Source organism: Adlercreutzia sp. CNCM I-6216, assembly GCF_977113345.1.
Genome location: NZ_CDSBIE010000005.1, coordinates 172,261 through 220,891 on the forward strand (window position 1 = coordinate 172,261; position 48,631 = coordinate 220,891).

The 48,631-nt window shown below is 65.1% G+C and carries 46 protein-coding genes (1 of these 46 cut by a window edge); 35 read left to right on the plus strand and 11 right to left on the minus strand.

The window, feature by feature from the left end:
• The 8 genes from tilS to ACYVRU_RS06620 all read left to right on the plus strand — a co-directional run.
• On the plus strand, positions 1-833 hold the 3' portion of the coding sequence (gene tilS, locus ACYVRU_RS06585) for a tRNA lysidine(34) synthetase TilS (RefSeq protein ID WP_114548810.1). The gene continues 292 nt to the left of window position 1, outside the view; only the last 833 of its 1,125 coding nucleotides appear in the window; its start codon lies beyond the left edge, outside the window; the stop codon is at positions 831-833.
• Positions 826-1,572 (plus strand): Maf family protein, encoded by a 747-nt coding sequence (locus tag ACYVRU_RS06590; RefSeq protein WP_173112145.1) that lies wholly within the window; start codon positions 826-828, stop codon positions 1,570-1,572. The genes tilS and ACYVRU_RS06590 overlap by 8 nt, the downstream gene beginning before the upstream one ends.
• Positions 1,573-1,799: 227 nt before the next feature.
• Positions 1,800-2,348, plus strand: coding sequence for a hypoxanthine phosphoribosyltransferase (gene hpt, locus ACYVRU_RS06595; RefSeq protein ID WP_461185886.1), 549 nt, complete (start codon positions 1,800-1,802; stop codon positions 2,346-2,348).
• Between the two features lie 15 nt (positions 2,349-2,363).
• The gene (gene ftsH, locus ACYVRU_RS06600; RefSeq protein WP_114539599.1) at positions 2,364-4,712 is read left to right on the plus strand and encodes an ATP-dependent zinc metalloprotease FtsH; all 2,349 of its coding nucleotides are present in this window, start codon (positions 2,364-2,366) and stop codon (positions 4,710-4,712) included.
• A gap of 391 nt (positions 4,713-5,103) precedes the next feature.
• Positions 5,104-6,417, plus strand: a complete 1,314-nt coding sequence (folP, locus tag ACYVRU_RS06605) for a dihydropteroate synthase (RefSeq protein ID WP_114548808.1) — start codon at positions 5,104-5,106, stop codon at positions 6,415-6,417.
• A 2-nt stretch (positions 6,418-6,419) separates the two neighbouring features.
• Positions 6,420-7,265, plus strand: a complete 846-nt coding sequence (locus ACYVRU_RS06610) for a biotin--[acetyl-CoA-carboxylase] ligase (RefSeq protein WP_114548807.1) — start codon at positions 6,420-6,422, stop codon at positions 7,263-7,265.
• Positions 7,266-7,304: 39 nt separating this feature from the next.
• A complete protein-coding gene (locus tag ACYVRU_RS06615) occupies positions 7,305-8,843 on the plus strand; it encodes an MATE family efflux transporter (protein WP_227070342.1) in 1,539 nt (512 codons plus the stop codon).
• Between the two features lie 122 nt (positions 8,844-8,965).
• Positions 8,966-9,610 (plus strand): biotin transporter BioY, encoded by a 645-nt coding sequence (locus ACYVRU_RS06620; RefSeq protein ID WP_114548806.1) that lies wholly within the window; start codon positions 8,966-8,968, stop codon positions 9,608-9,610.
• 250 nt (positions 9,611-9,860) lie between these two features.
• Here ACYVRU_RS06620 and ACYVRU_RS06625 read toward each other — a convergent pair whose 3' ends face one another.
• Positions 9,861-10,556: a response regulator transcription factor gene (locus ACYVRU_RS06625; protein WP_022740466.1), complete on the minus strand. Its 696-nt coding sequence runs from the start codon at positions 10,554-10,556 to the stop codon at positions 9,861-9,863.
• Positions 10,557-10,692: 136 nt separating this feature from the next.
• On the opposite strand from ACYVRU_RS06625, the gene ACYVRU_RS06630 reads away from it, so the two are divergent.
• The 5 genes from ACYVRU_RS06630 (at position 10,693) to ACYVRU_RS06650 (ending at position 16,561) form a co-directional block, all read left to right on the plus strand.
• Positions 10,693-11,463 (plus strand): type III pantothenate kinase, encoded by a 771-nt coding sequence (locus ACYVRU_RS06630; RefSeq protein ID WP_114548805.1) that lies wholly within the window; start codon positions 10,693-10,695, stop codon positions 11,461-11,463.
• A gap of 213 nt (positions 11,464-11,676) precedes the next feature.
• The gene (locus ACYVRU_RS06635; RefSeq protein ID WP_114548804.1) at positions 11,677-13,365 is read left to right on the plus strand and encodes a formate--tetrahydrofolate ligase; all 1,689 of its coding nucleotides are present in this window, start codon (positions 11,677-11,679) and stop codon (positions 13,363-13,365) included.
• Positions 13,366-13,535: 170 nt separating this feature from the next.
• On the plus strand, positions 13,536-14,150 hold the full coding sequence (locus ACYVRU_RS06640; RefSeq protein ID WP_227070346.1) for a cyclodeaminase/cyclohydrolase family protein: 615 nt from the start codon (positions 13,536-13,538) through the stop codon (positions 14,148-14,150).
• Positions 14,150-15,010, plus strand: coding sequence for a bifunctional 5,10-methylenetetrahydrofolate dehydrogenase/5,10-methenyltetrahydrofolate cyclohydrolase (locus tag ACYVRU_RS06645; RefSeq protein WP_114548802.1), 861 nt, complete (start codon positions 14,150-14,152; stop codon positions 15,008-15,010). Before ACYVRU_RS06640 ends, ACYVRU_RS06645 begins: the two co-directional genes overlap by 1 nt.
• A gap of 111 nt (positions 15,011-15,121) precedes the next feature.
• A complete protein-coding gene (locus ACYVRU_RS06650) occupies positions 15,122-16,561 on the plus strand; it encodes a helix-turn-helix transcriptional regulator (protein ID WP_461185887.1) in 1,440 nt (479 codons plus the stop codon).
• 39 nt (positions 16,562-16,600) lie between these two features.
• Here ACYVRU_RS06650 and ACYVRU_RS06655 read toward each other — a convergent pair whose 3' ends face one another.
• Positions 16,601-18,298, minus strand: a complete 1,698-nt coding sequence (locus ACYVRU_RS06655) for an FAD-dependent oxidoreductase (protein ID WP_114539608.1) — start codon at positions 18,296-18,298, stop codon at positions 16,601-16,603.
• 350 nt (positions 18,299-18,648) lie between these two features.
• Between ACYVRU_RS06655 and ACYVRU_RS06660 the strand changes: the two genes are divergently transcribed.
• The 3 genes from ACYVRU_RS06660 (at position 18,649) to tsaD (ending at position 22,651) form a co-directional block, all read left to right on the plus strand.
• Positions 18,649-19,467: a formate/nitrite transporter family protein gene (locus ACYVRU_RS06660; protein ID WP_461185888.1), complete on the plus strand. Its 819-nt coding sequence runs from the start codon at positions 18,649-18,651 to the stop codon at positions 19,465-19,467.
• A gap of 103 nt (positions 19,468-19,570) precedes the next feature.
• The gene (tsaE, locus tag ACYVRU_RS06665) at positions 19,571-20,083 is read left to right on the plus strand and encodes a tRNA (adenosine(37)-N6)-threonylcarbamoyltransferase complex ATPase subunit type 1 TsaE (protein WP_173112168.1); all 513 of its coding nucleotides are present in this window, start codon (positions 19,571-19,573) and stop codon (positions 20,081-20,083) included.
• A gap of 105 nt (positions 20,084-20,188) precedes the next feature.
• Positions 20,189-22,651 carry a tRNA (adenosine(37)-N6)-threonylcarbamoyltransferase complex transferase subunit TsaD gene (gene tsaD / locus ACYVRU_RS06670; protein WP_461185889.1) on the plus strand — a complete coding sequence of 821 codons (2,463 nt, stop codon included), beginning with the start codon at positions 20,189-20,191 and terminating at the stop codon, positions 22,649-22,651.
• A 151-nt stretch (positions 22,652-22,802) separates the two neighbouring features.
• On the opposite strand, the gene ACYVRU_RS06675 is transcribed toward tsaD, so the two are convergent.
• A complete protein-coding gene (locus ACYVRU_RS06675; RefSeq protein ID WP_022740458.1) occupies positions 22,803-23,168 on the minus strand; it encodes a NifB/NifX family molybdenum-iron cluster-binding protein in 366 nt (121 codons plus the stop codon).
• A 190-nt stretch (positions 23,169-23,358) separates the two neighbouring features.
• On the opposite strand from ACYVRU_RS06675, the gene nrfD (ACYVRU_RS06680) reads away from it, so the two are divergent.
• The 9 genes from nrfD (ACYVRU_RS06680) to ACYVRU_RS06720 all read left to right on the plus strand — a co-directional run bounded on the left by nrfD (ACYVRU_RS06680) (position 23,359) and on the right by ACYVRU_RS06720 (position 33,369).
• Positions 23,359-24,444 carry an NrfD/PsrC family molybdoenzyme membrane anchor subunit gene (gene nrfD, locus ACYVRU_RS06680; protein WP_461185890.1) on the plus strand — a complete coding sequence of 362 codons (1,086 nt, stop codon included), beginning with the start codon at positions 23,359-23,361 and terminating at the stop codon, positions 24,442-24,444.
• Complete coding sequence (locus tag ACYVRU_RS06685) at positions 24,432-24,974, plus strand: GntR family transcriptional regulator (protein WP_241521349.1); 543 nt, start codon at positions 24,432-24,434, stop codon at positions 24,972-24,974. Before nrfD (ACYVRU_RS06680) ends, ACYVRU_RS06685 begins: the two co-directional genes overlap by 13 nt.
• Positions 24,877-25,848, plus strand: a complete 972-nt coding sequence (locus ACYVRU_RS06690) for a slipin family protein (RefSeq protein ID WP_461185891.1) — start codon at positions 24,877-24,879, stop codon at positions 25,846-25,848. Before ACYVRU_RS06685 ends, ACYVRU_RS06690 begins: the two co-directional genes overlap by 98 nt.
• Positions 25,849-26,721: 873 nt before the next feature.
• A complete protein-coding gene (locus ACYVRU_RS06695) occupies positions 26,722-29,247 on the plus strand; it encodes a molybdopterin-containing oxidoreductase family protein (RefSeq protein WP_461185892.1) in 2,526 nt (841 codons plus the stop codon).
• A 2-nt stretch (positions 29,248-29,249) separates the two neighbouring features.
• On the plus strand, positions 29,250-29,870 hold the full coding sequence (locus ACYVRU_RS06700; protein ID WP_461185893.1) for a 4Fe-4S dicluster domain-containing protein: 621 nt from the start codon (positions 29,250-29,252) through the stop codon (positions 29,868-29,870).
• A gap of 109 nt (positions 29,871-29,979) precedes the next feature.
• Positions 29,980-31,269: an NrfD/PsrC family molybdoenzyme membrane anchor subunit gene (gene nrfD, locus ACYVRU_RS06705; RefSeq protein WP_461185894.1), complete on the plus strand. Its 1,290-nt coding sequence runs from the start codon at positions 29,980-29,982 to the stop codon at positions 31,267-31,269.
• 287 nt (positions 31,270-31,556) lie between these two features.
• Positions 31,557-32,075: a hypothetical protein gene (locus tag ACYVRU_RS06710; RefSeq protein WP_461185895.1), complete on the plus strand. Its 519-nt coding sequence runs from the start codon at positions 31,557-31,559 to the stop codon at positions 32,073-32,075.
• Between the two features lies 1 nt (position 32,076).
• Positions 32,077-32,517 carry a DUF4405 domain-containing protein gene (locus ACYVRU_RS06715; protein WP_461185896.1) on the plus strand — a complete coding sequence of 147 codons (441 nt, stop codon included), beginning with the start codon at positions 32,077-32,079 and terminating at the stop codon, positions 32,515-32,517.
• A gap of 96 nt (positions 32,518-32,613) precedes the next feature.
• A complete protein-coding gene (locus ACYVRU_RS06720; RefSeq protein ID WP_304853788.1) occupies positions 32,614-33,369 on the plus strand; it encodes a TorD/DmsD family molecular chaperone in 756 nt (251 codons plus the stop codon).
• A 165-nt stretch (positions 33,370-33,534) separates the two neighbouring features.
• On the opposite strand, the gene ACYVRU_RS06725 is transcribed toward ACYVRU_RS06720, so the two are convergent.
• The 8 genes from ACYVRU_RS06725 to ACYVRU_RS06760 all read right to left on the minus strand — a co-directional run bounded on the left by ACYVRU_RS06725 (position 33,535) and on the right by ACYVRU_RS06760 (position 39,384).
• Positions 33,535-34,074: a TlpA family protein disulfide reductase gene (locus tag ACYVRU_RS06725; RefSeq protein WP_286142351.1), complete on the minus strand. Its 540-nt coding sequence runs from the start codon at positions 34,072-34,074 to the stop codon at positions 33,535-33,537.
• Positions 33,998-34,954 carry a 4Fe-4S binding protein gene (locus tag ACYVRU_RS06730; protein WP_206604143.1) on the minus strand — a complete coding sequence of 319 codons (957 nt, stop codon included), beginning with the start codon at positions 34,952-34,954 and terminating at the stop codon, positions 33,998-34,000. Before ACYVRU_RS06730 ends, ACYVRU_RS06725 begins: the two co-directional genes overlap by 77 nt.
• On the minus strand, positions 34,941-35,072 hold the full coding sequence (locus ACYVRU_RS06735; protein WP_206604142.1) for a CD1871A family CXXC motif-containing protein: 132 nt from the start codon (positions 35,070-35,072) through the stop codon (positions 34,941-34,943). The genes ACYVRU_RS06730 and ACYVRU_RS06735 overlap by 14 nt, the downstream gene beginning before the upstream one ends.
• Before the next feature lie 5 nt (positions 35,073-35,077).
• Positions 35,078-35,788, minus strand: a complete 711-nt coding sequence (locus tag ACYVRU_RS06740; RefSeq protein WP_114548787.1) for a hypothetical protein — start codon at positions 35,786-35,788, stop codon at positions 35,078-35,080.
• A 67-nt stretch (positions 35,789-35,855) separates the two neighbouring features.
• Positions 35,856-36,980, minus strand: coding sequence for a sensor histidine kinase (locus ACYVRU_RS06745; protein ID WP_114548786.1), 1,125 nt, complete (start codon positions 36,978-36,980; stop codon positions 35,856-35,858).
• Positions 36,977-37,642, minus strand: a complete 666-nt coding sequence (locus tag ACYVRU_RS06750) for a response regulator transcription factor (RefSeq protein WP_114548785.1) — start codon at positions 37,640-37,642, stop codon at positions 36,977-36,979. The genes ACYVRU_RS06745 and ACYVRU_RS06750 overlap by 4 nt, the downstream gene beginning before the upstream one ends.
• Before the next feature lie 108 nt (positions 37,643-37,750).
• On the minus strand, positions 37,751-38,566 hold the full coding sequence (locus ACYVRU_RS06755; RefSeq protein WP_461185897.1) for a DUF5685 family protein: 816 nt from the start codon (positions 38,564-38,566) through the stop codon (positions 37,751-37,753).
• 74 nt (positions 38,567-38,640) lie between these two features.
• The gene (locus ACYVRU_RS06760; protein ID WP_461185898.1) at positions 38,641-39,384 is read right to left on the minus strand and encodes a class I SAM-dependent methyltransferase; all 744 of its coding nucleotides are present in this window, start codon (positions 39,382-39,384) and stop codon (positions 38,641-38,643) included.
• A 178-nt stretch (positions 39,385-39,562) separates the two neighbouring features.
• On the opposite strand from ACYVRU_RS06760, the gene ACYVRU_RS06765 reads away from it, so the two are divergent.
• The 10 genes from ACYVRU_RS06765 to groL all read left to right on the plus strand — a co-directional run bounded on the left by ACYVRU_RS06765 (position 39,563) and on the right by groL (position 48,357).
• A complete protein-coding gene (locus ACYVRU_RS06765) occupies positions 39,563-40,924 on the plus strand; it encodes an amidohydrolase family protein (RefSeq protein ID WP_461185899.1) in 1,362 nt (453 codons plus the stop codon).
• A gap of 151 nt (positions 40,925-41,075) precedes the next feature.
• Positions 41,076-41,288 carry a CASC3 protein CASC3 gene (locus ACYVRU_RS06770; RefSeq protein WP_114539628.1) on the plus strand — a complete coding sequence of 71 codons (213 nt, stop codon included), beginning with the start codon at positions 41,076-41,078 and terminating at the stop codon, positions 41,286-41,288.
• Positions 41,289-41,310: 22 nt separating this feature from the next.
• A complete protein-coding gene (locus ACYVRU_RS06775) occupies positions 41,311-41,994 on the plus strand; it encodes a Sec-independent protein translocase subunit TatA/TatB (protein ID WP_461185900.1) in 684 nt (227 codons plus the stop codon).
• 2 nt (positions 41,995-41,996) lie between these two features.
• Positions 41,997-42,779 (plus strand): twin-arginine translocase subunit TatC, encoded by a 783-nt coding sequence (gene tatC, locus ACYVRU_RS06780; RefSeq protein WP_227070358.1) that lies wholly within the window; start codon positions 41,997-41,999, stop codon positions 42,777-42,779.
• On the plus strand, positions 42,780-43,136 hold the full coding sequence (locus ACYVRU_RS06785) for a hydrogenase maturation nickel metallochaperone HypA/HybF (protein WP_114548778.1): 357 nt from the start codon (positions 42,780-42,782) through the stop codon (positions 43,134-43,136). It begins immediately after the preceding gene.
• 98 nt (positions 43,137-43,234) lie between these two features.
• Positions 43,235-44,071, plus strand: coding sequence for an NAD(+) synthase (gene nadE, locus ACYVRU_RS06790; protein ID WP_417000118.1), 837 nt, complete (start codon positions 43,235-43,237; stop codon positions 44,069-44,071).
• Between the two features lie 137 nt (positions 44,072-44,208).
• Complete coding sequence (locus ACYVRU_RS06795; protein WP_114548776.1) at positions 44,209-45,444, plus strand: sensor histidine kinase; 1,236 nt, start codon at positions 44,209-44,211, stop codon at positions 45,442-45,444.
• The gene (locus ACYVRU_RS06800; RefSeq protein WP_114548775.1) at positions 45,437-46,138 is read left to right on the plus strand and encodes a response regulator; all 702 of its coding nucleotides are present in this window, start codon (positions 45,437-45,439) and stop codon (positions 46,136-46,138) included. Before ACYVRU_RS06795 ends, ACYVRU_RS06800 begins: the two co-directional genes overlap by 8 nt.
• Positions 46,139-46,385: 247 nt before the next feature.
• Positions 46,386-46,673, plus strand: coding sequence for a co-chaperone GroES (locus ACYVRU_RS06805; RefSeq protein WP_022740431.1), 288 nt, complete (start codon positions 46,386-46,388; stop codon positions 46,671-46,673).
• Between the two features lie 49 nt (positions 46,674-46,722).
• A complete protein-coding gene (groL, locus tag ACYVRU_RS06810; RefSeq protein WP_022740430.1) occupies positions 46,723-48,357 on the plus strand; it encodes a chaperonin GroEL in 1,635 nt (544 codons plus the stop codon).
• Positions 48,358-48,631: the final 274 nt, after the last annotated feature.

Below are 48,631 nucleotides of genomic sequence, written 5' to 3' on the forward strand. Positions count from 1 at the left end.
CCGAAGCCGAGCGCAGCCGCGAGAACGTGGAAGCCGTGGCCCGGCGCGAGCGCTACCTGGCCGCCAACGAGGCGCTGCGCTCGATGTGCCAGCACGAGGGTCGTCCGCTCTCCGAGGCGCGCATCTTCACGGCTCATACCGCCGACGACCGCATCGAGAACTTCTACATGCGCTCCATCGTGGGCACTGGCCCCGGCGGTTTCCGCAGCATGCTCTACCGCAACGGACCCGTGGTGCGTCCCCTGCTCGACATCACCCGCGACGAGCTGCACGACTACCTCTCCGCTCGCGAGGCGGCGGGGGAGACCGTGGTCCGCGATGAGTCCGGCGCGCTCTGGCGCGAGGACGCCACCAACGCCCACACCGACCGCTTCCGCGCCTATGTGCGCCACAAGATCGTGCCGGTGGCCAAGGAATGGAACAGTGCGCTGCCCGAGGTGCTGACCCGCTCGATGAACCTCATCGCCGACGAGGACGACATGCTGCAGAACATGGCCGAAAAGCTGGCCGAGGAGTCCGCGGAATGGGTGGCCGAGGACGACACCTTCGGCATCGACCGCTCCGAGGGCTTCCGCCTTCTGCCCGCTTTTGGAAAAGCGGAGCGCCCGCTGCAGCGTCGCGCGGTGCTGCGTCTTTTGGAAGCGATGCTCGGCCCGGATGCGCGGGTGGAAGCCGCTAGCGTGGAAGCCGTGCTCGCTGGCTTCGCGAATGGCGCGCCCAACAGCGGGTATGTGGCCAATATCCAGTATGATCTGGCCGTGAGCGCGAACAAGCGGGGTGTCCTCGTGGAGCCCATGGCCTATTTCCGAGCAAGAAGGAAGAAGCATGACTGAGAGAACCGACGAATTTGCCAACGAAGTCGCCGCGAAGGTAGCTGCCGATGAGCTGCAGCAGGCCGTGGAAGAGGAAGCGGAAGCGGAAGCTGCGACTGCGCCCACCTTCGAGGTGATCCTCGCCTCCAGCAGCCCGCGCCGCCGCGAGCTTCTGGATGCGGCCGGCGTGAAGTTCACGGTGCGCACGCCGGCGACCCCGGTGGACGAGTCGCTGGAGCCCGATTTGGCCGCCGACCCCGAAGAGGCCGCCAAGAAGCTCGCCGAGCGCAAGGCCGGCGCGGTCATTCAGGAGGTGCTGGCCGAGAACTACACCGGCATGCTCATCGTCATCGGCGCCGACACCATGGTGGTTCTCGACGGCAAGATCTTCGGCAAGCCCCGCAGCGCTTCGGACGGCAAGCACATGCTGCGGCAGCTGTCCGGCCGCACCCACGAGGTCATCACGGCCGTGTCCGTCTGGATGGTGGCCGCCCCCAACGCCGAGGACGTGTCGCTGGGCTTCCGCACCTTCGCCGACAAGAGCTACGTCACTTTCCGCGACCTGACCGACGAGGAGATCACCGAGTACCTGCGGAAGGGCGAGTCCTTCGACAAGGCCGGCGCCTACGCCATCCAAGGTGAGGGGGCGGCGCTCGTTGACCACTACGACGGCTCCCTCGACACCATCATCGGCCTGCCTACGACACGCCTCATCAAGGAATTCCCCGACCTCGTGAACGCCGAGGCCGCAGAATGCTAAGCGATCAATGTTGGCTGAGTCTTGCGGTTGCGTGACGCCGGGCTCTGGCATGCCGCCAGTATCGATGCGGCCCTTAGCGGCTCGATGACAATTAGCGCACATAATTTGTGGCGTTGCTGTCTTACGGCTGTTCGAGAAAAGGTCTTTGGTAAACTGGACTGCGATTAAAGAGCGCTGCGGCGTTTGCGCGAGGAGCGCGCGCTGCGGGCAAAGAGAAAGTGGTTCACGTGCATAACGACATCTCAGAGATACTTTTCTCCGAGCAGGATCTGGCGATACGCGTGCGCGAGCTGGGCGAGGCCATCACTCGCGACTATGCCGATGTTGCCGGGGATGCGGGCATTGTGGTCGTGTCCATCCTGCGCGGCGGGGCGGTGTTCACCTGCGACCTCATCCGCGCCATCGATCTACCGCTGGAAGTGGACTTCATGGCCGTGTCCTCCTACGGCAACGGCGCGAAGAGCTCCGGTGTGGTGCGCATCCTGAAGGATCTCAGCACCGACATCCGGGGGCGCCACGTCGTCATCGCCGAGGACCTCATCGATTCAGGGCTCACGCTGAAGTACCTCCTGAAGAACCTGCAGTCCCGCGAGCCGGCGTCGCTTACGGTGGCGGCGCTCATGCGCAAGGACACGCCGGCCCAGGCCGACATCCCGTGCCGCTATATCGGCTTCGAGTGCCCCGACGAGTTCATCGTCGGCTACGGCCTCGACTTTGCCGAGCATTACCGCAACCTCCCCTACATCGGCGTTCTGAAGCCCGAGATCTACCAGTAAAGGCAGCAATCAACTATGGCAGACAACAATCCCAAGAAACCAATCCCGCCGGCGTCGACCCAGCGCACCACGATGGTCATGGTCATCATCCTCTTGGCCGTGGCGTTTTTCGTGGGCAGCCAGTTCATGCGTACCGGCGCCATGGGCACCACCGTGACCGATCAACTCATCACCTCCGAGTTCACCCAGGCGGTGGAGCAGGGCCGCGTGAAGTCGGTCACCTACTCCGCCGGCGACTACACGGTGTCGGGCACCTACTTCCCGGCGGCCACCGCCGGCGCAGAGGCGGCCGGCGCCTTCAACGGGGCCTTCGACTCACTGAACGCCCTCATGGCGACCGAGCACGGCGATGACGGCAAGGCGCTTGGCGGCGTGGCCACCACGACGCTCGATCCGGCCACGCTGGGCAAAGAGCACAACTACACCTCCACCTACGTGGGCTCCGATTCGCTCGGCGAGCTTCTGGCGGCACATCCCGACATCTCCTATCAGGTGACGTTGCCGAGCCCCTTCCTGGAGGTTCTGGCCACGCTTCTGCCTATCCTCATCATCGGTGGCCTTCTGATGTTCTTCTTCTACAAGATGCAGCAGGCCAACAATTCCCAGATGAGCTTCGGGAAGAACAAGGCGAAGAAGACTCTGGAGGAGCGCCCCGATGTGACGTTTGCCGATGTGGCTGGCGTCGATGAGGCCGTGGAGGAGATGCAGGAGATTAAGGACTTTCTGGCCAATCCCGCCAAGTACCAGTCCATGGGCGCGAAGATTCCGCGAGGCTGCCTGCTCGTGGGCCCTCCGGGCACCGGCAAAACCCTGCTCGCGCGCGCTGTGGCCGGCGAGGCGGGCGTGCCGTTCTTCAGCATCTCGGGCTCGGACTTCGTCGAGATGTTCGTGGGCGTGGGCGCGAGCCGCGTGCGCGATCTGTTCAAGGACGCGAAAGAGGCTTCCCCCGCCATCATCTTCATCGACGAGATTGACGCGGTGGGGCGCCAGCGCGGCACGGGCCTCGGCGGCGGCCACGACGAGCGCGAGCAGACCTTGAACCAGCTGCTCGTGGAAATGGACGGCTTCGAGTCCAACGACTCGGTGGTGCTCATCGCGGCCACGAACCGCGCCGATGTGCTCGATCCGGCGCTTTTGCGCCCCGGCCGCTTCGATCGCCAAATCGTCGTGGACACCCCCGACGTGAAGGGCCGCCAGCGCATTCTGGAAGTGCATTCCAAGGACAAGCCCATCGGGTCGGATGTGGATCTGGCGAAGATCGCGAAGATCACCCCGGGCTTCACCGGCGCCGATCTGGCGAACCTCATGAATGAGTCGGCCCTGCTCACGGCGCGGCGCGGCAAGAAGATCATCACCATGCGCGAGGTGAGCGAGTCGATGGAGCGCGTTATCGCCGGCCCGGAGCGCAAGGGCCGCGTGATGAACGAGAAGACCAAGCACACCATCGCCTACCACGAGAGCGGGCACGCGCTCGTGGGGCATTTGCTCGACCATGCCGATCCGGTGCACAAGATCTCGATCATCTCGCGCGGCCGGGCGCTGGGCTACACCCTCTCCATTCCCGACGAGGACAAGGTTTTAAACTCGCTTTCCGAGATGAAAGACGAGCTGGCGGTGTTCATGGGCGGTCGCGTGGCCGAGGAGATCTTCTGCGACGACATCACCACCGGCGCCTCCAACGACCTTGAGCGCGCGAGCAAGATGGCCCGCGCCATCGTCACCCAGTACGGCATGAGTCCTTTGGGCACCCAGGTGTTCGGCCAGCCCAACCACGAGGTGTTCTTGGGCCGCGACTACGGCAACACCCAAGATTACTCCGAGGAGACGGCCCGTCGCATCGATGAAGAGGTGGCCAAGATCATGAAGGAGGCCCACGATAGGGCCCACGCGATTCTGTCCTCCCACGCCGATCAGATGGATCTCATGGCCAGCGTGCTGCTCGAGCGCGAGACCGTGGAAGGCGAGGCCTGCGAGGCGCTGCTCGACAACAAGTGGGACGAGTACCTGGCGCGCGAGGACGACATCATCGCCGCCAAGGAGGCGGAAGAGGCCGCGGCCCGCGCCAAGGACGCCGAGCTTCTGGCGGCTCAGGGAGAGGGCGACGGCGCGAACGGCACGCCGGGCGCAGCGGGTGGCTCGGGCGCAGCGGTCGATCCCGACGCCGGCGAGACGCTGGCCGACCCGAATTGGAGAGACGAGCCGGTAGAGCCGGGCGACCAGGATCCGAACGCCCCCTTCCGCACTCCCGCCGAGCATGCCGATCGCTCCGATATGCCCACCCAGGCCGAGGTGAACGCGGAAATCGACCGCGAGGACGACATGGATTCCTCCGCCGATGCTCCCGACCCGGACAAGAGGGATTAGCGGCCGGCTTCTCCGGGGGGCTGAGAGCGAGACGCGATTTCCCGATTTCCACCTGAATGGCCCTTAGATTGGCGCGATTTCCCGATTTCCACCTTCCAGCGCCCGCTGCGAGGTGAAAATCAGGAAATCGCGCCTCTTATTTTGGCGTCGCCTTGCTATGGCTGTCTTGCCTTGGCTGCTTTGTCATGGTCGCCTTGCCGCGGCGTTCTTGAAAGCGGCGCGCCGCCTCCGGGCGTTCTTTTTTGTGCGCGAGCCCAATCTTGAAGCCCACTCTAAGAGATAATACGGTACACTCATCAGAAACCAGTGTACACGGGCCTTTTGCGCCGTTACACTTATCGGCTAAGAATCAAAGGGAGGAAACGCCGAGAAAGACGAGGCTTCAGCATTCATGATCTGGCATTGCGGACAATACGACTTCGACACCAGCACGCCCCTCATCATGGGTATTTTGAACGTGACCCCCGATTCCTTCTCCGACGGCGGGGCGTACCTCGATCCCGAAGCGGCCGTGGAGCACGGGCTTGACATGGTGCGCGCCGGGGCCGCCATCGTGGATGTAGGCGGCGAGTCCACGCGCCCGGGCGCCACGCCCGTCACGCCTGAAGAGGAGTGGAATCGCATTGGGGATGTCGTCGCGGCCCTCGTGGAGGCCGGCATCTGCGTGTCGGTGGACACGCGTCATGCCGAGGTGGCGACTCGCGCTCTGCATGCCGGCGCTTCCATCGTCAACGACGTGTCTGGCTTCCGCGATCCCGCCATGGTGGAAGCGGTGCGTCGCTGCGGTTGCGGGTGTGTGGTCATGCACATGAAGGGCGAGCCGGCCACCATGCAGAACGACCCCGTCTACGAGGACGTGGTTGCTGAAGTGCGCGACTACCTGCGCGATGCGGCCGCTGCCTTGGAAGCGGCCGGCGTCGATCGCTCCCGCATCTGCGTCGATCCGGGCCCCGGCTTCGGCAAGACTCCCAAGCAGACCATCGAGCTTATGCGCAACCTCCACGAGATCGTGCATCTGGGCTATCCGGTCATGGTGGCGGTCTCGCGCAAGCGCTTCGTGGGCGAGGCCTACCAGGTGGAGGAGCTTCACGACCGCGACGTGGCCTCGGCGGCCGAAGCGCTGCTCGCCTGCGAGTTGGGGGCGAGCGTCGTGCGCACCCACAATGTGGAGATGACGGTCGCCGCGCTGAAGGACTTGCGGCCGGCGGTGCTCTTGGGCCTGGGGTCGAACGTGGCGCTGGTGGCCGAGCCCGGCGAGGAGACCGAGGCGAAAATCGCCCAGCTCAATCTTGCCGTGGGCCATCTGTGCAGCCTGCCCGACACCCAGATCGTGGACATGTCCTCGTTCTACGAGAGCGAGCCGGCCTACTACGAGGATCAGGATGCCTTCGTGAACGCCGTCGTGCTCCTGCGCAGCGGCCTTCCGCCCAAAGAGCTTTTGGGGTATTTGCACAGCATCGAGAACTCCCTCGGCCGCGTGCGCGCCATTGAGAACGGCCCGCGCACGCTCGATATCGATATTCTCGACTACCAGATGTACGTTGCGTCCGACGACGAGCTCACGCTTCCGCACCCGCGCGTGACGGAGCGCGATTTCGTCGTGAAGCCTGTGCTGGAGATTCTGCCCGGCTGGGAGCTGGCGGATGGAACTCCCGTGGGGCGCGTGCCCGAGGCCGAGCGCGTCGGGAAGGCGAGGAGGATCTAGCCATGAAGCTGACGGTGCTTGACGAGGTGACCTCTACCAACGAGGTCGTGAAGAACGCGTTGCGCGAGGGAAAGGCCGAGGGCCTCATCGTGCGCGCTCGGCGCCAGCTGAGCGGTTACGGCCGCCAGGGCCGCGAATGGGACAGTCCCGAGGGCGGCCTGTACATGTCCATCCTGCTGCGCCCCGACGTGGCCGGCAGCGGCTTGGCCACTTTGAGCCTGGTCGTGGGCCTTTCGGTCCAGCGCGCCTTAGGCCAGGTGGCGGCGCCGCAGTTCGAGGACGGCATCCAGGTGAAATGGCCCAACGACGTGATTTATATGCCCGCCGACTGCCAGCGCGCCGACGAGTACCGCAAGCTCTGCGGCATCTCGCTGGAGGCGTGCGGGGGCGGCGTGTGCGTGGGTATCGGCATCAACGTGTTCCGCCCCGAGGTCGACCGTCCCGTGCAGGGTCGCAACGTTCCCGAGTACATGGCGGATATCATGCCGGCCCCTGAATCCGTCCCGGGGCATTTCGTGTCACTGGCCCAGGCCATCGCGGCATTGCCGGAGCGCGAGCAGGCTGCTCGTCGCGAGGAGGTCATCACCGACATCCAGCGCGAGGTCATCGCCCGCATCCTCGTGAACTACGGTCGTTGGCGCGAGCTCGGCTTCATGCCGACGTTGGGCAGCTACGAGGGCTCGTCCTTCCTCACCGGTCGCGCGGTGCGCATCGAGGACGCCGCCGGCACCGCTACTTTGGAAGGCACGGCCACTGGCGTCGACGAGCGCGGCCGCCTTCTCGTCCGCACCGCCGACGACACCGTCCCCGTCGCCTCCGGCGAGGCCCACGTCATGGTGATGCCGTAAGGGCTACAATAGCGCCGAAGAGAAGAAAGGCGCGAAGGCATGAGTGACGAGAAGAAGCTTGACGGGGAATTGAAAGAGGGCGCAGCTGCGCAGGGCGAGCGCGAGCTTGGTGTGGACGCCCAAGCAGCCGGAGATCCGCGCGGGGAGCGGTTGCGCGCCTCGTCGGCGGGTGACGACAAGGTGCTGCGGATGGGGACGGCCTCCATTCCGCGGCTCATTACGGAGTTCGCCATTCCGTCGGTGGTGGGCATGCTCATCAACGGCTCCTATGCCATCATCGACTCGGTGTTTCTGGGGCACGCGGTAGGGGAGATCGGCCTTTCGGCCATGACCGTGGCCAACCCCATCATGATCGTGTTCATGGCCATCGCCATGCTCATCGGCAACGGCGGCAACGCGCTGGCGGCCCTGCGCCTCGGCGAGGGCAAGCGCGACGATGCCGAGCGCGCCCTGGGCAATGTGGTGTCCTTGAGCCTCGTTGCTGCCGTCATTGTGCTCGTCATCGGGTGGAATCCGGCGCTGGTCTCCTGGGTGCTCGATTTGGCGAGCGCCACACCGGAGGTGCGCCCCTACGCCCAGACGTTCATCCAGATTCTCTGTGCCGGCTTCATCTTGCAGTGCATCGGCCTTGGCGTGAACAACTTCATCCGCACCTGCGGCGCCCCTAACCGGGCGCTCGGCACCATGGTCATCGGTCTGGTGGGCTCGGTGGCCTTCAACGCCCTGTTCGTTCTGGCGCTCGGCTGGGGGGTTATGGGCAGCGCTCTGGCCACGGTGCTCGGCTGGGCCTGTTCGTGTTTGGCGGTGCTGCAGTACTTCTGCCTGCGCAGCGACGTTCCCATGCGGCTGCGCTTGCCCGCCATGCGCCTGAGCTTTTCCATGGATCGCACCATTCTCGCCTTCGGGCTGCCGAGCTTCTGTGTGCAGGCGGGCATGGCCATCGTGAACTTCGTCATCAACTTCCAGCTGGTGAAATACGGGGCCCTGACGCCCATCGGCGCCGACGACGCGTTGGCGGCCATTGGCGTGGTGCAGCGCATCGGGCAGTTCTCGGTCATGCCGCTCATCGGCATCGCCATCGCCCTGCAGCCGCTGCTCGGCTTCAACTACGGCGCTCACAACGTCAATCGCGTTCGCAAGACGCTGTGGTACGGCATTGGGGCGGCGTCTTCCATCTCGGTGCTCATGTTCATCATCGTCGAGGTGTTCGCGGTGCCCATCGCCCATGCCTTCGGTATCTCCCACGACGGTCTCGTTGATTTCACGGCTTTCGCCATCCGCGTGCAGTTCCTCATGCTGCCCTTCGTGGGCTTCCAGATCGTCAGCTCGAACTACTTCCAGGCCACGGGCCAGCCGGCCAAGTCGGTGTTCCTCACCTTGACGCGCCAGATTCTGTTCCTCGTGCCCTTGCTGTACCTGATGCCTGTGGTGCTGCCGCAGCTGTTTCCGCAGTTCACCGGATTGGACGCATTGTACTTCGCGGCACCGGTGGCTGACTTCCTCTCCATCTTCACCACGGCCATCTTCGTGGCCTGGGAAATGGTGCGCCTCCGCAAGCTCGCCGCGATGTACGATTAGGTTTTGGGCACTTGCACAAATTTATTGGCATGGTGGCCCGTTAGCCGCTGAAAGAGCAGTGCGCGGGCTCTGGGACGCGCTCGACCCCTACGATGGACTCCTTCGAGTGGAAGGAGAGATGCATGGAATCAACGAAGACGCGCAGCGAGGCGACCCAGCGAACGCGGTCGGTGGTCTTTGTCGGCTTGACCATCGCCATCATGGCGGTATCGGCCTGGGTGGTCGTGCCCTTGGGTCCCATTCCCTTCACGCTGCAGATGTTCGCCATCACGTTTGCCATAGTGGTGCTGAGTCCCAAGGAGGCCATTGCGGCCATCACGGGCTACTTGCTGCTGGGTGCGGTGGGGGTGCCCGTGTTCTCGGGCATGCGCGGTGGAATCGGTGTTCTGGCCGGGCCGACGGGCGGCTTTCTGTGGGGATACCTCTTCGGCGTGGCGGCTGCCGCGCTGTTTTTGCACGCGGTGCGCACGAGGCTCGGTATGGCCGGCGGCAAGAATGCGCCGCGGCTCACTCGCGCGGAGAAGACGGCCATGACGCCGCTCCAGCGCGCGGGTGCGTTTCTGCGCAGCTTCGGGGTAGAGATTATCGCCGGCATCATCTTTACGGCTATCGCTTACGTGTGCGGGTGCGTCCAGTACATGGTGGTGGGGCACGTGGATCTGGCCACGGCGTTCCTCACGGCGGTGGCGCCGTTTATGGTCGTTGACCTCTGCAAGATCGTGGCCGCCGTCATCTGCGCCGACGCCGTCCGCGCCGCCGTGCGGTAGGCGTCTCGTCGCTGCTAAATCCTCGAGCAAATGCCAGTTGGGCCCCGAAATGGTCGTCCGCGTGTTGCCATAACGGGGCCGAACTGGCATTTGCTTGCCATTTCACCCCTTAACGGGCATCGCAGCACGCCATAACGGGGCCGAACTGGCATTTACCCTTAGAAAACGGTCGGTAGAAACCCGTCGCTAAAAGGGAAGGCTCCCGCTCGGGAGCCTTCCCTTCATGGGAGCAGATTTCTCGCGAGTTGGCTTACGCCTTGAAGCGGTAGCCGTAGCCGCGTACCGTTTCCACGAGGGCCGGATCGTAGCCGGCGGCGTGAATCTTGTCACGCAGACGCTTGATGTGGGTGTCCACCGTCTTGGTCTCGGTGAGGTACTCCCAGCCCCAGGCGTCGCGGAGCAGATCCTCGCGGGAGACCACCTTGCCGGCGTTCTTCATGAGCGAGGCCAGAAGCTCGAACTCGCGGGGCGTCAGGTCGATCTCGCCGTGGTCGCCGGCGGCGGTGTGGGCGTCCTCGTCCAGCGTGATGCCCGAAGCGGTGATGGAATTGCTCGCGCCGGGGAACTCGCCGCCCTGGCCGCGGCGCAGAAGCGCGCGGACGCGGGCGATCAACTCGCGCACGCCGAAGGGCTTGGCGAGATAGTCGTCGCCGCCGATTTCCAAGCCGACGACTTTGTCCAGCTCGGTGTCGCGGGCGGAAAGGAACAGCACGGGGGCCGTGGTCTTCGAACGCAGCCGACGGCACAGCTCGTAGCCGTCCATGCCCGGCAGCATAATATCCAAGATAAACAGATCATAGTTGTTGGCGCTTGCCAACGCGAAGGCGTCCTCGCCGTTGTCGACGACGTCGGTCTCGTAGCCCTCCTTTTTCAACGCGTAGCTGACGAATTCGGTGATGGAAGGCTCGTCGTCAACGACAAGGATGCGGCTCGGTGTCTCTATCATGGTCTTGCCTTTCTCTCGTCATATCGACGAATGCCCGTCGGGGGCATATCGTTGAGACATTGCTATAATCTCTCATGCGCTAACTATACGCAAATAAGCCCGCAGGGCCGGAAAACTGAGGAAGATTGTCATAATTATGTTACTTGCTATTGACATCGGTAACACCCATACCGTAATCGGGGTCTACGCGGGGGATTCTCTGCGCGCGATGTGGCGAATCGCCACCAATCGGAAGGCGGCGGCCGACGAGCTGCGCATCGTCTTCTCCACGCTGTTTTCCCTCGAGAGCCTCGATCTTTCCCAGGTGCGCGCCTCGGCGGTCGCCTCGGTGGTGCCCCAGCTGACCAAGGCCTGGATGCAGGCCATCAAGGACGCCACCGGCGCGCGGTCGCTGGTGTGCAATGCCGAGACGGCCGAGGGCCTTTTCGACGCCGATTACCCCAACCCCCGCGAGATCGGCGCCGATCGGGTGGCCGATGCGGTGGCGGCCCGGGCGATCTACGGGGCGCCGGTGGTGGTGGTCGACTTCGGAACGGCCACGAACATCGAGGTCATCGATCGCGACGGCCGCTTCCGCGGCGGCGTTATCGCGCCGGGCGTGCAGACTTCGGCCAACGCGCTGTTCACTCACGGCGCTCAGCTGCCGGACATCGCGCTGGTGGCGCCGCCGGCGGTCATCGGCACCAACACGGTGGAGGCCATCCAGTCGGGCATCATGCTAGGGGAGGCCGATCGCGTGGACGGCCTGGTGCGCCGCATCTTCGACCAGCTGGGCTATTCGGCGAAGGTCATCGCCACGGGCGGTCTGGCGCCGGTCGTCGAGCGCTACTCGAGTACCATCGACGAGGTGAACACCGAGCTGACGCTGGAAGGCCTGCGCCTTATCGCCGATCGCGCCTACCGCTAGGGGCTGTTGGGCGCGGATGCCTTCGGGAATCCCCGCAATGAGGGGAAGTTGCGCCCTTTGGGGATAGAGGGGCGACGGGGCGCGGCCGCATCGCTAGAATGGGAGCGTCAGCGTTTGGTCGGCAGGACGATTCCTTCCGCCGGCGCTGCGCCATCTATCGATGAGGCTGCCAGGTACGCCTGCGCGCCGCGACATGAGAAAGAAGGGCCCGACGTGTTGACCGACATTGAAATTGCCCAGGCGACCGAACCGAAACCTATTGGCGAGATCGCTGCCATTGCCGGCGTCGACGAAAAGTACCTTGAGCTGTACGGAAACTACAAGGCGAAGGTCGATTACAACCTGCTGCGCGAGGAGGAGCACGCCCCGGGCAAGCTCATCCTGGTGACCGCAATCAATCCCACGCCGGCCGGAGAGGGCAAGACCACCACGACGGTGGGCCTGGCCGATGCGCTTTCGCTGCGCGGCAAGAACGTGGTCGTGGCGCTGCGCGAGCCGTCGCTCGGCCCGGTGTTCGGTATCAAGGGCGGTGCGGCCGGTGGCGGCTACGCCCAGGTTATTCCCATGGAAGACATCAACCTGCATTTCACCGGCGACTTCCACGCCATCGGTGCGGCCAACAACCTGCTCGCGGCGCTGCTCGACGCGCACATCCAGAACGGCAACGAGCTCGGCATCGACGTACGCAAGATCACCTGGAAGCGCGTGGTGGACATGAACGACCGCCAGCTGCGCCACATCGTGGACGGCCTCGGCGGCAAGGCCCATGGTGTGCCCCGCGAGGACGGCTTCGACATCACCGTGGCCAGCGAGGTCATGGCCATTTTTTGCTTGGCCACCTCCATCACCGACCTGAAGGAGCGTCTGGGCCGTATTGTGGTCGGCTACACCTACGACGACAAACCCGTCACAGCCCACGATCTGAAGGCCGAAGGCGCCATGGCCGCGCTGCTGAAGGATGCCCTGAAGCCGAACCTCGTGCAGACGCTGGAGGGTACCCCGGCCTTCGTCCACGGCGGTCCCTTCGCCAACATCGCCCACGGCTGCAACTCCATCATGGCCACGCGCATGGCCATGGCGCTCGGCGACTACTGCGTCACCGAGGCTGGTTTCGGCGCCGATCTGGGCGCGGAGAAGTTCCTCGACATCAAGTGCCGCCTCGCCGGTCTTAAGCCCGATGCGGTGGTGGTCGTCGCCACGGTGCGCGCGCTGAAGAACCACGGCGGCGTGGCCAAGGCCGATCTCAACGAGGAGAACCTGGAGGCGCTGGAGGCGGGCCTGCCGAATTTGCTGCAGCACGTGGAGAACATCACCAACGTGTACAACCTGCCCTGCGTGGTGGCCATCAACGCCTTCCCGACCGACACCAAGGCCGAGCTGGACCTGGTGGAAGCCAAGTGCCGCGAGCTGGGCGTGAACGTGGCTTTGTCCGAGGTGTGGGCGCGCGGTGGCGAGGGCGGCCTGGCCCTGGCCGATGAGGTGGTGGCCTTGTGCGAGAACGGGGATGAGGCCGGGCGCTCCGCCGACACCTTCACGTTCTCCTACGAGGACGACCTGTCCATCGCCGAGAAGATCGAGGCCATTGCCAAGCGCGTCTACCATGCCGACGGCGTGGTGTTCGAGCCCGCGGCGCAGAAGGAGATCGCGCAGCTGGAGGCCCTGGGCTTCGGAGAGATGCCCGTGTGCATGGCCAAGACCCAGTACTCGTTCTCGGACGACGCCACCAAGCTGGGCGCTCCCCGCGATTTCCAGATCACGGTGCGCCAGGTGAAGGTGTCCGCCGGCGCCGGCTTCATCGTGGCGCTCACCGGCTCCATCATGACCATGCCGGGCTTGGGGAAGGCCCCCGCCGCCCATAAGATCGATGTGATGGAAGACGGCACGATCACGGGGTTGTTCTAGCATTTACGTAGTTGTCCGGGCTCGGACTCGGAGCGGAAGTGCCGTGCTCAAACAACATTGAAGTGCACCGTCGGAGTTCTGCTCCGGACGTGCTTCGTGCACTTCAATGAACTGCGCGCGGCACCACCGCACCGAGTCCGAGCCCTGCTTTTTCGGAAAGAAGGGTTTGCGTGGTCGATACCGAGTTTGTGGAGGCGCTGGCTTCAAAGGCCCCGACTCCCGGTGGAGGCGGGGCCTCGGCCTATGCGGGGGCGCTTGCGTCGGCGCTGGCTTCCATGGTGGGCAACCTCACCGTGGGCAAGAAGAAGTACGCCGATGTCGAGGAGCGGATGCGGGCCGAGCTCGTCGAGCTGGACGACACGCGGGCGCACCTGCTGTCGCTCATCGACGAGGACGCTCGCGCCTTCGAACCCCTCGCTGCCGCTTACGGGATGCCCAAGGACACCGATGCTGAGCGTGCGGCCCAGAACGCGGCGCTGCAGAAGGCGCTCGTGGGCGCCTGCGAGGTGCCGCTTGAGATCATGGCCTGCTGCCTGCAGGTCATCGAGTCCTGCGTGTTCGTGGCCCGGCACGGCTCGGTGCTGGCTCTCTCGGATGCCGGGGCGGGCGCCGTGCTCGCCAAAGCAGCGCTTATGGCGGCGAGCCTGAACGTGGTCATCAACATCGGCTCCATGGATGATGTCGAGCGGGCCGACGTCTACCGCAATCAGATGGAGGACCTTCTCGCCGCAGGGGGCGCCATGGCCGATGAGGTGTACGCCGATGTCGTGAAGAGGCTTAGCTGATGGCGAGGATTCTGTACGGCAAGGAGGTATCCTCGGCCCTGTGGGAGCGCCTGCTGCCCCGCATCGACCGCTTGCGGGCGCACGGCGTGGCGCCGACGCTCGCCATTGTGCGCGTGGGGGAGCGGCCCGACGATTTGTCCTACGAGCGCACCTGCGCCCGCCAGGCCGATCTCCACGGCATCGCCGTGCGTCGTTTCGTGCTGCCAACGGAGGCGACGCAGGCTGAGCTGGAAGCGGTCATCGATGCCGTGAACGCCGATCCGCGCATCCACGGCTGCCTTATGTTCCGTCCGCTTCCGCCGCAGATGGACGAGCGCGCCGTGTGCGATCGCCTGTCCCCGGCCAAAGATATCGACGGCATCGGGTCGGCGTCGCTGGCCGGCGTGTTCGCCGATACCGGCGAGGGTTTCCCGCCGGCTACGGCCCAGGCCTGCCTGGAGACGCTGGATTTCTACGACATTCCCGTTGCGGGCAAGCGAGTGGTGGTGCTCGGGCGCAGCCTCGTGATCGGCCGACCGGTGGCTATGATGCTGCTCGCGCGCCACGCCACCGTGACGCTGGCCCATTCCCGCACTGCCGATGTGGCCGCCCACACCCGCGAGGCCGACATCGTCGTGTGCGCCACCGGCCGCGCCCGCGCCTACGGTCCCGAGTACTTCTCGCCGGGCCAGACGGTGCTCGATGTGGGCATCAACTTCGATGCCGCCGGCAATCTCTGCGGCGATGTGGACTTCGGCGCCGTGGAGCCCGTGCTGGGGCCCGAAGGCGCCATCACGCCGGTGCCCCGAGGCCTCGGCGGCGTGACTACGAGCGTCACTATGGCCCACGTGGTGCAGGCGGCCGAGGCTGGGCAGCGCTAGGGGCGGACGACTCGTGAAACGTGCCTTGCCCCTTGGGGACAGATGGCGGGTATAATGGTGGCGGCCCCCATGGGGCCGCGCGCGACCGGTTCTGATTCGAGAGGAGAGAGGTTGAACAAGCTGCGCATCCTGCTGCTCGCGCTGGCCTACGCCTGCTTTTGGTCGCTGTTCGTGCTGTTCCCCTACCCGGCGAACGTGCTGCCCGAGTCCCATGCCTCCTACGTCGCAGGCCCCGTCTTCGCCAGCAACCTCATCACGCTCGTCACCATGGCCCTTATGGGTGGGGTGCTCGTGGTGTTTCGCGACAGCCTGGCCGAACGGGTGGCCGGCAGCACGGCGGCCATCGTCGGGTCCGGCGCCTTGCTGCTCGCCTGCGCGGCCGCGCTCGTTGCCAGCGCCGATGCCGGAGCGGTCCCGCGCTGGATGATGGCTGCCTACCCCGCCATCATGGCGCTTTACGGCGTAGTGATTGCCCTGGCCCTCGCGGCGGCATCGCGGCGCTTGACCCCTCGGGACAACGCCGTCGTGCTCGCCCTCTCCCTGCTTCTGTCGTTTCTAATCGGCGAGGCCATCGTGGCGCTTACGGATCCCCTGCCCACCGGCGACATCTCAAACCCTCTCATGTTCGCCCTGAGCAGTATCTTCCTGGTGATTCTCGGCCACATTGGCTGCGATGCCCCCCAAAGCACCGCTTCCGTCCCGCCTCGCGCCGTCCCTTTCGGGGCGCGCCGCCGTGCCCGCGACGGCCATTCTGCTTTGCTACCTACTGGGAAGCGGGGCGTTCATGAGCCTCTCGTCGGTGGCTCGGGGCGAGACCTGGTTTTCCGATGGATGGATTCACTGTGCCTTCGCCCTCGTGCTCTATCCGGCCTTCTGCCTCTTCACCCTCGCCGCATGGCGGCAGCGGCGCGCGGCCTTTCCGTGGCTCGGCTTCTTCATCCTCTGCATCGCCTGTCTCTACTGCACCGCCCTGCTCTACTCGCCGTTGGCTGTGCTGTGCCGGGCCTTGATCCTGTCAAGTCGCCCATGGCCATCACGCTGCTGTGGGTGGCGGTTCAAGAGGGCATGGGAGCGCGGGACCTCCCTTGGTGGCTGGCTGCGGTCGCTGCGCCCATGCTCATCGTGGCCGTCGACTGCGCCATCCATACCGTCGGGCTTATCGGGCTCTCTCCCGGACAGATGGACTCGGTGGTCAACGCCGTCATGCTCGTCACGGCCTTCGCCATGACGCTGGGGATGCTCTGGTTCGTGCGCCTGCGCCCTGACGGTGCCGAGCCCGCAAGCTCCGAATGCGCTGCAGGCGCCGCCGATGTATCGGAGATTCTCGCCGCCATGGCCGATGCCCATGGGCTGAGCGAGCGGGAGGGGGAGGTGCTCGGGCTGCTCTATCGCGGCAACACCCAGAAAAAGATCGCCGAGCGCCTGTTCCTTTCGGTGAGCAGCGTGCAGACCTACGCGAAGAGCCTCTATCGGAAGCTCGGCGTGCACTCGCGCCAGGAGCTGATCGACATGGTTAACGAGGCCGCGAATGGAAACGACCGGGCCCGCTGAGGGGCCCGGTCGCAAAGGGAGGGACGAGGGGTTCTTGGCTTACCAGACGGTAATAGCCGTGGCGCAGAGGGGGCTGTCCCAGGCGTAGCCGCCGTCTTCACCGACGAAGGAGTCGGCGAGGTCCTCGAAGCTCGCCGGGTGGGCGGGCGTCATGTCGCCGGTCAGCGCGTGGATGACCGTGTAGCGCCCGGCGGTGAAGATGTGCGAGTTCGAGAAACCGCCCGGCATGCTCCAGTTGATGCCGCCGCAGGGGTTGCCCGCCTGGATGCCGGCGGCGTACAGGCCCGGGATGGGGGCGCCCTCGGTGTCGATCACCCGGTAGCGGTTGTCCACCATGACGCCGGCGTTGATGCCCGACATGCCCACATCGCCCTTGATGCAGAAGAAGGGGGGAGTGTCGATGGCCGCCATATCGGATCCGGCGACGCCGAAGTCGTCGTCGCAGCCCTTGGCGCACAGCTCGTTGTAGCGCTCGATGCTGGCGACGCCGTCGGCTACGGGAATGCCCGCCGCCTCGCAGAGCTCCTCCAGGGTGTTGCCCGATACCACCGTTTCCGGATCCATCCAGGCGCTTCCCTCGCCCACGAGGGCCACCGGCGGCACGCCGGGAATGCCCTCCACGGCGCCCTCGGTCTTAGAGTCGAAAATGCGGAAGTGGATGCCGCGGTCCTCGGGCTTGTAAGTGGCGGACATGGAGATGTTCAGGCTGCTCATGGGGATGGTCTCGTTGCAGAAGCGCTTGCCGTGGACATCGAGGGCCAGGAAGGGGTAGAACATAAAGGGGCCGATGTAGTTGGTGTGGATCTGCCGCGCATGGCCGAGGGGCGCCATGCGGCCGCCCGCCAGAATACCGAGGATGTGGCCGTCGCCGGTGTGGTTCACCAGGCACAGGGGGAACATGGCGGCGTCGCGCAAATTGCGGTCCACCATGGACTCGTTGTTCATGTAGTCGCCGGCGGCCAGCACGACGCCCTTGGTGGCGTTGAGCTTGACGTAGCTGCCGTCCTTTTGCTTGCCGATGGCGCCCGTTACGGTGCCGTCCTCCTCCTGGACCAGCTGCACGCAGGGGGTCTCGTAGTAGAACGTGGCGCCGCCCTCGGCCGCCTTCTGGGCCAGGGCCACCATAAGATCCTGGTTCGAGGCCTGGGTGGCATCGCACACGGCGACGACGCCGCCATCGTCGTAGCGGATGGAGCTGTCGGTGAGGAACTCGATGGGCTCGATGCCGACCGAGCGTCCCTGGCTGATAACCCAGGGCACGGCCTCCTCGGCATATTCCACATAGTAGTTGAACAGCTCGTTGTTGATGCGCCAGTCGTTGAGGCGGGCCCAGTCGCTGCGCCACCGCACGATGCCGGCGGGGTTCGAGTGGGCCTTTACGACGAAGGAGCAGCCGTTGCCGTTGGCCGAGACCGTGGCCTCCTTCTGGAGGCAGGCCACCTTCGCGCCCTCCTCCACGGCGGTGAGCACGGCGGGCACGCCGGCACAGCCGGCCCCCACCACGACGATGTCGTAGGTTTCCTCGGCGGCAAATTCCGTAATGGGCTCGCGTTCCACGATGCTGAACTCGAAGTCGCTCTCCTTGAGGTCGGCCGGCAGCTCGCCAGCCGCCGTGCTGGCGAGCGCGTCGTTGGCTGCCGGAGTCGACGGGGCGCAGCCGGCGGCGCCCAAAAGCGCGGCGCCCGCCGCCAGGCCGGCCCCGCCCTTGAGGAACGTCCGTCGATCCATGTTCTCCATGTTTCCCTCCTTGGGGTCGTTGCACGTGGGCGCTTCTCCGCGCCCGGGGCGGCTTGTGCCGCCTCGGTGCCCATACTGCCCCTCTTGCCGCTTTCGCGCTTCCCATGGAAGGGGGGGTAATGTGTCGCGCCCTTTCCCATAAAATGGTGATATGACTGTATGAGCGGCACCTTTTGGGTCGCCATCCCCGCTGTGGCCGCCGGCGGCCGTCCGCCGGTCGCTTCCGTCCGCCTTCGGCGGCCCGCGACGCCGCTGCCCGATTGGGGCGGGCCCGCGGGGGTCGGGCGCGGCTTCTCGTGGAATGATGGGAGGCGTACCGATGCGCGACGATTGACCGAAGAGGAGCAACCATGGCCATCTTCAGCCCCACCGAGATCACCGACAACTACATGAGGGCCTCCGTGGGCAAGGCCGCCTCGCCGGCATGGCGGCTGTTCCTGCTGGCGGTGGCCGCCGGCGTGCTCATCGGGCTCGGCGCGGTCACCTCGTCCACGGCCGCCCACGGCCTGGAGAACGCCGGGCTCGTGCGGCTCATGTCGGGGCTCATCTTCCCCGTCGGCCTCATGATGGTCATCCTCATGGGCACCGAGCTGTTCACGGGCAACGCGCTCATGGTGACCGCCGCCATCGACGGCCAGATCACCTGGGGACGGCTCTTCCGCAACTGGGGCATCGTGTTTCTCGGCAACCTCGTGGGGGCCGTGGCCCTGGCCGCCTGCATGGCGTTCTTCGGCCAGCTGAACATCGGCGGGGGAGACTTGGCGGTGTACACGGCCAAGGTGGCCGCCGCGAAGAACGCGCTGCCGTGGATGAACGCCTTCGTGCTGGGCATCTTCTGCAACCTCATGGTGTGCATCGCCGTGTACCAGGCCAACACCGCCCAGGACACCGCCGGCAAGGTGCTCGCCATCTTCTTCCCCATCATGGGCTTCGTGCTGGCCGGCTTCGAGCACTGCGTCGCTGACATGTACTACGTGCCCGCGGGCATTTTCGCCTACCTGAATCCGGCCTACACCGCCATGATCGACGCGGCGGGCATCAACACCGCCCTGCTCACCTTCGGCGACTTCATCTTCGCGAACCTCATTCCCGTGACCTTGGGCAACATCGTTGGCGGCGTGGCCGTGGGGCTGGTCATGTACGCCTGCCATGGCACGAAGAGGGCGTAAAAGAATCTGCCGAATTCTTCAGGAATGTGGGTAATTCGGTCAGGTTTTGCGGCTTCCCTGCGGGTGCTCTTGCGAAGCGCGGCCGACGGCCTATGATGGGAGCATGGCGAACGGACTGACATATCAGCGCACCACTACGACCCCCGAGGCTACCAAGCAGCTGGCGGCGACGCTCGCGCCCTATCTGCATGCGGGCGACACCATCGTTCTGACCGGCGATTTGGGGGCGGGCAAGACCCAATTCGTCCAAGGGGTGGCCGCGGCTCTCGGCGTGCGGGCGGCGGTGACGAGTCCCACTTTCAACATCCTCTTGGAGTACCACGACGGGCGCTTGCCGCTGTACCACTACGACCTGTACCGGCTGGATGCGCGCTGGCAGCTGGAGGACATCGACTACTATAGCGCCATCGACGGCGACGGCGACGGGGCGGCCTTCGTGGAATGGGCCGAGAAGTTCCCCGAGGACATGCCCTACGACTACCTGGAGATCACCATCACGGCCGACGGCGACGGCGCACGGCGCATCGTCGCGCACTCCTTCGGCTCCCGCTCGCGCCAGCTTCTGTGCGTCTGGGCCAACGATTCCAAATCGCGCTTGGGAAAGTGCCAGCTGTAGAGAGACCTCGGGCAGTTCGCTATCTTGGGTTCGCTATCTTGCGGCGCGCGGGCAGTGGGGTACAATAGGCCGCACTGATTTGTCGTTTTCGGGAAGGTTCTCCCTTTGAATACACAGCGTTCTTTCGTACTTGCCTTCGACACGGCCAACGAGGTCATTGCCATTGGGCTGGGAAAGCTTGATGCCGCCACGCAGTCGATCGAGTGCGTGGCGAGCGTGGAAGTGGAGGCGCGGCGGGCGTCGAACACCCAGCTACTGCCGCGCATCGATGAGCTGTGCGCCCAGGCCGGCGTGGGCCGCGGCGAGATCGCCTGCGTGGCCGTGGGGCGCGGACCGGGATCGTTCACCGGGGTGCGCATCGCCCTGGCCTGTGCCAAGGGCATCGCGTCTGCGTTAGAGGTGGGCCTTGTGGGCGTCTCGTCGCTGGACGCGGTGGCCTGGGGCGCGTGGAAGGCGAGCGAGCGCGGGTTATTGCTCGTCGTGGCCGACGCCATGCGCCGCGAGGTGTATCCCGTGGAATACCGCCTGAGCGACGCGGGGGTGGAGCGCGTGACCGCCGACCGCGTCATCAAGGCCGAGGCCTTCGCCGAAGAGCTCGATGCGTCGGGCGGCTCCGATCGCCTGATCGCGGGCGATGCCCTGCGCAAGTACGCGGATCTCTTCGAAGGCGCGGGCGCGCTTCTGCCCGAGGCGTTGTGGACGCCGACGGGCGCGGGCCTCTTGATGGCGCTTCGGGCCTCATGGCGCGCGGGGGAGTGCGATCCCCTCGACGCCGAGCGCCACGATCCGGCCTTCGCCCTGCCCGTGTACACGCGCCTGTCGGACGCCGAGGAGAACGAGCGGCAGCGCCTGGCCCGGGCCGACGGCGCCCTGGCGGGCAAGCGGGGCTCGAAGCACGTGACCATGAACGACACGGCCATCGCCAACGCCCGGGCCAACGGCGAGGGCATCGCCTACAAGCCGCTCGATGCGTGTCATGTGGCCGATGTGGCGGCCCTGGAGGCGGCCGTGATGGGAACCGATGCGTGGAACGAGACGCTCGTGGCCGACGAGCTGGGCCGCGCCGACCGGGTATGGTGGGCCGCCTATGCCGCTGATCCCAAGATGCCGCTTTCCGCCGAGGCGCCGCTGGTGGGCTATGCCGGCGGCTGGGTGGTCGATGGCGATCTGCAGATTCTGAAGGTGGGGGTGGATCCCGCGTGGCGCCGTCACGGCATCGCTCGGGTGCTGCTCGCCCGCGTGGCCGACGACGCCCGCAACCTGGGGGCGCGCACGAGCTCGCTGGAGGTGCGCGCCGCAAACGCGGGGGCCCAGGCGCTGTATGCGGCCCTCGGCTACGAGGTGCTGGGCCGCCGCCCGCGCTACTACTCCGACGGCGAGGACGCCCTCATCATGCAGGGCCCTCTGCCCACCATCACCCTGGCAGCGGTTCCGAACGGTGCGGTGGCTGACGCGCGGTCTGGCTATGTTTCGGGCCCAGGGGCGACCGAGGTCGCCCCCTACGGGGAGAGCGACGTGATCGCGACAAATCATCCTCTCATTCTGGCCATCGAGTCTTCCTGCGACGAGACGGCCGCCGCCGTCATCGACGGCGGGGGAGTTTTGCGCTCGGACGTGGTGGCGACCCAGGTGGATTTCCACGCCCGCTTCGGCGGCGTCGTCCCCGAAATTGCCAGCCGCAAGCACATCGAGGCCATCTGCGGCGTCTGCGACGAGGCGCTGGACGTTGCCGCGGCGAGCCTTGGGCTCTCTCATCTCCGTTGGCGCGATCTGGACGCGGTGGCCGTCACCTATGCACCGGGACTCGTGGGCGCGCTCGTAGTGGGCGTGGCCTTCGCCAAGGGCGCGGCCTGGGGCGCCGACATCCCCTTCATCGTCGTGAACCATCTGGAGGGACACCTGTACGCCAACAAGATCGGCCGGCCCGATTTCGCGCCGCCGGCCGTGGTGTCGCTCGTTTCGGGCGGCAATACCATGCTCGTGTACATGGCCGATTGGGGCGACTACCGCGTGCTCGGCACCACCATCGACGACGCGGTGGGCGAGGCCTTCGACAAGGTGGCCAAGGCGCTGGGCCTGGGCTACCCCGGCGGCCCGGTCGTCTCGAAGTTCGCCGCCGAGGGCGACCCCGCGGCCATCCCGTTCCCGCGGGCCATGCTGCATTCGGGTGACTTGCGCTTCTCGCTTTCCGGCTTGAAGACCGCGGTGGTCACCTACATCAACAACGAGCGCGCTGCCGGCCGCGAGCTCAGCGTGCCCGATATCTGCGCGAGCTTCACGGCGGCCGTCGTGGACGTGCAGGTGGCGAAGGCCCGTGCGGCCCTGCGCGAGACGGGGGCGCCCACCTTCTGCCTCGGCGGCGGCGTGGCGGCCAATCCGACCTTGCGCGCCGCCTACGAGCAGATGTGCGCCGAGGAGGGCGTGCGCCTCGTGATGCCGCCGCTCGCCTCCTGCGGCGACAACGCCGGCATGATCGCCGAAGTGGCGCTCGACCGCTATCGGGCCGGGGCGTTCTCGCCGCTTAGCACCGACGCTTTGGCCCATGGCGACTTGGAGGTGCCGTACTAGCGGCTCCGGGCGTCAGGGTTCGGGCGTTTCCGATTGCCCTTAGCGGCCCGGAGCGTTGAGCCCAAAACAAAAGCCCGAAGAGTCGGCGACTCTTCGGGCTGGGCGAGCGATGGGGCAGGTGCCCCGTGGCCTTTGCGGGCCGAGGCCTTTTCTAGTGGCGGCAGGCGTTGGCGGGATCCATGAGCGCGACCTTGCCCTCCGCGAACAGGCGGGCCACGTTACCGACGTTGGGCTCGGTGGTGTCGGAGTAAACCTTGATGCCGGCGTTGGTGAAGCGAGTGAACGGCGGCATGCCCATGCCCACGGTGAGAATGCCGTCGACGCCGATGCCGGAGACGAAGTCGATCACGCCGCCGCAACCCACGGCATCGTGATCGGCGTTCTTCACCGACTCGACGCCCACGATGTTCATGTCGTCATCGAACTCGACGACGGTCATGTACGCGGCGTGGCCGAAGTGCCCGCTGCGGATGCTCTCGAGGCCGGCGTCGGTTTCGCTGGGGATGGCGATCTTCATGCGAATGCTCCTTTGCTGTTGCGGCTTGCCGTTTACCCGGACAAGCCATACGTGTCTTTCAGAGCGAATTATAGCTGAGCTGCGCATGGTATGCGCTGAGAATCGGCGATGGGGCATTCTGCCCCATGTTGTCATATACATTGGCGAGCGTTTGTGTCATACTTCGGGAAACGGAATCGAAGGGGGCGCGTTGTTCGGGGAGCTGGTGACAGCCTATCTGTTCTTGGCCGGGGTCGGCGCGGGCGGCGTGGCCGCGGCGTCTGTGGCCGACCTGCTCTTCGTGCGCGAGCCCTTCGGCGCGGATGTGGTGCCTGACTTCGCTGAGAAGCGCCCGGCTGAGCGCCTGGTTGCCGGTGTGCTGGCCCTCTCCTGCGGGGCGCTGGCCCTCGGTGCCGGCTGCCTCGCCGCCGACCTCGGGCGTATCGACCGCGTGCTGTCGCTGTTTACGGCACCGCCTGTGACGCTCATGAACCTGGGCGCCTGGGCCGTGGCGCTGCTGACGGCGCTGGCGGCGGCGCTCGCCCTGGCGCGGTTTCTGTACGTGCCCTGGTTGCGTCGGTGCGCGATGGTGGTCGCGGAGATCGTCGCCTGCGGGCTGGCCGTGGTCGTGGCGGTTTACGCCGGGCTGCTGCTGCAGACGCTTTCCGGGGTGCGGCTGTGGTCGTCGCCCTGGGTACCGGCGCTCTTCGCACTGTCGGCCGCCTCCTGCGGCTGCGCCCTGCTCATGGCCGGGGCGCTTTTCGTGGAAGGCGACGGGAGCGTTCGGAAGGCGGTGCGCAGTGCCGCCCGCGTCGATGTGGTCGTCATCGTGGCGGAGGCGGTGGCGGCCGCGGGGCTTCTCGCCTTCGCGCTGGGAAGCGATCACGCGGGTGTGCGAGCCTCGGCGACGAGCCTCATGCACGGCCCGGCGGCGCTGCCCTGGTGGGCGGCTTTCGTGGCCTGCGGTCTTGCGGCGGCGCTCGCCGTGGAAGTCGGCTGCCTTGTTCGCGGGCACGGGCGCTCGCGCTCGGCTGCGAAGGCGGTCGCGAAGGCGTATCCCACTGCGGCCCTGGCTCTTGCGGCTGCCCTCGTGCTCGTGGGTGCTCTGGGCCTGCGAGCCGCGGTGGTGGAGGCCGGTGCCCAGCGTCCCTTGGAGCTGCAGGAAGCGGAAGCCCCCGCTTCCGTACCTTCCGAAAACGAGGAGGCGGCGGGCTTGCGTTCCGCGCCTTCCGCAGAGAAAAGCGGGGGAGAAGGCTCCGCAACGGAAAGAGAGGACGTGACCCTGTGGTCAAACTAGGCAAGACGATACCGGCCGGGGACCTGTTCCAGCTGGACGATGCCAGCTCCATCCCCGTCTGGCTCCAGTTGAAGAACCGCTTCATCTACCTCATCACCTCGGGGTTCTACCTGCCGGGCGACCAGCTGCCCACGGTGCGGGGCCTGGCCGCCGAGGTGGAGGTGAACTACAACACCGTGAGCAAGGTGTACCAGAGTCTGGAGGAGGACGGCTACATCGTGTCGAAACGGCGGCTCGGGGCGTTCGTGGCCGATGTGTCCGACAAGCCCGGCGTCTCGGCCGAGGTGACGGCGGAGATCGTCACGGCCGAGTATTTGCAGCGCTGCCAGGAGCTCGGCATGTCGCTGGAGGATATTGACGCGCAGTTCACGGCGGCGCTCGTGGCCGCCAAGGCCAAGCGCGAAAAGGACGGCACAAGCGAAGGAGCAGCCCATGACCCGCAAGAAGCACGGCGCGGACGCCTCGTCAAGTTCCCCGAGCCCGCAGGAGAGGGCGCCGCAGACGGGCGCGCGGCTGGAAACGGGGCGTAACCGCACCTCTCGCAACGGCGCCGTGGCGTTCACCATCATCGTGTTCGCCGCCGTTTGCGCGCTGGTGCTCGCCTGCGCCCAGGCCCTCGCGGGCAGTATTGGCCTTGCGGCCCTCGTGATCGCCGCGGTAGTTGGCGCCCTGGCCGCCTCGTCGGTGCACATCGTCATGGAATGGGAGCGCGCCGTGGTCATGCGCTTCGGCCGCTTCAATCGCGTAGCGGGGCCGGGCATTGTGTTCACTTGGCCCGTTATCGAGTTCTACACGGTGCGCATCGACCAGCGCGTGGCGGCCACCTACTTCGGCGCCGAGGAGACGCTCACGTCCGATTTGGTGCCCGTGAACGTGGATGCCGTGGTGTTCTGGATGGTGTTTTCCCCGAAGAAGGCGGCCTGCGAGGTGGAGGACTACGCGAGCGCCGTGGCGTGGATGGCCCAGGCCACGCTGCGGGCGGCCATCGGCCGTGCGAGCCTGGCCGAGGTGGCCTGTCGGCGCGATCAGCTGGATGCCGAGCTGAAAGAGGTGCTGGAGGCGAAGCTGGACGGCTGGGGGATCGACGTCATCGACGTGGAGGTGCGCGACATCGTGGTGCCCCGCGAGCTGCAGCCGGCGATGGCCGCCGGTGCCATCGCGGCCCGCGAGCGCGACGCCCGCATGACCCTGGCCGAGGCGGAGGCGGATATCTCCGACATGCTGAAGGACGCGAGCGCCAGCTATGCCGGAGACCCCGAGGCTATGAGGTTGCGCACCATGCATCTGGCCTACGAGTCCGTGAAGCAGTCCGGCGGCACGCTCGTCATCCCCAGTGCCTTCAGCGAGGGCTTCACCGACCCCGATACCGCCGAAGCCTTGGCGAAGGCCGCGAAGCAGGGCTGATGCCGTCATGCCATAGGATGGCTTGTTTATCCTTTCCTTCCGAGAAGATAAACAAGCAGCCCTCCCACCCCCTCTTATTTATACGATTCGGGAAAAAGTATAAATAACGGCTCCTTTGGGTCTCTGTTGTTTATACGATCAAGGAAATGAGATAAGCAGTAGCATCCTCTTTCTTCGCTTCCTCTTGCTGGTGCGTATGGGCGTCGCAATCTGCGCGCCAGCTGACCGGTTTCGTGCTACAATGGGCTTCGCCTAGAGAACTGGGTTTAGCCCCGAAGGGCCGGGACGCCGCATGGACGTCCCGGTTGGCGAGGATGCCTAGTCCTCGCTACTGTTGGAGTTCCCGCCGTCTTGCGGCGGGTTCTCTCTTGTTAGGGCCAAAAGTGCAACCCCCAGAGTGGCAGCTCCAACAAAAGTTTGAACCAGGGCCAGGAAAACGCTCATCTGCATCACCTCCCTCCCGCATCTAGAATTGGTGATAGGGAAGGTGTATGCAGAGAGTCCTGCTCCCCGCTTATCTACAAGAATACAAACAAATACTCTCTTTTCAAATCTTGACTTTGCAAAATAGTGCAATTTTCTGCTATACAGTTAGTTATTCCAAATAGCTTATGATCAGGCATTTTTGAGTGTGGCGAAATTTTGCCATAGATTGTCCTACATTTTCTCTTGACAACCTATGACAAAGTATGACAAACTGGCAGCAACAGAATCCGGCCGATTCTTAGAGACTATGTTGGAATCCCATCATTCGTGCCGCGAGCATGCAACCGGATTCGCCCATGGGGGATGGGAAGGGAGGGCGCGCAAGCCCGTTGCGCAGAGAAGCTGTCTGCGCCCGGCTTGCCCCTCTGCCATGAAAGAGGAGGAGAGATGTCAGGAAGCGAAACCAAGCGCTCCGGCCTCACCCGCCGAGGATTCCTGAAGGCAACGGGCGTCGCTTCATTAGGTGTTGCGGGAGCAGGGTCTCTTGGCTTTGGCGGCCATGCTCTTTTCGCCAATGCCCAAGAAGAGGCCGATCGTGATGGCGAAGAGATTGTGTCGACCATTTGCAGCGCCAACTGCTTTCAGGCGTGTATGCTCAATGCTCACGTGCGCGATGGAAAAGTCGTCAAAATGTCGCGAGGAGATTATCCCGAGGAAATCTATTCGGGTTGTTGCCTGCGTGGCCTGAGCATACCCGAGCGCACTTATAGCGATAATCGCCTGAAATACCCGCTCAAGCGTGTCGAGGGAACCGATCGCGGGGCAGGTGAGTGGGAACGCATCTCTTGGGATCAGGCCATTGATGAAATTACGACCAAGCTAAAGGAGATACGAGAGGAGTATGGCCCGCGTGCCGTTACTTGGAGTTTCTCGTCGGGTAACTACCGAGGTCAAGAGGCGGCGACCATTCGTCTTGCTTTCACGGTCGGCGGATGCTTTCTCCAATTGATGTACGACTACGCGATCGGTTGGGGCACCAACCGCGTGATCGGCGGCGGTACGTTTGGTTACAGCAACGAACCAAAGGACATGGTCAACTCCAAGTACATTATCGTGTGGGGCACCAACCCCGTTCTAACTACTCCGCAGACATGGCGCATCATTTTGCAGGCAAAGGACAATGGCGCCAAGCTGCTGTGCATCGATCCCATGCGCTCCGCAACGTCTCACTATTGCGACGAGTGGATTCAGATCAAACAAGGCACCGACCTCTACTTGGCCTTGGCTATACTGAATGAGATCGTGAGAGAAGATCGTATTGATGTAGAGTATGTCAAGCGTGCCACCACGGCGCCTTTCCTCATTCGCCAAGACACCGGGCTGTTTCTGCGTCGATCCGATATCGAGGGCGGTGAACTGGCCGATGTGCGTGATGCTGTGACCCTGAATACGGCGGGGAGCACGAAGGCCGATCCCGCCTACGTGATAGATGAGGCCACGGGCGATATCGCTTTCTATACTGAATGCGACACTCCTGTCCTTGAAGGCGAGTTCGAAGTTCAGGGCATCAAGGTGAAAACCGCCTATTCGGCCCTCAAAGAGCATATGGCGGCTTATACCGTCGAGGACGCCTCCGAGCTTTCAGGCGTACCGGTGGAAACCATTCGCGAGCTTGTGGATATTTACACTTCGGGTGAGCCGGTGATGGCCTATACCCAGTTCGGTATCGACCATTATCGCGGGAGCCACCTGTGGGGTCAGACACTTGCGATTATCGCGGCGCTGACGAACAATCTTTCTCGCCATGGGTCTGGCCTTGGCGGTCCGGGCTGTCCCAAGGGAGCGTTATCGCCCCTCTATGTGAACCCTGCGGTCTCTATGGGCGTTTCACCGGTTGATATTGCAAATATGGATCCGCGCCTTTGCTCTGCTGCTTGGCTCGAGGCGGTGAGAACGGGCAAATACTGCGGGGAAGATTATCCTATCAAAGCTTTTGTGGGTCAGACGGGCAATCCTGCAAGCAATTATCCTCAGCAGAGATCGTGGCTGGAGGATGTGGTAGGTAATCTTGATCTCATCGTTACCACCGACATCGAAATGACCGACACGGCGCGCTACTCCGATTATGTGCTTCCCGCCTCGTTCTGGCTCGAGTACCCTGACTTACGCGGGAACTTCTCCAACCCTTATCTTGTGTACGGGGGCAAGGCGATCGAGCCTTTGTGGGAGTGCAAAAATGACAGCGAGATCACTACGCTGATCGCTCATGGCTTGGGCTACGAGGAACACTACCCCTACTTCACGGACGAGGAGTGGATCGATATCGGGCTTGATTCCGACGGGAATAGAGCGCGAGGGATCGACCATGCAACTTTGAAGGAAAAGAAGGCAATCCGTCAGCTCGGCACCGAGGAGGAGCCGTGGATGGTCGGTGGGTTTGAATATGACAATGAGTTCCCGACGCCGTCGGGGCGAGCTGAGATTTACTGTGAGATACCTACGGCCTGCTACGAATACGGTCAAGATTGGCAAAGCGAAGCCAAAGAGCAGCAGTTCCCTATCTGGCTGCCTCCGTTCGAGAACTGGCCTGGTGCCGAGATTCGATCGAAATATCCGCTGGGATTTTTGCAGCTTCATCAGCGCTGGCGTACTCATTCTCAATGGTTTGCGAGTGAGACGTTGCGGGAGATCGACAAGGAGCCCCTCCTCCATATCTCCCGCCCCGATGCGGATAAACGCGGCATTGCCAGCGGCGATGTGGTGGAAGTGTTTAATGATCGAGGCCGCTGCGTAGTAAAGACGGTGGTAGACGACGCGCTCCCGGAGGCATTGTGCTACATCCCGAAGGGCTGGCAGCGCAGTCAGTTCATTGAAGGCGGTTATCAGGAGCTTACGGCCAATCGTGCGGACGCCTGCGCTGGCAGCTATGTCTATTACGATACGGCGGTAGAAGTCAAGAAAGTGGAGGAGTAGCCATGCGGTACGGATTTGCAATCGACACAAAGCGTTGCATCGGCTGCCATACCTGCGCCGTCGCCTGCCGGTATGAGAACAACCTTCCCAAAGAAGTCTGGTGGAACAGGATAATAACCGAGGACGGCGAATATATGGATGTACCCGTTGGTGAGTTTCCAAATACGCGCCTTTCCTATTTGCCCGTCGCCTGCCAGCATTGCGAAAATCCAGCTTGCGTGAAGGTGTGTCCGGTGGGTGCTACCTACAAGGATCCGGAGACGGGCATCGTGCGTCAGGACTACGAGAAATGTATCGGATGCCGCATGTGCATGGCGGCTTGTCCCTATACGGGAGTGCGATCTTTCAACTGGGAGGAGCCGGCCTATTACACAGGTGTAGCGTTTGGGGCTGCGGATATTCCCGTCCATGAGAAGCACGTGGTGGAAAAATGCACGATGTGCTGGCACCGTCAAGCGAAGGGCGAGCAACCCGCCTGCATCGACGTTTGTCCCGAGCGCGCTCGCCTCTGGGGTGACTTGGATGATCCCGAGTCCGAGGTGTCGAAGAAGATCGCCTCGCGCGAGTACAAACAGCTGCTGCCCGAGGAGGGGACGAAGCCCTCGGTGTACTACTTGGTGTAGTGGCCGCCGGCCCTCGGCGCTTCTTCTGCTCGCCGCATGACGCGGCGCGAATCGCAAACTTTCGCGGGCGGGGCTCGCTGCCTCGCCCGCTTACCTCTAGGAGATTCTCATGGCTGATTTCTCTTCTGGGGCCGTCGTAGATGACGACCTCGACTTCAGTGCGGCCCAGGGCCGCTCGAAAACCCGCGAGGCGGCCGGCGCCAAGACCGCCGGGTGGGGCGGCCGCGGGCTGAACATTGCCATCGGCGTGTCGGCCGTCGTGGTGGTGGCCGGCCTCGTGCTCTGGGCGATGCAGCTTTCCGGCGGCATGGTTCAGACCGGTATGCGCAACCTGAACTCGTGGGGCCTCTATATCACGTCCTTTATGTTCTTCGTGGGTCTGTCTGCCGGCGGCCTCATCATCTCGTCGGTGCCCAAGGCCTTCGGCATCGCCGGGTTCGGCGGCATCTCCAAGGTGGCGGTGATGAGTTCCATCGCCTGCACGGTTGCCGCCATCGGCATGGTGGTGGTCGACCTCGGCCAGCCGGCCCGTCTGTGGGAGCTGTTCGCGTACTCCAACCTGGGCAGCCCGCTCATGTGGGACATCCTGGTGCTGGGCACCTATCTCATCTTGTCCTGCGTGTACCTGTGGGCGCAGGTGCGCGCCGAGGCGGGCAAGATGAGCCATACGGCCCTGCGCGTCATCTCGGTGGTGGCCTTGGTGTGCGCGGTGCTCGTGCACTCGGTGACCGCCTGGATCTTCGGTCTACAGCAGGGTCGCGAGATGTGGCATACCGCGCTTCTCGCCCCCTGGTTCGTATCCTCGGCGCTGGTGTGCGGCACGGCGCTCGTGATGGTTGTGGCCATCGGGCTGCGCAAGGTCGGCTACCTGGAGCTCGACCAGTCTTATCTCGTGAAGCTCGCGAAGCTGCTGGGCGCCTTCGTGATGGTGGACCTGTACTTCTTCGGCTGCGACCTGCTCACCGAGGCGTTCCCCGGCGGCTCGGGGGCCGAGGTGGTCGCCATGCTGGCGACCGGCCCGCTCGCCCCGTACTTCTGGACGGAGATCGCCGGCTGCGCCGCCTGCGCCGTCATCTGCTTCGTGCCGGCGCTGCGCACCAACACCTTGCTGGTGATCGGCTCGCTGCTCGCGATCGCGGGCATCTTCTGCAAGCGCGTGCAACTGCTCGTGGGCGGCTTCCAGATCGCCAACCTGGACTACGCCGGCCCCCTGACCTCGATGCAGCATACCGCCTGGGACTCCGGCCTCTCCGGCATCTACGGCTCGATGGTCTACTGGCCCACGCCGCTGGAGGCGGGCGTCACCCTGGGCGTCGTGGCCCTGGGCGCGCTGGTGTTCCTTTTGGGCATCAAGTTCCTGCCCCTGCGCCCGGTGGGCGAGGAGGCGCCCTCCAAGTAGTCGCCTTCCTTACGTGCAGGCCCGCGCCGCCCCTTCCAGGCGCGGGCCTTTTCGTCAGCATGCGAGACGATTTCGCAGCTGAATTTGGGCAAGAATTTCGAGTTGTTAGACGTCGGCAGGGAAGAACTCTGGACTGCATCCGCTTAGCGATCTCTGCGAACTGGGATTTTGCCCCTTGCGGCTCTCGAACGCGCTCGATGCGCCCCGTTGAATGTCTAACAACTCGAGATTCTCGCCCTGGGAGGCTCTCGCACTTGCTTAGGCGCTTCCGAAAGGAAAGGTTCGCAATGCCGAAGAAACTTCTCGCCGCCCTCGCATTGCTGGCGGCTCTAGCCGTGACGATAGCGGTCGGCTCTGCATTGGCTCCCGGCTCTGCCATCCGTCCCATTGCCGCGGATTCCCCCTGCCCGGCCGCGGGGTGCGCCTCGGGCGCGTGCCACGGGTTCGAGGCGGTGCCCGAGCCCGACGGGGTTCACGAGATGACGTGCCCCGAAGCCGGCTGCACGTCGGCGGAGTGTCACGGGTGGGACTCCCTCATCGGGCGCTACCACCAGGCGTCGGACGCCAGCCTGAACATGTGGATCATCATGCCCACGGTGCTGGTGCTGGCTCTGTGGCTGCTCGTGCGCCGGTCGGGCCGCGGCGCGCGCGGGCGCGAGGGACGCGGCGACGTGCTAACCAGCAGCTCTGCGGAAGCCGCGCCGGCGGCGAAGGTGCCGGCCGCCCATTCGACGGCGGAGGTGTCGATCGCCCGCTCTGCCGATCTGGCCGACGCCGATTTCGATTTCGAAAGGGAAGGTGCCTGACATGAAACGCAATCGCGCGCTTTTCGACGCGGTCGTGCTGGTGGTGTACCTGGTGGCGGCCAATCCGGCTCTCACGGGTGTTCCGGTGCACGAGTTCATCGGGCTGGGGGCCTTCGTCGTCATGGGCGCCCACATTGTTGCCAGCGGCGACGGACTTGCCGGCCGTGGCCGCGCGGGGCGGCTCGCTCTGAACATCGTGCTGCTCGTGGCGCTCGCCGTCTGTGTGGTGTCGGGCGTCATGGTGTCCGGGGCGGCGCTTCCCTCGCTCGGCCTGTACGCCTCGGGATACTCCTTCTGGGATCCGCTGCACGCCGTGGCGGCCAAGGTGCTGCTCGCGGCCCTCATCGTGCACGTGGTCGTGCGCGCCCCCGCCGCCCTGGCGGTGCTGCGGCGCAAAAAGAATGTGACCAGTTCCGAGACGTTGGACGCTCTCGAATTTTGATAAATACGGCATTTGCAGGTGCTTGCGCGGGAATGCCCGGGTTTCGCGCTATACTGCCTTTCAAGCAAAAGGACATCCGCAAAGGAGGAACCGTTCATGACCGTATCTGCTGACCTGTGGCAGGCTCGCGCGGCGATGTGCGAATTGTTGGCGCTGTCGTTCCGCTACCCGGAGGATAAGGTGCTCGCCGAGGCCATCGCCTCGGGGGAGTGGGGCGAGGCCGCCGATGAGATCGCCGGCGCGCTCGGGATCGACTGGACGGCCGCTGCGGCCCCCGGTGCCGCTGAGGCCGCTGCGCTGCCCGACCCGGACGACATCCAGAAGGAGCTGCGCCCCGAGGCTACGCGCCTGTTCGTGGGCGCTCCCGAGGCGGCGTGCAGCCCGTACGAGGGCGTGTGGCGTGCGAAGGCCGAGGGCGTGCAGCCGCTGCTGTTCGTGAACCCGCACTCCATGGCTGTGGAGCGCTTCTGCAAGGCCTGTGGACTGGGCCGCCCCGAGGGCACCAACGAGCCGCTTGACGCGGTGTGGACCGAGCTGGAGCTTTTGGAGTATCTGGCCCTGCGCGCGGCGGCCGACGCTGCCGAGGCCGAGGGCATCGCGGGCGACGCCGCGGCCGTCGAGGACGTGGTGGAGGACGAGGACACGCTGGAGGAGTTCGAGGATCCCGGCGAGCCCGGCGACGTGGTGGCCTCGACCGACCTGCCCGGAGGCAGCCCCGAGGCGGCTTGGGACGAGTTTGTGGCCGAGCACGCCCGTCAGTGGATGCCCCAGTTTGCCGCGGCCGTGCAGGAGGAGTCGCGCGTTCCCTTCTACGCCACGGCTGCCAGCCTGCTCGCGGCGTTCATCGGGTAGAAACGCGCGAAAACCTGATCATGCCAAGGGCCCGCGTCTTCCAAGACGCGGGCCCTTCTGCGCCTCGCCGCCTCTTCGGCGGGGCCGGGGCTGCGCACCCGTGCACGCATGCTGCCCTCCGCGGGCTGCGGACGCGTACGCCGTCCCCGGCTGTGGGCGCGCATTCTAGGAGCGGGCTCGCTCGATGCGCTCTCTCACGGTCTGCTCCTGCGCCTTCACGTTGCCGATGATGGGCGCGCCGATGATGTTGCCCTCGCGATCGACGATGTAGGTGGTGGGGTATCCCGTGAGCCCTTTGACGAAGTCCTGGTAAAAGCTGCTCTCGGGGCTCGGCGAGATATTGGCGTAGGTCACGCCCTTCTCGTGGAGGATGTCGCGGGCGCAGGCAAGCTGCTCGTCGCTTTCGCCCGAGTCGGCCGCCACGCCGATGAGGTTCACGTTCTCCGTCTTGAACTGCTGGTACATCTCCTCGAGCTCGGGCATTTCGGCGATGCAGGTGCCGCAGCCGTTGTTCCAGAAGTTGACGATGGTCGCGTCCCAGTCGCCGAACACGTCGCTGCCGATGCTCTCGCCGTCGGTGTCCACGGCGGAAAACTCCGGGAAAGGGGTCTTCGACACGAGCTCGCCGTCAGGGGAGCTGCACCCGGCTAGCAGAGCCGCTCCCAGCAGGGCCGCCGCTGCGAGGGTCGCTATTCTTCTCAACATGATCGTTCTCCTTTGTCTCGGTTCGGTTCATCAGGGGAAATGAGAGGGAAATTGCCCGGGTGGGGCAGGTGCGCACGCAATCGCCGCACCGGATGCACTCGGTGTGATTCGGTGTGCGAAACGCTTCGACGTCCATCTTGCAGGTGCGGCTGCAGGTGCCGCAGGAGGTGCACGCGCGGGCGTCTACGTGGAGCCGGCAGGCCGATACCTTGTTGAAGGGAGCGTAGAACGCCCCCAGGGGGCACAGCCATTTGCAGAACGGCCGGTAGAAGAACACTGCCAGCGTCACAATGCCCAGAAGCAGGCAGGTCTTCCCCGTGAAAAGGGGTCCCAGGCTGGCGCGGATACCCTCGTCGGCGATGGCGAGGGGGATACCGCCTTCCAGAATGCCGGCCGGGCAGAGGTACTTGCAGAAGAAGGGATCGCCCAGGCCGACCTCGTTGACGATGGTCAAGGGGGCCACGATGACGAACGCCGCGAGGATGACGTACTTGAGGTAGGTCAGAACGCGAAGGCGCCGGGTGCTGAACTTTCGCGACGGCACCTTGTGCAGCAGCTCCTGGAACCAGCCGAAGGGGCAGAGAAACCCGCACACCACCCGTCCCAGCAGCGCACCGATGAATATCATGACGCCCAGCACGTAGTACGCGACATGGAACTTCGGCGATCCCAGGGTAGCCTGCAGCGCACCGATGGGGCACGAACCGGCCGCAGCGGGGCACGAGTAGCAGTTCAGCCCCGGCACGCACAGTGCCTTCAGTTCGCCTTTGTATATGGTGCCCGCGAAGAAGTTCGCGATGAAGGGGTTGGCAGCCAGCGCCGCGAGCAGTTGGATCTTCCACCGGCTGATGCGTCCCCTGCTCGTGCTACCCAATGCCAACGCACTCCAAGCACAGGTTGGTTCCCTTGGAGAGCACAGTGGCAACCTCGCCGCGCGCGGCTCCTGCGGCCACCATGACCAGGGCGAGCGCCAAAAGGCAGACCGTCGCTTTCCTCATGGCAATCAGGCCCCCAGGGTGACGACGGCCGCCTCGCCGTTTTGGGCATCTGCTTCGTCGGCTGCCGCGCCCTCGCCCGCGCCTTGGAGGTCGCGGGAGATTTCCGCGAACGAGGCCGCCGACTCCTCGATGTCGGATGCTGGAAGGCCCGTGCACCATGCGGAGATCACCGCTCCGTCAACGTACCACACGCCGGTAGCCGGGCCGGCCTCGGCCATTTCGGCGCTCTCTCCGAGGGCCGCGCGCAGCTCGTCGTTGTAGACGATGACGGGGAAGGGCGCGCCGTCGAACAGCTCGCTTCCCTGGTCGCCCCGCGCGCACACCACGATGCTGGCGCCGTTTTGCCGCACCGCGTCGCTGGCAGCTGCCAGCTCGCGGAAGAACGCGCGTCCCTCTTCGGCCTCGGGATCGATAAAGGTGAGGAAGGTCACGCCCTGGATGTCGCCCTTCGCGAAGGCGCCTCCCTCGACGGTTTCCGTGCTGAAGTCGGCCAGGGCATCGTCGGTCACCTTGTCGTCGGCGGCCACGCTGTGCTCCTCCAGATAGGCATCCGCCCATTCCTGGGTCACCCAGCCCTTGTCGAGCGCGTCCTCGAGGGTCACGTTGCCCTCGGCGACGGCTTTCTCCACCTCGTCGAGGGTCGGCGTCTGCGGCGCGCAGGCGGCAAGGACGAGGGCGCATGCCGCGGCCGCGATAATAATGGCGAATCGTTTCACGGGTAAGTACTCCTTTGCTTCTCGAACGTGCGCTCGGGAGCATACCGTGAGCCGTATAAAGCTGGTGTTAAGCAGGAAAGCTCACCTGGAAGATGCTGCCGCGCGGCGTGTGGGGAAGCACGCGGATGCTGGCCCCGTGGCGTTCCAGGATCTTCTTGCAAAGGGCCAGGCCGAGCCCGTTTCCGCCCGTAAGGTGGCTGCGCGACGCATCGACGCGGAAGAACGGCTCGAAAATGGCCTCGCGAAGCTCTTCGGGAACGCCGCACCCTTCGTCGGCGAAGGAGACGGTCGTGCATTCCCCGTCGGTGCCGACGGCCACGTCGATGGCGGTGCCCGCGGGGCTGTACTTGATCGCGTTCTCCAGCAGGTTGTAGAACACCCGCTCGAGAAGGCCGTCTTGGCCTCGGACGACGGCTTGCGTTTCCTGTACCCGCACCGCGATGCATTTCTCGTCTGCCAGGGCGGCGAGCTCGTCGGCCACATCGCTCAGCAGCGGGGCCAGCGGCACGGGCTCGGCAGATTCCAGCGGCACATCGCGGCTGAACAGGAGCAGGTCTTCCACCAAATCGGTCAGGCGCCGTATCTGGGCCTGAAGGTTGACGATGAAGATGCGCGTCTCGTCGTCGAGGTGCGGCGACAGCGCGAAAACGTCCACCTTCGTCTGCAGGACGGCGAGGGGCGTGCGCAACTCGTGAGCGGCGTCAGCGGAGAACTGCCGCTGCAGCGCGAAGGAGCGCTGGAGCTGCGCGAGCAGCTGGTTGAACGACAGCGTGAGGTCGCGAATCTCGTCGGCGCTGCGCGGCACGGGAAGGGGCTGCGCGAAGTTGCCGGCATCGCGGCTCTTCACTTCCTCGGACAGGCGGCGCAGCGGCTTTTGCACATAGCTCGCCGCGAAGTACGCGCCCACGCTTCCCGCAAGCACGATGAGCACGGTGGCCAGCGTCGTCTCCCGGCGGAAGGCGTCGTAGAGCAGCTGCCCTCCCGCGGGAGCCGCCTCGCTTGCCGGCTCGGTGAGCGCCGCCGGCTCGCCGCCTGCGACGGTGTCTTCGGCGACGATGCTGGGCTCGAGCATAACCGCGTCGATCATCCGATTGGCGGAGTAGTGCGCCACCACGGTCAGGGCGGTGCAGGAGACGATCAGGAACAGGCTGGCGGCAATGGTGAACCGCGCCCGCAGCGACAGGCTTCTCATGACAGAAGGTACCCCTCTCCGATTTTCGTGCGAATGGGGTCGGCGCCGAGCGCTGCCTTGAGCTTCTTGCGCAACGCCGACAGGTGCACGCGCACCGAGTTGCTGAACGGATTCGCGTCCCCGTCCCACACATGATCGACGATGTCCTGCTGGGTGACGAGGCGCCCTTGGTTGAGCAGGAAGTACTCGAGGATGCCCATCTCCTTCGCGGTAAGGGGCAAAGGCTCGCCGCAGACGTTGGCCTGGCGTTTCAAAGTGTCCAGCGAGAGATCACGGTAGGTCAGGGTGGTCGTTTGCTGCACGAACTGCCGGTTGATGAGCACGCGGATGCGTGCCTCGAGTTCCTCGAAGTGGAAGGGCTTGGTCAGGTAGTCGCTCGCGCCGAGCGCGAAGCCCGAGAGCTTGGTCTCGAGGTGGTGGTTCGCCGACAGGATGAGGGCCTTTGCCTGCGGTTTGACGGCTCTGAGCTCGGATAGGACGCGCAGTCCGTCCATGCCGGGCAGGTTGAGGTCGAGCACGACGAGATCGTAGTCCTCGTCGAGGGCCCGCTGGAGCCCCTCGGCGCCGTCGGCGGCCTCGTCCACAGCGTAGCCTTTCAAGGCCAGCCCTCGGGCGAGATCGTGCAGAAGCTCGGGTTCGTCTTCGATCAGGAGAATGCGCATGGGTTGCCTTCGAAACGATCGGTGTGGGTGGAATGCAGCGCTTCCTCAGTCGCGCCGTGCCCATTGTGACAGATGAGGAAGGGGTTTGGAAGCGCCAGCCGGGCGGCTTTAGGGCGTGTACGTCCGATTGAACTGCGCCCACACGCCCGAGTACAAGATAGCGTCCATGAGATGGGCGTCCTGCACGAGGGGCAGGCGCTCGTAGGCCTCGGCGGTGTCGGCGGCGGCCAGGGCCAGCGTGGTGCGCATGGTCTCAGGGGTGGCTCCGAGCGTCACGAAGGGGTTGTAGCTGCCCGACTGCGCATCGGCAGCGAAGTCCACGGCGGCGTCCGTCAGGTAGATGAGGCGCCCGAGCGCGCAGCCGAGCGCTTCCATGCCCTCGGTCCAGAAGCCCTGGTTGTGGGCGAACAGGCGGCCGAGGAGGATACCGAACTCCCGCGCCGCCGCATCGGGGTCGGCTTCGGCGCCTTCCTGCTCGATGGCGCGAATGGCCGCCATGGCCCGCTCGATCTCGGCACACTGGTCGGGAATACGGGCCCGCGCCCGCTCGTAGGCACCGGCGAGCAGCCGTGCGGCCGCCCGTGCTTTCGCGCTGCCGTCGTCGGCCACGTCGTCGAGCACCTTGTGGTAGGCGAGGGCCACGGAAAGGTCGGCCGCGTAGTCGGTCCACGGCGAGCGCGACCAGGAACGCGCGGCGGCCGGCGCCGGGTGCATCACGCAGTGGCTGGCACCGCACACCTCGGCCGGCTCGTGCAGCGAGTTCGCCAGCAGCACGAAGAAGGTGAGATCGTAGGTGAGGCACGCCCGCGACAGCTGCCCGTAGCGGTCGCGCAGCGCGAAGCACAGCCCGCAATACAGCGAGCGGTAGCGTTCCTTCTCCTCGTCGGAAAGCGCCTCGGCATCAGCCACCACAAACCCGAACATGCCCCTCCCTTTCCGAGCGGTCCATCAGCAGACTGCCTCGCGCCTGATGGTCAGAACGCCTCGTGCTCGCGAAGCTACTCCGGTTTTCGCGCTACGTGGACGGCGGCGATGCCGCCGGTGTAGTTCTTCCAGGTCACGTCGGTGAAGCCGGCCTCGCGCATCATGTCGGCCAGGCCCTCCTGGTCGGGGAAGGCGCGGATGGACTTCGCCAGGTACACGAAGCCGTCCTTGTCGCCGGTGACCAGGCCGCCCCAAAACGGGATGAGGTGGCGCAGGTAGAAGTGGTACAGCGCCCGCCACGCGCCGTTGGGCGGCGTGGAGAACTCCAGGCACACGAGCGAGCCGCCCGGGCGCAAGACGCGGAACATCTCGGAGAGGGCCCGCGGCCGGTCGGGCATGTTACGGATGCCGTAGGCCATGGTGATGACGTCGTAGGAGGCGTCCGCGTAGGGGATGTCCTGGGCGTCCACGACCTCGAAATCGATGGGCACGCCGGCGCCGTCCCCCTCATCGATGTGCATGCGCGCCACGTCCAGCATCTCGGGTACCAAATCGGTGCACTGGATATGGCTCGGGTGCTTGGTGCGGGCCACGGTGAAGGTGACGTCTCCGGTGCCCCCCGCGATGTCCAGCACGTCGTGGCTCTCATCGATGGGGGCCTGGCGCATCATGCCCGCGAGCCACAGCTTGTAGGCGCCGAAGCTGGAGAGGGCGTTGAACCGCTCGTATTTCCGGGCGATATGCGAGAAGATGTCGCGCACGCGCTCGCTGGAAAGCTCGGCCGGGGCCTCGAGCCCGGTGGCGGTGTCGATGGTCATAGGCGTAAAACTCCCTCGTGCGGCGCGCCGATCCCGCAAGATCGCGCCCTTCGTATCGTCGTTTGGCCCCAGTATAGGGCACTCGCCCGCAAATCGAGGGCGCATATCCCTAGGCGGCGCGGCGCCGTGCTATCATGGGTGGCTAATTGAACACGCCCCTCATGAATTGGGAGGTACCATGCTTCTGTGTGCCCAGTATATCCTGCCGGTTTCTTCCGAGCCCATCATCGATGGCGCGGTCCTCGTGCGCGACGGCGTCATTCGCGACATCGGGAAGGCCGAGCAATTGCGCCTGCGCTACCCCGAGGAAGAGGTCGTCGACCAGGGTCTGGCCGCCATCATGCCCGGCCTGGTTGACCTGCACACCCGCCTCGAGCAGTCGGTGCTGCGCGGCGTGGTGAACGACGCGCCCTATGTGCAGTGGCTCGCGGAAGTGGCCCAGAAAAGCGGGCGCATGGAAGCTTCCGACTGGTTCGACTCCGCTATTCTGGGCGGCCTGGACGCTCTCTCCAGCGGCATCACCACGGTGGCCGACATCACGCTGACCGGCGCCTCCTGCACGGCCGTGAACAAGCTCGGCCTGCGCTCGGTGATCTACCGCCAGGTGGGCGCCATGGACAAGAACCGCATCGACGCGGCCATGCAGTTCGCCCAGAAGGACATCTTGCACTGGCGCGAGGAGGTCGACTCCGACCGCGTTACCATCGGCATTGCCGCGGCGCCCCTGTTTACCAACCACCCGGCCATGCTTTCCGCTATCTCGAAATTCGCCCAGAAGGAGGATCTGCCCGTGGCCCTGTGGCTCGCCGGCAGCCGTGAGGAGTCCGATTTCGTGCGCTACGGCTCGTCGCCCTTCCAAGTGCACGGCGGCGATGTGAAGCGCGGCTATGTGGAGATCCCGCCCTGGTTGCCTACCGGCGTGAGCCCGGTGCGCTACGCGCTCAACTGGAACGCCTTCGACGCCGACAACGTCATGATCGTCGGCGCGGTCTACGTGGACGACGAGGATCTGAAGAAGCTGCGCTCCCATGACGTGGCCGTTTGCGTGTGCCCGCGCGCCTCGGCCCAGCTGGGCATGGGCGTCGCGCCGCTGGATGAGTACATCCGCGCCGGCCTGCGCGTGGGCCTCGGCACCGACTCGCCGGCGGCGACGGAATCCACCGACATGCTCTCGGAGATGCGCCTGGGCATGCTGCTGCAGCGCGCCGTGAACCCCGGGCGCTTCCTCGACTCCCATACGATGCTCGAGGTGGCCACGCTCGGCGGCGCGCGGGCACTCGGCATTGCTGATAAGGTGGGGTCGCTGGAGATCGGCAAATGTGCCGACATGATCGCCGTGGATCTGTCCAGCTCGCATCAGTCCTTCACGACCGATCCGGTGGCCGCCGTGGTGAACACCTGCACCACGGCCGACGTGCTCATGACCATGGTCGACGGCAACGTTCTGTACGAGAAGAACCGCTGGCACGTGAAGGTGGAAGTGGCGAAGAGCATCGCGCGGGTCATTGAGATCCGCTCCAAGCTGCGCCCCGAGGCCTAGCGGGCGCAATCGCTGAGCGGAGCGCTCGGTGCAGTTGTGAATTCGTGGAGGGCGCGCCGCGGCAGGCATTTTCGCTGGCGCGGCGCGCCCGCTTCTGCGATAATGCCATATTTGCGTATACCTAATGTTGGGAACCTGAGGAGTACCCGCGATGTCGAGTAAGAAGAACAAGACCGGCGCGAAGAATCCCACGCGCAAGCAGCAGGCCGAGCGCATCAAGCAGGCCGAGGAGCGCGAGCGCCGCGCCAAGGAGGCCGCCGAGGCCAAGGCGCGCACCAAGAAGATCTTCACCGTGGTCGTGTGCGTCATCCTCGTGCTCGCCCTGGGCATTCCCACTATGGCGTTGACCGTGCTCTCGCTGTAGAGCTGTTGAAAGGATATCAGTCGTGTTTGGAATCGGCGGATTCGAGCTTTTCCTCATTCTGCTGTTCGGGTTCCTCATCTTCGGGCCCGATAAGCTGCCGGCCATGGCGAAGACCCTCGGCAAGGCTATCGCGAAGTTCCGCAACGCCCAAGAGGAGATGAGCGGGGTGCTGAAGGGGGAGATGGTGTTCGACAAGGACGCCGAGGATCCCTTCAAGAATCCGCTCGACGCCCTGGACGAGGCGGCGGCCAAGGCCAAGAAGGGCGCCGACAGTGCCAAGAAGGCCGCGAGCGCTGTGTCGAAGAAGGCGAGCGAGGCTACCAAGAAGAGCACGTCCACCGCCGCTGCCGGCGCCGCCGCGGCCGCTGCCGCCAAAGCCGAGCAGGTCGACGGGGGGAATGCAGCCGATAAGGCCGATGCCGCCCCGGCGAAGCCCGAGAGCTTCGCCGAGCGCAAGGCTCGCTACGACCGCGAGCGCGCCGAGCGCAAGGCCGCCGAGGAGGCGGAGCTGAAGAAGAAGGAAGAAGAGGAGCGCAAGGCCGCTGCCGAGAAGCGGAAGGCCGAGGCGGCCAAGAAGCGCGAGGAAGCGGCCGCCAAGCGGAAGGCCGAGGCGGAGGCCAAGAAGGCCGCCGAGGAGGCCAAGGCCGTGACCGAGGCCGCCGATGCGGCTGCCCCCGCCGCTGCCGACGAGAAGAAGGAGGCGTAACGATGCCTATCGGACCGGCACGCATGCCGCTATTCGACCACCTCGGCGAGCTGCGCATGCGCCTCGTGCGCATCGTCGCCTGCCTCGCCGTGGCCGTGGTCGTGTTCTACATGGCCACCCCCACCATCGGCCAGTTCCTGCTGATGCCCATTGCGGAGTTTCTTCCCACGGATGCCAATGGCTTCGTCCAGACGATCGCCATCGATCCCTTCGAGGCTTTCTCGACGCGATTCAAGATATCTATCTGGGTGTCCATCGTTGCCACTGCCCCCGTTATCCTGTGGCAGATACTTGCGTTCTTCCTGCCGGCGCTTAAACCCAATGAGCGGAAGTGGTTCATGCCCACGTTCGCCGCGGCGGTGGTCTTGTTCATTTTCGGAACGGTGTTCTGCTATCTGATTATCCTGAACCCCGCCTTCCAGTGGCTGACCGATCAGGCCATGGGCCTCGGCGATGCGCTTCCCCGCATGTCCTCCTACATTGACACCATTATCAAGTTCGAATTGGCTTTCGGCTTTGCCTTCGAGCTGCCGTTGGTCATTTTCTACCTCGTTATTTTCGATGTGGTCCCCTATAAGAAATTGCGGGGGAGTTGGCGGGTCGTCTACGTCGTGCTCATGGTGGTTAGCGCCATGGCGACCCCGGATGCCTCGCCGGTCACTATGCTGCTCATGTTCGCCGCCATGATCGCGCTTTACGAGGGCAGCCTGCTTATCGCGCGCGTGGTGCTGGGCCGTCGCATCAAGCGCCAGAACGAGCGCTTGGCGGCGGAAGAGGACGAGTAAGTGCACGAGCTGGGACTGATGACCGGCGTCATGGACGCCGCCGTGGAGGCGGCCCGCGAGGCCGGCGCGACGCGGCTTCTGGGCGTGAGGGTCTCCATCGGCGAGGCCACGGAGGCGGTGGAGGACGCCCTCGTGTTCGCCTTCGAGGCCCTGGCCGAGGCCGACCCGTTCACCCAGGGCGCCACGCTGGATCTGACGATGATCCGCCCGCGCAGCGTCTGCTTGGAATGCGGCCACGAGTTCGAGCACGACCTCTACAACCGCTTCTGCCCCGTCTGCGACTCGTTCGCGACGGAGCTTCTGGCCGGGCGCGAGCTGCAGATCGACTCCATCGAGGTGGATCTGCCGGAAGAGTGACGGCTGCGGGCGCCACCGGAACGATGCACGTCGGCAACCGACCCGAAACAAAGCGCTGCCATACTCGTGGCAGCGCTTTTGCTATAGAAAGGACGTCTATGAACCCCCAGCAGATGTACGAGGCCTGCACCGACGCTTTGGGCGCCTTCGTGCGCAGCGCCGGCTTCACCGATGTGGTCATCGGGCTGTCCGGCGGCATGGATTCCACGCTCGTCGCCGTCATGGCCGCCGATGCGTTGGGGGCCGACCATGTGCACGGGGTCATGCTGCCCGGCCCCTATTCCAGCGAGTCGTCCATCGACGACGCCGAGGCGCTGGCCTTAGCCCTCGGCATCTCCAACATCACGGTGCCCATCTGCGAGCCCTTCGAGGCCTTCGAGGCGGTGCTCGCCCGCGCTTGCGGCGGGGCGCTCACCGGGCTTGCCGCGGAGAATACCCAGGCCCGCTGCCGTATGGTGTGCCTCATGGCGCTCTCGAACGCCCACGGCTGGCTCATGCTGAACACGGGCAACAAGTCCGAGGCGGCCATGGGCTACTCCACTCTTTACGGCGACACGGCCGGGGCCTTCGCGCCTTTGGGCGGCGTGTACAAGACCGACGTCTTCGCCATGGCGCGCTGGCGCAACCGCCGGGCCGTGGAAGAGGGCGGTACTGGCCCCATTCCCGTGAACGTGTTCGTGAAGCCGCCGAGCGCGGAACTCGCGCCCGATCAGGAGGACGAGAAGTCCCTCGGCGTCGATTACGCCACGCTGGATCGAATTCTCGTCGCCTATGTGGAAGAGGGGAAGGATGCGGCGGCTATCGTCGCCGAGAGCGGCCTGAGCCGCGATTTGGTGGATTACGTCATCGCCCGTACCGACGCCAACGCCTTCAAGCGTGCGTTGGAGCCTCCGTACCCTGACGCGCCGTTCTACGGCGATCCCGCGTCTCGTTAGTGAAGCTGCGTCCCGCTGGCGATCCCGCGTCCTGCTGGCGAACGAGCCCCGTCTGGGGTCGGCGTTGTTCAACAGGCTCGTTTCATACACCCCGCGGTGTATGGCGCGTGGGCGTCCGGTCGTTTACCATAGCGGTCATGGATAAGATCTTTCGAAATACCCCGAAGTTTACGGCCACCGACTGGCTCATCGACGCCGTCATCGCGGCGGGGGCCTTCGGGTTCTGCTGCCTGCAGCTCACCGTGGCCGTTAACCTGCTCATCCCCGACGAGTTCATGCGCCGGCTCATGGGCATCCAGGCTATGGTGCCCTCGGGCCTCTCGCTTCTGGCCATCGCGCTCACCACGCTGCCGCTCGTGCTGCGGCGCAAGTGCCCCTGGGCCGTGTTCGTGTGGTGCCTGGTCAGCTGGGGTCTGCTTCAAGCGGAGCTGAACGGCATCGCCCTGTCCGTGGCGGGCCCCCTCATTGCGCTGTTCACGCTGGCGTCTGCGCGCTCGCGGGCCGAGGCGGCCATCGCGTGCGCGGTCATGTGCCTGGTGCTGCTGTTCGCACCGGCGCCCCCGGAGCAGTCGCGCATCTTGACGCAGCTCACCGTGTTCCAGAACATGGCCCTGGCCCTGGCCGCCGCCTTCGCCGGCTACGCCCTGCACGAGCACCAGGAGCGCACCCGCGCCATCGAGGAGCGCGCGATTGCCGCCGAGCGCGGCCGCGACGCCGAGGCGCGCCGCCGGGTGGAGGCCGAGCGCGTCTCCATCGCCCGGGAGGTGCACGACATCACGGCCCATTCGCTGTCGGCTGTGAGTATCCAGGCCGCGGCCGCCGAGCGCCTGGTCGATCGCGATCCCGCCGCCGCCAAGGAGGCCATCGCCGAGGTGCGTCGCACCGCCAAGGGCGCTCTGGAGGAAATCCGCGCCATGATCGGCGTGCTGCGCGCGGGGGAGGGGCCGGCCGAGACGACGCCCACCCAGGGCACCGATCGCATGGGCGATTTGGTGTCCTATTTGGAAGGTGCCGATATCGAGGTCACGCTGGACGAGACCGCCTACGACCGCGCCTGCGTGCCGGCGTTCATCGACGTGGCCCTCTTCGGCATCGCGCGTGAGGCGGCCACGAATATCGTGCGCCACGCCGGGGCGCGCCGTGCGACGCTGGCACTGTCCACGAAACGGGAGGGCTTCGCCGAGCTTATCGTCGACGACGACGGGCGAGGGCTCGCTGCCCCGGCCGCCGCGGCCGGTCACCACGGCCTGCTCGGCATGCGCGAGCGCGCGCGGCTTCTACAGGGCACGTTCTCCGCGTTCCCAAGTCCGCTCGGCGGCGTGCGCATTGCCGTGAGCGTTCCCCTCAGCCAGAAGGAGGAGACCCATGAGTGAGGCCGATCCCATCCGCGTGCTCGTCGTGGACGACCAGGATCTCGTGCGCGGCGGCTTCAAGGCCATTCTCGGCACCTACGAGGGCATCGAGATCGTCGGCGAGGCCCGAAACGGGGCCGATGCGGTACAGGAGGCGCAGCGCCTTCGGCCCGACGTGGTACTCATGGACATCCGCATGCCTGAAATGAACGGCATCGAGGCCACCCGCGCCATTACGGGCAACCCGCTGCTCGCAAAAACCCGGGTGCTCGTGCTCACCACCTTCGACGTGGACGAGTACGTTTACGATGCTCTGGGCGCCGGGGCGAGCGGCTTTTTGCTGAAGGACGCCGACCCCGACGAGATCGTGGCGGCCATCCGCGTCGTGGCCCGAGGCGACGCGCTCATCCAGCCCTCGGTGATGCGCCGGCTGGTGGAGACCTTCGTGGCCGCGCGCCCGCGGGGCGGCTGGGGCGCCGCCGATGTGGCCGAGACTCGCCGCGCCGCGCTGACGAGCCTCACCGACCGTGAGCGCGAGATTCTCGTGCTGGTGGCCCGGGGCCTTTCCAACGACGAGATCGCCGAAGAGCTGTTCATCTCGCCGGCCACGGTGAAGACGCATCTGGCCCGCGTCATGGCTAAGACTGATGCTCACGACCGCGCCCAGCTCGTCGTCTTTGCCTACGAGACGGGTTTGGTGACGCCTGCCCCCTAGGGAGACTGTTCACCTGCACAAATTCCAACTTGAAAAGTAATCCCTGATCAAGATTATAATCACAGGAAACTTGAGTGAGAAAAACTCAAGTTTTTCTCCGTCCCCTCTTGCATTCCTTCCCGTAGCTGTTATGATGCGTAACTGTTTAGCACTCGTTGCTACCGAGTGCTAGCACTTAACCTAACCGAGTGGTTAAATTGGAAGTTGCGCGAAGGCGCTACAACAACCATTGAAAGGACGGCAAGCTATGAATTTGAAGCCTCTGGGCGACCGCGTCATCCTGAAGCAGGACGAGGCCGAGGTTACCACCGCGTCCGGCCTGTTCCTGGCCTCCGATGCCAAGGAGAAGCCCCAGACCGGTACCATCATCGCCGTGGGCGAGGGCAAGATGGACAAGGACGGCAAGCTGCTTCCTATGCCTGTTAAGGTCGGCGACAAGGTCATCTACGGCAAGTTCGGCGGTACCGAGGTGACGCTGGACGGCGAGAACGTGCTGATTCTGCGCGCCGACGACATTTACGCCGTAGTTGAATAACTGGGAAGATAAACCGAGAAGATAGATCCACTGAAAGGAACGCGAACTTATGGCTAAGGAAATCAAGTTCGATACCGATGCCCGCTCCGGCTTGGCCGCGGGCGTCTCCAAGCTGGCCGATGCCGTCAAGGTGACGCTCGGCCCCAAGGGCCGCTACGTGGCTCTGGAGAAGTCCTACGGCGCCCCGCTCATCACCAACGATGGCGTGACCGTCGCCAAGGAAGTCGAGCTGGAGAACCCGGTCGAGAACATGGGCGCCCAGCTGGTGCGCGAGGTGGCCGTGAAGACCAACGACGTGGCCGGCGACGGCACCACCACCGCCACCCTCCTCGCCGACGTCATCGTCTCCGAGGGCCTGAAGAACGTGACCGCCGGCGCCGACGCGCTGGGCATTCGCCGCGGCATCGAGAAGGCCACCGACGCCATCGTGGCCGCCATCAAGGCCGACGCCACCCCGGTGTCCACCAAGGAGCAGATCGCCAACGTCGGCCGCATCTCCGCCGGCGACGCCGCCATCGGAGACAAGATCGCCGAGGCCATGGACGCCGTGGGCAACGACGGCGCCATCTCCGTGGAGGAGTCCCAGACCATCTTCGGCATCGACATGGACATCGTCGAGGGCATGCAGTACGAGCGCGGCTATATCTCCCCCTACATGGCCACCGACATGGAGAAGATGGAAGCGGTGCTGAAGGACCCCTTCATCCTGCTGACCGACATGAAGATCAACTCCATCCAGGACATGGTTCCGCTGCTGGAGGAAGTCATGCGCGCCCAGCGCCCGCTGTTCATCGTGGCTGAGGACGTCGAGGGCGAGGCCCTGTCCACCATCCTGCTGAACCGTCTGCGCGGCACCCTGAACGTCGTGGCCATCAAGGCTCCCGGCTTCGGCGACCGCCGCAAGCGCATCCTCGAGGACATCGCCGTGGTCACCGGCGCCCAGGTCATCGACAAGGACTTTGGCATGACCATGGCCGACGCCACGATGGAGATGCTCGGTACCGCCAAGACCGTGAAGGTCACCAAGGACACCGCCCTTATCGTGGACGGCGCGGGCAAGAAGGAAGACATTGAGAACCGCATCCAGATCATCCGTGCCGAGCTCGAGCGCGTCGATTCCGACTTCGACCGCGAGAAGGCCCAAGAGCGTCTGGCGAAGCTCTCCGGCGGCGTGGCCGTGCTGAAGGTGGGTGCTGCCACCGAGTCCGAGCTGAAGGAGAAGAAGTCCCGCATCGAGGACGCCCTGCAGGCGACTCGCGCGGCCGTGGAAGAGGGCATCGTCGCCGGCGGCGGCGTGGCGCTCGTGGACGCCATCGGCGCCCTGGACGCCGTCAAGGCCGACGACAAGGACGAGGAAGTCGGCATCGACATCATCCGCAAGGCCATCGAGGCTCCGATGCGCGCCATCGCCCAGAACGCCGGTTTCGAGGGCTCCGTCGTGGTGGAGAAGGTCAAGAGCCTGCCGAAGGGCGAGGGCTTGAACTGCGCCAACGGCGAGTACGGCAACATGATCGAGATGGGTGTGAACGACCCGGTGAAGGTGACTCGCACGGCGCTGCAGTCCGCGGCCTCCGTGGCGGCTCTCATCCTCATCACCGAGGCCACCATCAACGAGATCCCCAAGGAGGGTCCCGATCTGAGCGCTCTGGCTGCCGGCATGCAGGGCGGCGGCGGAATGTACTAGGCCCCAAGCAGGAAAAACTTGCGCGCGGCCTAACCGCGTAACCTACTAACTCGCAGAAGGGCGCCTCATCAGGGGCGCCCTTCCTGTTGCGCGCGAACATTTTCGCCCATTACTTGGAAATTGTGCTTTTTTGGAACACTTGACTTGGAAAATGTGCTTATTTGTTTTCGGAAAAGGGGATGCTGACGAAAACCTGTCCCGAATCATCACGATTTGGAGGTGGAGATGTACTCGAGAGAAGAGAAGCTGAAGGCTGTGGAGTTGTTCATCAGAT

Bases quoted from the DNA above. Each gene is read 5' to 3' on its own strand.
- ACYVRU_RS06590 (WP_173112145.1), top strand. From the start codon at position 826: ATGACTGAGAGAACCGACGAATTTGCCAACGAAGTCGCCGCGAAGGTA.
- ftsH (WP_114539599.1), top strand. From the start codon at position 2,364: ATGGCAGACAACAATCCCAAGAAACCAATCCCGCCGGCGTCGACCCAG.
- folP (WP_114548808.1), top strand. From the start codon at position 5,104: ATGATCTGGCATTGCGGACAATACGACTTCGACACCAGCACGCCCCTC.
- ACYVRU_RS06610 (WP_114548807.1), top strand. From the start codon at position 6,420: ATGAAGCTGACGGTGCTTGACGAGGTGACCTCTACCAACGAGGTCGTG.
- ACYVRU_RS06615 (WP_227070342.1), top strand. From the start codon at position 7,305: ATGAGTGACGAGAAGAAGCTTGACGGGGAATTGAAAGAGGGCGCAGCT.
- ACYVRU_RS06620 (WP_114548806.1), top strand. From the start codon at position 8,966: ATGGAATCAACGAAGACGCGCAGCGAGGCGACCCAGCGAACGCGGTCG.
- ACYVRU_RS06625 (WP_022740466.1), bottom strand. From the start codon at position 10,556: ATGATAGAGACACCGAGCCGCATCCTTGTCGTTGACGACGAGCCTTCC.
- ACYVRU_RS06630 (WP_114548805.1), top strand. From the start codon at position 10,693: ATGTTACTTGCTATTGACATCGGTAACACCCATACCGTAATCGGGGTC.
- ACYVRU_RS06645 (WP_114548802.1), top strand. From the start codon at position 14,150: ATGGCGAGGATTCTGTACGGCAAGGAGGTATCCTCGGCCCTGTGGGAG.
- ACYVRU_RS06655 (WP_114539608.1), bottom strand. From the start codon at position 18,298: ATGGAGAACATGGATCGACGGACGTTCCTCAAGGGCGGGGCCGGCCTG.
- ACYVRU_RS06660 (WP_461185888.1), top strand. From the start codon at position 18,649: ATGGCCATCTTCAGCCCCACCGAGATCACCGACAACTACATGAGGGCC.
- tsaE (WP_173112168.1), top strand. From the start codon at position 19,571: ATGGCGAACGGACTGACATATCAGCGCACCACTACGACCCCCGAGGCT.
- ACYVRU_RS06675 (WP_022740458.1), bottom strand. From the start codon at position 23,168: ATGAAGATCGCCATCCCCAGCGAAACCGACGCCGGCCTCGAGAGCATC.
- ACYVRU_RS06690 (WP_461185891.1), top strand. From the start codon at position 24,877: ATGACCCGCAAGAAGCACGGCGCGGACGCCTCGTCAAGTTCCCCGAGC.
- ACYVRU_RS06695 (WP_461185892.1), top strand. From the start codon at position 26,722: ATGTCAGGAAGCGAAACCAAGCGCTCCGGCCTCACCCGCCGAGGATTC.
- ACYVRU_RS06700 (WP_461185893.1), top strand. From the start codon at position 29,250: ATGCGGTACGGATTTGCAATCGACACAAAGCGTTGCATCGGCTGCCAT.
- nrfD (WP_461185894.1), top strand. From the start codon at position 29,980: ATGGCTGATTTCTCTTCTGGGGCCGTCGTAGATGACGACCTCGACTTC.
- ACYVRU_RS06710 (WP_461185895.1), top strand. From the start codon at position 31,557: ATGCCGAAGAAACTTCTCGCCGCCCTCGCATTGCTGGCGGCTCTAGCC.
- ACYVRU_RS06715 (WP_461185896.1), top strand. From the start codon at position 32,077: ATGAAACGCAATCGCGCGCTTTTCGACGCGGTCGTGCTGGTGGTGTAC.
- ACYVRU_RS06720 (WP_304853788.1), top strand. From the start codon at position 32,614: ATGACCGTATCTGCTGACCTGTGGCAGGCTCGCGCGGCGATGTGCGAA.
- ACYVRU_RS06725 (WP_286142351.1), bottom strand. From the start codon at position 34,074: ATGTTGAGAAGAATAGCGACCCTCGCAGCGGCGGCCCTGCTGGGAGCG.
- ACYVRU_RS06735 (WP_206604142.1), bottom strand. From the start codon at position 35,072: ATGAGGAAAGCGACGGTCTGCCTTTTGGCGCTCGCCCTGGTCATGGTG.
- ACYVRU_RS06745 (WP_114548786.1), bottom strand. From the start codon at position 36,980: ATGAGAAGCCTGTCGCTGCGGGCGCGGTTCACCATTGCCGCCAGCCTG.
- ACYVRU_RS06750 (WP_114548785.1), bottom strand. From the start codon at position 37,642: ATGCGCATTCTCCTGATCGAAGACGAACCCGAGCTTCTGCACGATCTC.
- ACYVRU_RS06755 (WP_461185897.1), bottom strand. From the start codon at position 38,566: ATGTTCGGGTTTGTGGTGGCTGATGCCGAGGCGCTTTCCGACGAGGAG.
- ACYVRU_RS06760 (WP_461185898.1), bottom strand. From the start codon at position 39,384: ATGACCATCGACACCGCCACCGGGCTCGAGGCCCCGGCCGAGCTTTCC.
- ACYVRU_RS06765 (WP_461185899.1), top strand. From the start codon at position 39,563: ATGCTTCTGTGTGCCCAGTATATCCTGCCGGTTTCTTCCGAGCCCATC.
- ACYVRU_RS06770 (WP_114539628.1), top strand. From the start codon at position 41,076: ATGTCGAGTAAGAAGAACAAGACCGGCGCGAAGAATCCCACGCGCAAG.
- tatC (WP_227070358.1), top strand. From the start codon at position 41,997: ATGCCTATCGGACCGGCACGCATGCCGCTATTCGACCACCTCGGCGAG.
- nadE (WP_417000118.1), top strand. From the start codon at position 43,235: ATGAACCCCCAGCAGATGTACGAGGCCTGCACCGACGCTTTGGGCGCC.
- ACYVRU_RS06795 (WP_114548776.1), top strand. From the start codon at position 44,209: ATGGATAAGATCTTTCGAAATACCCCGAAGTTTACGGCCACCGACTGG.
- ACYVRU_RS06800 (WP_114548775.1), top strand. From the start codon at position 45,437: ATGAGTGAGGCCGATCCCATCCGCGTGCTCGTCGTGGACGACCAGGAT.
- ACYVRU_RS06805 (WP_022740431.1), top strand. From the start codon at position 46,386: ATGAATTTGAAGCCTCTGGGCGACCGCGTCATCCTGAAGCAGGACGAG.
- groL (WP_022740430.1), top strand. From the start codon at position 46,723: ATGGCTAAGGAAATCAAGTTCGATACCGATGCCCGCTCCGGCTTGGCC.